This is a genomic window from Mitsuaria sp. MSU3D, assembly GCF_056867975.1.
Genome location: NZ_CP200314.1, coordinates 4,197,487 through 4,254,665, shown reverse-complemented (window position 1 = coordinate 4,254,665; position 57,179 = coordinate 4,197,487). Strand labels below are relative to the sequence as shown.

Here is a 57,179-nt window from a genome sequence, read left to right as displayed (position 1 = left end):
GGTCCCGTACGACTCGTCGAAGTTCGTGAAGATCTCGATCTCCCAGGTGGTCGAGACCCTGATCGAGGCGATCGTGCTGGTGTTCCTGGTGATGTACCTGTTCCTGCAGGACTGGCGCTACACGCTGATCCCCACGCTGGTGGTGCCGGTGGCGCTGCTCGGCACCTTCGGGGTGATGCTGTCGCTGGGCTTCTCGATCAACGTGCTGACCTTGTTCGGCATGGTGCTCGCGATCGGCATCCTGGTCGACGATGCGATCGTCGTCGTCGAGAACGTCGAGCGCATCATGAGCGAGGAGGGCCTGTCGCCCCGTGAAGCGACGAAGAAGGCGATGGGCCAGATCTCCGGCGCCATCATCGGCATCACCACGGTGCTGATCGCGGTGTTCGTGCCGATGGCGTTCTTCTCGGGCTCGGTGGGCAACATCTACCGCCAGTTCTCGCTGGCGATGGTGGCGTCGATGGCGCTGTCGGCGCTGATGGCGCTGTCGCTGACGCCGGCCCTGTGCGCCACGCTGCTCAAGCCGGTCGAGGCCGGCCACCACCACGAGAAGCGCGGCTTCTTCGGCTGGTTCAACCGCGGCTTCTCCCGCACCGCCAAGGGCTACGAAGGCTGGGTGTCCAGGCTGCTCAAGCGCGGCGGCATCATGATGGTGGCGTTCGCCGCGATCGTGGCCGTCGTCGGCTGGCTGTACATCCGCATGCCGACCTCGTTCCTGCCCAACGAAGACCAGGGTTACCTGATCGTCAACGTGCAGCTGCCGCCGGGCGCGACGTCCAACCGGACCGAGCAGGCCGTCGCCGCCGTCGAGAGCTTCCTGCACAAGCAGCCGGAAGTGGCCGACACGATCGGCGTGATCGGCTTCTCCTTCTCGGGCCAGGGCCAGAACGCCGCGCTGGTGTTCGTGCCGCTGAAGCCGTGGGAGGAGCGCGGCGGCAAGGAGCACAGCGCGCAGGCGCTGGCCGGCCGCGTGATGGGCGCGATGATGGTGGGCGTGCGCGACGCGTTCATCTTCCCGCTGTCGCCGCCCCCGATCCCGGAACTGGGCACGGCCACCGGCTTCGCGCTGCGCCTGCAGGACCGCGGCGGCCTCGGCCACGAGGCGCTGCTCAACGCGCGCAACCAGCTGATGGGCATGGCGCAGAAGAGCCAGCTGATCACCGGCATGCGGCCGGACGGCCTGGAAGACGCGCCGCAGCTGCAGATCGACATCGACCGCGAGAAGGCGCAGGCGCTGGGCATCGGTTACGACACGATCGCGCGCACGCTGGGCATCCAGCTGGGCTCGACCTACGTCAACGACTTCCCGAGCAGCGGCCGCATGCAGCGTGTCGTGGTGCAGGCCGATGCGCCCAAGCGCATGACGCCGGAAGACGTGCTGTCCATCAACGTGACCAACGCGCAGGGCGCCAACGTCCCGCTGTCGGCCTTCGCGTCGAGCCACTGGATCACCGGCCAGATGCAGGCCACCCGCTACAACGGCTATCCGGCGATGCGCCTGGCCGGCGACGCGGCGGCCGGCGCCTCGACGGGTCAGGCGATGAAGGAACTCGAGTCCATGATCGCCAAGCTCCCGCCCGGCATCGGGTACGAGTGGACGGGCCTGTCGCGCGAGGAGCAGCTGTCGGGCTCGCAGGCCGGCATCCTGCTGGCGTTCTCGCTGCTGGCGGTGTTCCTCTGCCTGGCGGCGCTGTATGAGAGCTGGTCGATCCCGCTGTCGGTGATGCTGGTGGTGCCGCTCGGTCTGCTGGGCGCGCTGCTGGGCGCCACCTTCCGGGAGATGCCCAACGACGTGTACTTCAAGGTCGGCCTGATCACGATCATCGGCCTCTCGGCGAAGAACGCGATCCTGATCATCGAGTTCGCGAAGGACCTGCAGGCGCAGGGCAAGGGGCTGGTCGAGTCGATCCTCGAGGCGGCGCACCTGCGCTTCCGTCCGATCATCATGACCTCGCTGGCCTTCATCCTGGGCGTCACGCCGCTGTTCTTCGCGAGCGGCGCGGGCTCGGCGAGCCAGCGCGCCATCGGCACCGGCGTGCTGTCGGGCATGGTCACCGCGACCTTGCTGGCGGTGGTGTTCGTGCCGGTGTTCTTCCTGGTCGTGCGCCGCTTCTTCAAGGGCAGCGACCGCCAGAACAAGCTGTACGCCCACGAACTGGACGGTCCGGATCCGACCAAGGCCATCGCGGCCGCCAAGAACGCGGACGGAGTCTGAGCATGATGAAGAGCAAACTTTCCGTGATGGCCGCCGCGGCCGCGACCGTGGCGCTGCTGACCGGCTGCGTGAACCTCGCGCCGGACCACAAGCGTCCGGACGCGCCGGTGGCGCCGCAGTGGCCGCAAGGCCCGGGCGCCGAGTCGACCGACGCCAAGGCGGCGACCGAACTGCAATGGCAGCAGTTCTTCCGTGACGAGCGGCTCAAGCAGTTGATCGACCTCGCGTTGAAGAACAACCGCGACCTGCGCATCGCGCTGCTGAACGTCGACGTCGCACGCGCGCAGGCCAACGTCACGGCGGCGAGCCGCTGGCCGACGGTCAACGCCGGGCTTTCGGCGTCGCGCGGCCCGCAGACCACGTCCAACGGCGACAGCCGCATCGTCAACGCCTACCAGGCGGGTCTGCAGATCACCTCGTACGAGATCGACCTCTTCAGCCGCGTCAAGAACCAGAGTGCCGCGTCCTTCGCGCAGTACCTGGCAACGGGCGAGGCGGCGCGGTCGGCGCAGATCAGCCTGGTGGCCGGCGTCGCGTCGGCCTACCTGGCGGTGCAGGCCGACGAGGAACTGCTGGCGCTGACGCGCCAGACGCTGTCGACGCGCGAGGACAGCCTGAAGCTGATGCAGCTGAAGTTCGACAACGGTGCCGCGTCCAACCTCGACCTGAGCACGGCGAAGTCGTCGTACGAATCGGCGCGTGCCACCTTGGCCCAGGCCGAGCGCACGCGCCAGCAGGACCTGAACGCGTTGACGCTGCTGGTGGGGCAGGGGGTGCCGGATTCGCTGCCGCAGTCCAGGCCGCTGAGCGACCAGACCATGGGCGCGCTGCTGGCGGGCATGCCGTCGCAGGTGCTGGTGGGCCGGCCTGACGTGGTCCAGGCGGAGCAGCAACTGGTGGCGGCCGAAGCCAACATCGGCGTTGCGCGGGCGGCCTACTTCCCGAGCATCACGCTGACGAGCAGCGTGGGCACGGCGAGCAGCGCATTGCGTGACCTGTTCAGCCAGAGCGCGTGGAGCATCGCGGGTTCGGCGCTGATGCCGATCTTCGACGCGGGGCGCGTGCGCAACAACGTCGATGCGGCCAAGGCCAACCGCGAGATCGCGGTCGCCCAGTACGAGAAGGTCGTGCAGACGGCGTTCCGCGAAGTGGCCGATGCCTTGGCCGGCCGCGCGACGCTCGACGAGCAACTGCGCGCGCAGGATGCGCAGGCGGCCGCGGAAGCGACCCGTCTGGAGCTGGTCGACCTGAGCTTCCGCAACGGTGCGGCGTCGAGCCTGGATCTGCTGGACGCGCAACGCGCGACCTTCGCTGCTCAACAGGCGGCGCTGCAGGTGCGCCTCGCGCAACTGCAGAACCAGGTCCAGCTCTACAAGGTGCTGGGCGGCGGGGTGTCGAGCGGAGCCGTGGTCAGCCAGTGATGGTGGGGCCGGAATGATGCGAGGGGTTCCCGGAGGGATGCCCCTTGCGTCGTGGAGAGCCCGCGCTTGGCGTGCCGACCGACAGCGTCCTGGCGATCAGCGCAGGCGCTTGATCAAGCTCGACGTATCGAAGCGATTCCCGCCCATCTCCTGCACATCCGCATAGAACTGGTCGACCAGCGCCGTCAGCGGCAACCGGGCGCCATTGCGGCGGGCTTCGTCGAGCACCAGTCCGAGGTCCTTGCGCATCCAGTCCACGGCGAAGCCGAAGTCGAACTTGTCTTCGACCATGGTCTTGCCGCGGTTGTCCATCTGCCAGCTCTGCGCGGCGCCCTTGCCGATGACGTCGAGCACCAGCGCCATCGGCAGGCCGCTCTTCTGTCCGAAGGCGATGGCTTCCGACAGTCCCTGGACGATGCCGGCGATGCAGATCTGGTTGACCATCTTGGCGAGCTGTCCGGCGCCGGCGTCGCCGACGCGGGTGACCGCCTTGGCGAAGTGGATCGCGTAGGGGCGGATCTTGTCGAACACGGACTCCTCGCCGCCACACATGACCGTCAGCGCGCCGTTGACCGCGCCGGCCTGTCCACCGGAGACGGGGGCGTCGATGAAGTGGAGGCCGAGCTTCCCTGCTTCGGCGAAGAGCTCGCGGGCGACCTCGGCCGAGGCCGTCGTGTGGTCGACGAAGACCGCGCCGGGCTTCATGCCGGCGAAGGCGCCGTCGGGGCCCAGCACGACCGAGCGCAGGTCGGCGTCGTTGCCGACGCAGCAGAAGACGATGTCCGCGTCCTTGGCCGCTTCACGCGGCGTCGCGGCGGATTGGCCGCCGAACTCGGAGGTCCAGGCTTGCGCCTTCGCGGGCGACCGGTTGTAGACCGTGACCTGCTGGCCGGCCTTGGCCAGATGGCCTGCCATCGGGAAGCCCATCACGCCGAGTCCCAGGAAGGACACGCGGAGGGACGGAGTCGATTCGTACGAACGCTGGCCGATGCTGCTCATGGAAGGACCTGTCACGGGGTGTTGAAGACCGCGTGATTGTGGCCCTTCCATCGGGCTCGGAACGCTTCAGACGATGGTCAGATGCTCGGTGCCCGACGACAGATCGCCGCTGCGCGCCCGCTCGCTGTTGAGCTTGATCTGCAGGCGCAGGTCGTTCACGGAGTCGGCGTTGCGCAGCGCGTCCTCGTAGGTCACCTTGCCCATCTCGTAGAGATCGAACAGCGCCTGGTCGAAGGTCTGCATGCCGAGCTCGCGCGAGCGCTTCATGATCTCCTTGATCTCGCCCACCTCACCCTTGAAGATCAGGTCGCTGATCAGCGGCGTGTTCAGCAGGATCTCGACCGCGGCGACCCGGCCCTTGCCTTCCTGGCGCGGCAGCAGCCGCTGCGACACCAGCGCCTTCAGGTTGAGCGACAGGTCCATCAGCAGCTGCGCGCGCCGCTCTTCCGGGAAGAAGTTGATGATCCGGTCCAGCGCCTGGTTGGCGCTGTTGGCGTGCAGCGTGGCCATGCACAGGTGACCCGTTTCAGCGAAGGCCACCGCGTGCTCCATCGTCTCGCGGTCGCGGATCTCGCCCATCAGGATCACGTCCGGCGCCTGGCGCAGCGTGTTCTTCAGCGCCTGCTCCCAGCCTTCGGTGTCGAGGCCGACCTCGCGCTGGCTGACGATGCAGTTCTTGTGCGGGTGCACGAACTCGACCGGGTCCTCAATCGTGATGATGTGGCCGTAGGTCGTCTGGTTGCGGTGGTCCACCATCGCCGCCAGCGAGGTGCTCTTGCCCGAACCGGTCGCGCCCACCAGGATCACCAGGCCGCGCTTGGTCTGCACCACGTCCTTGAGGATGTGCGGCAGTTCCAGCGACTCGACGGTCGGCAGCGTCTGCGGGATCGTCCGCAGCACCAGCGCCACGTGGCCCTGCTGGATGTAGGCGTTGACGCGGAAGCGGCCGATGCCTTGCGGCGAGATCGCGAAGTTGCACTCCTTGGTGCGTTCGAAATCGGCCGCCTGCTTGTCGTTCATGATGGCCCGCGCCAGCTGCAGCGTGTGCTGGCCGGTCAGCGGTTGCGGCGACACCTTGGTCACCTTGCCGTCGACCTTGACCGCCGGCGGGAACTCCGCCGTCAGGAACAGGTCGGAGCCCTTGCGCGACACCATCAGGCGAAGCAGGTCGTTGATGAACTTGGTGGCCTGATCGCGTTCCATGGCGGCGTCCTGTCCTGTGTGCCGGGGCGTGGCGGTCACCCGCCCGCACCCGGTCGATTTGTCGTTGTGGTGGCGGCCGGCCCGCTCAGCCCGGGAAGTTCTCAGGCATCTTGGCCTTCGCGCGAGCCTCGGCCGGCGAGATGATGTTGCGGCGGACCAGGTCGGTGAGGTTCTGGTCCAGCGTCTGCATGCCCAGGTTGTTGCCCGTCTGGATCGACGAGTACATCTGCGCGACCTTGTTCTCCCGGATCAGGTTCCGGATCGCCGAGGTGCCCAGCATGATCTCGTGCGCCGCGACCCGGCCGTTGCCGTCCTTGGTCTTGCACAGCGTCTGCGAGATCACCGCCTGCAGCGACTCGGACAGCATGGCGCGGACCATGTCCTTCTCGGCGGCGGGGAAGACGTCGACGATCCGGTCCACCGTCTTGGCGGCCGACGACGTGTGCAGCGTGCCGAAGACCAGGTGGCCCGTTTCCGCGGCGGTCAGCGCCAGGCGGATGGTTTCCAGGTCGCGCATTTCGCCGACCAGGATGCAGTCCGGGTCCTCGCGCAGCGCCGAGCGCAGCGCGTTGGAGAAGCTCAGCGTCTGCGGACCCACCTCGCGCTGGTTGACCAGGCACTTCTTGGATTCGTGGACGAATTCGATCGGGTCCTCGACGGTCAGGATGTGGCCGTACTCGTTCTCGTTGAGGTGGTTGACCATCGCGGCGAGCGTCGTGCTCTTGCCTGAACCGGTCGGTCCCGTCACCAGCACCATGCCGCGGGGCTTCATCGCCAGCTCGGTGAACACCTTCGGGCAGTTCAGCTGCTCGAGCGTCAGGATCTTGCTCGGAATCGTCCGGAACACCGCCCCGGCGCCGCGGTTGTGGTTGAACGCGTTGACGCGGAAGCGCGCCAGGCCCTGGATCTCGAACGAGAAGTCGACTTCCAGCGTCTCCTCGTAGGCCTTGCGCTGGGCGTCGCTCATGATGTCGTAGACCATGTCGTGCACCTGTCGGTGCTCGAGCGCTTCGACGTTGATGCGGCGCACGTCGCCATGGACGCGGATCATGGGGGGCAGCCCGGCGGACAAGTGAAGGTCGGAGGCCTTGTTCTTGACCGAGAATGCCAGCAGTTGGGTGATGTCCATGGGATGAGTAAAAGCGTGGGCGATTATGGCGACGATCTCCGAGAACATACAACAGCTCCATGGCCGCATTGAGAGGGCTTGCCAGCAGGCGTCGCGGCCTGTCGACAGCGTCACGCTGCTGGTGGTAACAAAGACTTTCCCGGCCCCGGATGTGAGAGAGGCCTTCGAGGCGGGGGAGCGCCGCTTCGGCGAGAACTACGTCCAGGAGGGCGTCGACAAGATCGACGCCCTGGCCGATCTGCGCGGACAGGTCGAATGGCACCTGATCGGACCGCTGCAGAGCAACAAGACCCGCGTCGTGGCCGAGCGCTTCGACTGGGTGCACGGCGTGGACCGCCTCAAGATCGCCCAGCGGCTGGCGGAACAGCGGCCCAAGGACCTCCCGCCCCTGAACGTCTGCCTGCAGGTCAACATCAGCGGCGAGGACAGCAAGAGCGGCCTGGCGCCGGCGGAGGTCGCCGGCGTGGCCCGGGCCGTCGCCGCGCTGCCGGCGCTGCGGCTGCGGGGGTTGATGGCCATCCCCGAGCCGGCGGCCACGCTGGAGGATCAGCGCCGGCCGCACCGCGCGCTCGCCGGGTTGATGGCCACGTTGAACCGGGACCTCGGCCTGGGCCTGGACACGCTCAGCATGGGCATGAGCGCCGACATGGACGCCGCGATCCTCGAGGGCGCCACGATGGTGCGCGTCGGCTCGGCGATCTTCGGCGCGCGTCCCAGACCGGAGCCTCCGTCCGATCCGTCTCCCCCGGCGGCCTGAATGGATGCGCCGCAGCGCCCCGCAGAGCTGGTACCCCAGACGCCGGGCAGCCTGTCTGTCCGGGCGCTGTGGCGCGAGGGGCGTACGGCGGAGCGCGCGTGGCTGCTCGGCGGCTGGCTCGCGACGATCGCCGCGTGCGTCGTGCTCGGACTCGTCACGATCCGCGAAGGCTGGTCCGGCATCCCGGTCGACCTCGGCGGCGCCAACGCGTTCCTGACCTTCTATCCCCCGGTTCCGTTGTGCCTGTGGTGGACGCTGTGCTTCGGCTGGCGGTGGGGGGCCGTGCCGGCCTGGCTGGCGACCTTCGTCCTGGCGATGGCCACCGGCATGACGACGCCCTGGGCGGCACTGTTCGCCTGCGCCAATCCGCTGGGGCTGGGCGTGCTGGCGCTGGGCTACCGTGCCGTCGACGCCCCGCGCGGGCTGGGCAGCCTGCGCGCCTGGCTGTTCTTCGTGCCGCTGTGCTTCGTCGCGGCGGTGTTCAGCTCCTCGGGCGCGCTGATCTGGAACTTCAGCCACGACCTCCCCGCGCATCGCCAGCTGCCGATCTGGCAAGGCTGGTGGCTGGGCGCGTTCCTGCAGAGCGTCCTGCTCGGCGGACCCTTGATGGCGCTGACCTGGCCCCGTCTGTCACGGTGGATCGCGGCGCGGCCGGTGCTGTTCACGCCGCCACCCACCGGCCGGCGGGCGATGGGCCTGGGCCTGCTGTTCTCGATCGTGCTGGCGGTGCAGGGCTACGGCCTGGTCAGTCTCGGGCTGGGCTCGCTGCAGCTCCGGACCGCGCTGGGCAGCCACGATTGGGCGAAGCTGGATGAAGCCTCCCGAGTCATGCTCAGCACGGCCTGGGTGTTCTTCTGGGTCTTCACGCTGATCGTGCTGTTCGTCGCCCAGTTCGGCTACCAGGCGCTCTCTCGCTGGCTGCGCTCGACCGAGGCGCTCGTGACGCAACTGGCGCGGGTGAACGCGGAACTGGAGCAGCGCTCGCGCACCGACGGGCTCACCGGCCTGGCCAACCGCATGGCGACGGAGGAGGGCCTGCGCGCCTTGCTGCGCACGGTGCGGCGCTACCGGACGCCGTCCGCGCTGCTCATGCTCGATATCGACCACTTCAAGCAGGTCAACGATCGTCACGGCCACGCGGCCGGGGACGCAGTGATCCGTTCGTTGGCGCAGGTGCTGAAGGCGTCCTCGCGCGACGTGGATCTGCCCGGGCGTTTCGGCGGAGAGGAATTCGTCATCGGGCTCGCCCACACGGACCTGCCCGGCGCTCGCCGTTTCGCGGAACGGCTGCGCGAGCGCATCGCGGCCACGCCGGTGGCGATCGACCCGAAGGATGGCGGCGCGGCGTCGGTCGCGTACACCGTCAGCATCGGCGTCACCGTGCTGCGCGACAGCGATCCGGGCATCGAGGACGTGCTGCGTCGCGCGGACGCGGCGATGTACCGGGCGAAGGAGGGCGGGCGCAATCGCGTCGAGGTCCTCGACACGGACGCCGCATCGCTGCCCGAGGCGCCGCCGCCGACGTCAGGCAAGGCCTGACCCTTGCCGGACCCGGACGCCCGCGGTTACTGCGCGGGTACGTGCTCCGCGCCGACGTCCTGCGCAGGAATATGCAGGAATCATGAAACCCCGCCGAGCGGCTCATTAGGGCTTCTACCAAGTGGTTCGGACGGCCGTTTTCATTCAGTTGCAAGTGACGCGTCAGAATTCACGGGGCCTCGAACAGGCCATGGATTCCCTGAATCAAGTCCAACGATGATCGCGCCGAAGCCGATGGTCGGTCCGCACGGCGGCGCCACGAGCGCTCGAAGCTCGCCGCGGTCGGTCATTCAAACAACTCAATCGTTGCGAGGGAATCGATGTCGTTTCTGTCCCGCCTGCGTATCGGCCAGCGCCTGACGCTGAGCTACGCGCTGCTGATCCTGCTGCTGGTCGTGATCGGCGCCTTCGGCGCCCACAACGCCAGCCGCCTGTCCCATGACCTGAGCACGACGGCCAATTCCAGCCTGGTGAAGATCGCGCTGGCCAACGCGCTGGAGAGCGACGTCAACGTCATCGCCCGCGCCTCGCGCGACCTGCTGCTGCTGGACACCGCCAACGCGATCAAGCGCCAGAAGGCCGACATCGCCGCTGCCCTCGAAGACGGCCAGAAGCAGCTGACCGAACTCGACGGCAAGGTCTCCGACGCCAAGGACAAGGAACTCGCCGCCAAGGTGCGCGATGCCCAGACCAAGTTCGTCGACGCGGTGTCGAAGTTCCTGAAGGTCCAGCAGGACGGCAGCCCCGACGAAGCCCGCGAAGCGCTGATCAAGGACGTGCGTCCCGCGCAGAAGGACTACCAGGACACGCTCAAGAGCCTGGTCGACCTGCAGTTCGCCAACGGCCGGGATCTCGCCGAAGGCGGCGCCAAACTGGCCAACCAGTCGATCGTCATCACCGGCATCCTGGTGGTGATCGCCGTGGTCATCGGCAGCGTGGGCGGCCTGACGATCGCCCGCTCGATCATCGTGCCGGCCCGCAAGGCCAAGGACGCCGCCCAGGCGATCAGCTCCGGCGACCTGTCGCAGCACATCGAGGTCGAAGGCTCCGACGAACTGGCGCAGATGCTGCACGCCATGCGCGACATGCAGACCGCGCTGTCGGGCGTCGTCGCCAGCGTGAGCTCCGCGGCGGGTGAAGTGGCCCAGAACTCCAACGAGATCGCCGGCAGCAACGTGGACCTGTCGGACCGCACCGCGCGTTCCGCCGAGAGCCTGCAGAACACCGCCGCGTCGGTCGAGCAGATCGCCTCCAACCTGAACGGCGCCAGCGAACTGACCCGCAAGGCCGCGAGCATCGCGACCAAGGCGCGCCAGTCGGCCTCGGCCGGCGGCACCGTGGTGAGCCAGGTCGTGTCGACGATGGAAGAGATCAGCGCGAGCTCGCGCAAGATCGGCGACATCATCGGCGTCATCGACGGCATCGCCTTCCAGACCAACATCCTGGCGCTGAACGCCGCCGTGGAAGCGGCCCGTGCCGGCGAGCACGGCAAGGGCTTCGCGGTGGTGGCGTCGGAAGTGCGGGCGCTGGCCTCGCGCTCGGCGCAGGCCGCCAAGGAGATCAAGGTGCTGATCCAGGAATCGTCCGTCAAGGTCGAGAACGGCACCGCCCTGGTCAACAACGCCGGCGCGACCATCCGCTCGGTCGTCGACGAGGTCAACAACATGGGCCAGCTGATCGAGGAGATCTCGCACTCGGCCCAGGAGCAGGCGGCCGGCGTCGGCGTCGTGAACAACGCGATGAACGAGCTGGACCGGGCGACGCAGCAGAACACCACGCTGGTGGACGAACTGACCCGCTCGACCGACTCGCTGCGCGACAGCAGCTCGCGCCTGGTGCAGGCCGTGGGCTTCTTCAGCACCGCGCGCGCCGCCTCCTGAATCCCCAGTTCCTACCGGAAACCCGTTTTCCTCATCCAAGACGTACGAGGTCCCCCATGAGCAAGCATCTCACCACCACCGTTTCCCGCACCCTGCTGGGCCTGGCCGCCGCGCTGGTCCTGGCCGCCGGCGCCCATGCCACGCCGAAGATCGTCAAGAAGGTGCCGCCGGAGTTCCCGGCCGAGGCCGCCCGCCAGTCGATCTCGCAAGGCTCCGTGCGCGCCAAGATGAACATCGAGCCGGACGGCAAGGTCTCGGGCGTCGAGATCCTGGAAGCCGAACCCCGCAAGGTGTTCGACAAGGCCGTGACCCGCGCGCTGATGGACTGGAAGTTCGAGCCCAGCGGCCAGAAGGAAACGCACGAGGTCAAGCTCGTGTTCAAGAACGAGGACTGATCGCCGCCGCCGGTCCCCTGGGCCGGCCGATCGATGTCACCGAAGGGCCGCGCAAGCGGCCCTTGTCTTTTGCAGCCAGCGGGCCGCGTCTTCAGCATCGAATCCCCAGGCACGTGCCCGCCCCTGTGTCGATCCGGCCCCGGGCGTCACATCATGCGTTGTCGCTTGGTCGGCGGCTCGGTCACGACGTCGGTCGCGAGTCTGGCCCGGATGTGCCTCAGTTCCGGGAGCAGCGTATCCAGGCGGGTCTGGTGGAGGGCCGCGTCGATCGCCTTCAGCTTTTCGAAGGTGGCCGCTTGCAGCGCCTCGTCCTCGCCCCCGTCCTCGCCCTCCTCCTGCAGGCGTTCGTAGGCCCTCAGCACTTCCTGTCTGGCCTCGCGCAGGGCCCTGCAAGCGGGTTCCTGGTCGACGCGGGACTGCAGCATGTCGCCCAGCGGATCGTTCTCGACCGACAGGAGAAGCACGACGCCGGGGCAGTCGTCATCGGACTCGGCGGTGACCAGCGCGAGCGCCGCCTCCTGGAACTTCTCGCTGCGTGTCGCCGAGTTCCAGTCGTCGCCCGCGCCGACAGCGCCGAAGACCGGCTTGTCGGCGACGCGGACCCGATCGGCGCCCAGCAGTCCGGCGAGCACCCGCGACACGTGCCAGCGCAGCACCATGGCCTCCTCGAGCACCTCGTCGAAATCGGGCTGGCGCTGTACGCAATCCGCGTCGACGCGCGCGAGGCAGGCCTGGACGAAGGCATTGCCGGCCACTTCAGACAACGAGCTCGCCTCCGTCGCATCCCGCATCGCTGACATGGCCGACAAGGTCAGCATGCCGGCGTCCACGCAAGGGCCGACCGGCTGTTCGACCATGGCGCGGCAGCGGCGCGCGAAGTCGGTATCGGTGGCGAGTCCGTCGACGATGGTGGCCAGGTGGGCGCAGAAGGCGATGTCCCTGGCGCTGAATTCCTCGACCACCGCGCGCAGCTGACGCACGTTGGCGATGTAATCCAGCACCGGTTCGCCGTCGGGCAGCACGTTGACGGCGCGCGCCCGCAGCGCGGGCGGGAGCCGGCCTTCCGGCCACAGCGCCCGGATCGGTTCCAGGCGCTGCCGGTTGGCGTTGCGACGGCGGTGGAACAGCACCCCCTACGCCGGAGGTCCAATCGGGTGGAAGGGCGTCGGGCGGCAGCGACCGGCCGCGCTCCGGCAGCCGGATCAGATAGAGCGACGGCAGTGCGCCGCTCAGGTGGCCGATTCGCCTCGCCAGGTCCGCGGGTGCCAGTTCGTGCGTGTGGTGCAGCGTGACGACGGAGATGTCGGCGTCACGCAGGCTCGAGGGGAGCGTCGAATGCGACAGCGGTGGCGTCGCGATGTCGATGTGACGGACGCCCAGACGGTCCAGCAGCTTGGCCATGCCATCGCTGGCGTGCAGCCGTTCGCCGCGCCAGATCAGCGTGCCGCGATCGTTCAGGCTGTCCGGCGGCACCAGCTTCAACAGCGCGTTCATCGGGGGCAGCGCGCAACCGCGACGCAGCATGGGGGCGGACAGCAGGATCCGTCCGTCCGGGTTGGCCGCCCTCTCGCAAAGCAGTTCCACCCAACGTTCTCGACGCACGCCTTCACGGCCCTGCGCCTGACGAGCCCACGCGACGAGTGCGGCGGGGGTCTCGATGTCACCGGTGTAGCGCGACAGGGGTGCACCGCTGAGTCCCGCCACGGCCGGGGCGTGCGCCACCCGTGTCATGCGCAGGTGGCCATGCGTCGCCAGACGCAACAGCGACATCTGCTCCGATGACGGGGTGGCAGTCGGGTCGTCGATCAGATCGTCCAGGACGGCAAAGGCCTGCGCGCGCAGCCATTCGTGCGCCGCGGTGATCAGTCTGCGATCCAGGGACGCCAGGTGCGCGCGCAGTGACGCCGGACCGTCGAGCGAGCGCGGGATGACGGCGAGGTCCAAGGCTGCGCCGGGACTGTCGAGCGACAGCAGGTTGGTCGACGGCAGCCATTGCACGGATTCGAGCGAGGGCAGGTTGACCTCGGACGCGACGTGCGACTCCCGCGGGCTGCGACTGCTGGTCATCAACGGGGCGAGGCCTGTCGCCTGGCGGCGTACGACCAGTGACGGTGGTCTCGACGAAGTGTGCTCATCGGCGACCCGCCCGGACGTCGAACGCCCGTCGTCGCCGTCGGGATCCGGCGTCTCGATGTCGCTCAGCAGACGTTCGAAGAAGGGGATGTTCAATCCCGCGCCAGGTGCCCTGAGCGGTCCCTCGGGGATCGGTCCGGGGGACGTCACGGGATCGATCCCATCGATCGTTGGCCAGACGGCACCGGGCGACGGCAAGGACCGGCCCGAGGTGAAGGGTGTGCCCGGCGTGCTCTCAGGCGTCTGCAGGCTGTCGATCGACGACAGGCTCGAGATCGATGACGTCGGAGGGGAGCCCGACGGATCCGGCGAGGCGGGGCGCGGCAGGCAGGATTGCGGCATCTCCCTGGCGGCCTGGAGCACTTCCACCAGCAACATCACCCGTCGTGCCGGTAAGGCGTCGGGTTGTGGCCGCGCATGTGCGGCCGCCAGGGCCGCAGTGAGGTCGTCTCGCATCACGCGGTCGACCAGCTGGCAGATCTCGGCGGCGGTGGCTGCAGAGATGGGCGGACAGCTTGCGCCGGCGGTGGCGCGAATCTGATCCAGCAGTTTCGGCACGCCCGCCGCATTCAGGCGTCGCCATGCAATGCGAGTGCCCGAGTGCAATTCGGCCATCGGCCCCAGCGCCGCGATCGATGCCCGGGGATCGCCCGCCTGCAGTTGCCGACCCAACAAGTGACGCAGTTGGCCGCGTCCATCCGTTCTGACCGTGCCGGCGATTTCCGCAGGCGCAGCGGTGCCCGCCCATCGAGCAAAGACGTCGCTCGCCGAAAGCGGACGGACGCCGGGCTCCGATCCGGCCGGGCAGGACGAGGCGGTCGGCGCGAACGACGACGGCAGGGTCGATGCCGACCCGTCCAGGTCGCCGAAGTCGGGATGAGGATGAGTGGATTCGGGACGAAGAGGGTTCATGGGGCACGTTCTGGGGTAAGCGGAGCTTCCTCAGTGTTCGCACGGCTCCACTCGACCTGTCCTACACTCCTGCCCCATGTCCCGCCTGAACGCACCCGGTCCGCGCCGGCTCCTCTGGAGCCGCTGGCTGGTGCTCGCGCTGCTGAGCCTGACCCTGCCGTTGCAGGGCGCGCTGGCCGCGACGATGGGCATCGGCATGGCGCTGTTGCCGTCGAACGCGGCCGCGGCCGTGATGACGATGCCGAGCGACTGCGAGGACATGGGTCACGACCTGTCCGCCATGGCGGGGATGTCGCAGGACATGCCCGGCATGGACCACGCCGGCATGACCGCGACGGGCCACGCTGCGTGGCAGGACGACGGCGCGGATCATGCGTCCACCTCCGATCATCATTGCGGCATCTGCCTGCAGTGCTGCATCGGCGCCGCGATGCCGGTCGCCCCGCTGACGCCGGCCGCGCACGACCTGCGCGACGCCGCGCCCTCGCTCGACGCCCACGGTGCGCCCGAGCAGTCTCCCCAGCCGCTTGAGCGGCCTCCCAAAGCCTTCCTCGCCTGAACGCCGGCGCCCGTCCTGGACGAGGCGCCGTCCGAGCCGTCATCCGTCTGCGCCTTCGCAGCGGATCGGCATCGATCCTGTTCATCCGCGAGGAAGCCATGTCTTCTCGTTTCATTCCCGCACTCGCGCTGACGATGTGCCTGGGCGCCGCCATGGCCGCGCCGCCCGATCCCGCCGACGCGCGCCAGGGCGCCGCCCCGCCGCGACCCAAGCCTCCCGCCGCCGCATCGAGCGCCGCGGTCGTCGATCCCGGCGTCGGCGACTGGCGCCAGGCCAACCGTCGCGTGCTCGACGCCGGCGGCTGGCGCGCATTGCTGCGTGAGAGCCAGGCCGCCTCGGCGCCGGCCGGCGGCCATCATCACCATTGAGGAGCGTCCGATGTCCTCCACGATGACCTCCGGTCGACCCGAAGGCCGGCACACGCCGCGGCTGTTGGCACTGGCGATGGCCTTCACGCTGTCGGCCTGCGCCTCGCTGTCGCCGGAGCAGGCCGTCGCGCCCGTCCAGCAGAAGAGCCGCGACTGGCTCGGTGCCGACCTGCCCCTGCAGCGTTCCGACGATCAACGCGCCGCCGCGCGCGCGCGCACCGAGGCGCTGCTCGCGCAGCCGCTCGACGCGCAGGGCGCGGTGCAGCTGGCGCTGCTCAATCACCGCGGCTTGCAGGCCGGGCTGTACGGCCTCGGCATGGCGGAAGCGGAGCGCGTGCAGACGCTGCTCTGGCCGAATCCGGTGCTCAACATCGGCCGGCTGGTCCGGGGTGACGAACGCGAGATCGAACGCGGCCTCCAGTTCAACCTGCTGAGCCTGCTGGGCCGCGGTGCCCGCCAGGACGCCGGCGCCCGGGCACTCGAACGCGAGCAGGCCCGCGTCGCGCAGCAGTTGCTCGACGTCGCCGGCCAGGCACGCCGCGGCTGGATCCAGGCGGTCGCGTCGCAGGAGCAACTGCGGCATGCGCGGACGGTGCTCGACTCGGCGTCGGCAGGCGCCGAGCTCGCGCTGCGGATGCGCCAGGCCGGCAACGTCAGCGCGTTGCGACTCGCTCGCGAGCGCAGCGTGCTCGCCGAGGCGCAGCTCGCGCTGGAACAGGCGCAGTTGCAGGCCGAGGGGGACCGCGAGGCGCTGATCCGCGCGATCGGTCTGTGGGGTGACGACCTTGCCGCGCTGAAACTGCCCGAGCGCCTGCCGGACGTGCCCGCCGATTTCCGGACCGCGGACGACGTCGAACGCCAGGCCGTCGCGCAACGGCTGGACATCCTGGCGGCGAAGCGCGAGTCGGAGCAACTGGCCGCGCAACTGGGGCTCACGCGCCGGACCGGCCGGGTCAACGTGCTCGAACTCGGTCTGCAACGCAACAGCAGCAACGAGGAGCCGACGCAACGCGGCGTCGAGCTCAGCGTCGAGCTGCCGCTGTTCGACTGGGGTCAGGCGCGTGTCGCCGGTGCTCGCGAGGCCTACGGCCAATCGCTGGAACGGACCGCGCAGATCGCGATCGAGGCGCGTTCCGAAGTGCGCGTCGCGCGTGCGCGCGCCGAGGCCGCCTGGCGCATCGCGCGGCGCCATCACGACGATGTGCTGCCGCTGGCCAGGCAGGTCTCCGACGAGACCCTGCTCCGCTACAACGGCATGCTGATCGGCGTGATGGACCTGCTCGCCGACGCGCGCGCGCAGGCACGCGCCGTGTCCGCGACGCTGAACGCGCAGCGCGACTTCTGGCTCGCGGAATCCGAGCTGTCGCAGAGCCTGCTCGGCCCCTTGCGCGACGGCGCCACCGCGGCCTCCTCTTCTTCTTCTTCATCGACCGCCGGCGCGCCTGAAGCCGCTGGCGGCGCCGCGCACTGAGCGCGCGGCATCGAAAGGACCTTCCGATGATTTCCCGGAGAAACCTCTTCGCCCGAGCGGCCGCTGGTGCGGCGCTCGGCGCTGCCGGCGCGGTGAACGCGAGCGGGGTCTCGCGCGTCGCCATGGCGGCGCTGCCCGAGCCCGCCCTGCGCGACAACGCCGAGACGGCCCCGCCGCTGGTGCCGCCGAACGGCCGGCCCTACAACCCGGTCGTCACGCTCAACGGCTGGACGCTGCCCTGGCGCTTGCGCGACGGCGTCAAGGAGTTCCACCTCGTTGCCGAGCCGGTGCTGCGCGAACTGGCGCCCGGGTGCACGGCGCACCTGTGGGGCTACAACGGCCAGTCGCCCGGTCCCACCATCGAGGTCGTCGAGGGCGACCGCGTCCGCATCTACGTGACCAACAAGCTGCCCGAGCACACCAGCGTGCACTGGCACGGCCAGCGGCTGCCCAACGGCATGGACGGCGTGTCGGGCCTGACCCAGCCGGCGATCAAGCCGGGCGAGACCTACGTCTACGAGTTCGTCGCGCGGCGTCCCGGCACCTTCATGTACCACCCGCACGCCGACGAGATGACGCAGATGGCCATGGGCATGATGGGCTTCTGGGTCACGCATCCGAAGGGCCGGCATCCGCAGATCGCCGAGGTGCAGCGCGACTTCTGCTTCCTGCTGTCGAGCTACGACATCGATCCCGGCAGCTACACGCCGCGCACGATGACGATGACCGACTTCAACCTGTGGACCTGGAACAGCCGCGTCTTCCCCGGCATCGACACGCTCAACGTGCGCCAGGGCGACCGGGTGCGGATCCGCGTCGGCAACCTGACGATGACCAACCACCCGATCCATCTGCACGGGCACGAGTTCGAGGTCACCGGCACGGACGGCGGCCCCGTGCCGAAGACGGCGCGCTGGCCGGAGGTCACGACCGACGTCGCGGTGGGGCAGATGCGGCAGGTCGAGTTCCTCGCCGACGAGCCCGGCGACTGGGCGATCCATTGCCACAAGAGCCATCACACGATGAACGCGATGGGGCATGAGGTGGACACGCTGATCGGCGTGGATCACCGCGGTCTCGCGTCGCGCATCAACAAGGTCATCCCGGACTACATGGCGATGGGCGAACGCGGCATGGCCGACATGGCCGAGATGGAGATGCCGCTGCCCGAGAACACCGTGCCGATGATGACCGGGCAGGGGCCCCACGGCTCGCTCGAGATGGGCGGCATGTTCAGCGTGATCAAGGTGCGCAAGGACCAGAGGCCCGGCGACTACGGCGATCCGGGTTGGTACGCGGCTCCGGCGGGCACGGTCGCCCGCCCCGTGGCGGCACCGGCCGGCGCGCCGATCGCCCCCGCTCCGAAGCCTGCCGCCGCTCCCGCCGCGGAACCGTTGCGCGTCCGCAAGCCCGATGGACACGGACATCAGGGGCATTGAGCTCCGACGCCCCCCACATTCACGAATTCTGAAAGTCATCATCATGAACCGCATTCACACCACTTTCGCCGCCCTCGTCGTTGTCCTGACCGCTGCCGCTTTGCCGGTCCGCGCGCAGGAGCATTCGCATGAAGGCCATGAACAGCACGCGCAGGCGACCGACGCCGCGACGCCGTCTTCGCAGGACTGGATCCCGGCCGAGGTCCGCCGCGTCGATGCCGCGCAGCAGAAGCTCACGCTCAAGCACGGCGACATCCGCCACCTCGACATGCCGGGCATGACGATGCCGTTCCGGCTGGCGTCCGGCGTCGTCAGCGCGGCGCAGCTGTCCGCCATCAAGGTCGGCGACAAGGTGGAGGTCCGCATCGAGTCACGCGACGGCGCGCCGACCATCGTCGAGCTGCGTCCGGCGACTGCCTCGAACTGAGGGCAGGCCGCCGCTGGTTCAGGGACGGCTGTGCTTGAGGTTTTGACGCTCGCCGCCAAGGCCTCATGCACTGGCGGCCAAGCGCTGAGAAGACGCAGGTGGAAAGCTGCTTCCCGGATCGCGGACAATCGCCCCCATGGCGATTCAATGGTTTCCCGGGCACATGCACAAGACCCGGGGCGCGATCCGCGAGCGCATGAAAAGCGGGATCGACGTGGTCATCGAGATGCTCGATGCCCGCGTGCCCGCGAGCAGCGCCAATCCGCTGCTCGCGCAGCTGACGCAGGGCCGGCCGGCGCTGAAGCTGCTCAACAAGCAGGATCTGGCCGATCCGGCCCGCACGGCGGAGTGGCTGGCGTTCTATCGCGCGCAGCCGGACACGCAGGCCGTTGCGATCCATCAGGGCCAGCCCGGCCTGGCGAAGATGATGGCGGCCGAGTGCCGGGCGCTGGCGCCTCACCGCGGCGGGCTGGACAAGCCGTTGCGCGTGCTGATCTGCGGCATCCCGAACGTCGGCAAGTCGACGCTGATCAACACGCTGGTCGGCAAACGCGCCGCGGCCACCGGTGACGAGCCTGGCATCACCAAGATCGAGCAGAAGATCCTGCTCGACAAGGGTGTCTACCTGTTCGACACGCCGGGCATGCTGTGGCCCAAGATCCGTGTGCCGGAAGCGGGCATCAACCTCGCCGCCAGCGGGGCGATCGGCCGCAACGCCTTCGAGGAGGAGGTGGTGGCGCTGGACCTGCTCGGCTATCTGCGCCGTTACTACCCGCAATCACTGAAGAGCCGCTACCAGCTCGAGCCCGGCGCCTCGCTGCTCGACGGCGAGGTGCTGCAGCTGATCGGCAAGCGGCGCGGCGCGGTGCTCTCCGGGGGGCGCATCAACATGCAGAAGGCCGCCGAGGTCCTGCTGTACGACCTGCGTCAGGGCCAGCTCGGGCGCATCACGCTGGAGACGCCGGCTGAGTTCGACGAGTGGAGCGCCGCGGCCGAGGCTGCCGAGGCCGCCAGGATCGCCGAGAAGGAAGCCCGCGCCGCCGAAGCCAAGCGCGGCACGCGGGATGCGCAGCAGGCGCATGCCGCGGACGACCTCGACGACGAAGACGAGGACGAAGACGAGGACGAGGACGAGGACGAGGAGGACCTCGACCGCGAGAAGTGAGCCGCGAGGGACCGAGCACGACGGCAGAAGCCGGGTGCCCCCTCGCTCATACGCTCGCAGGCTCCGCTAAATCGCTCAGGGGCACCCGGCTTCCGCCGTCCGGAAAGGATGACCGGTGCGCTTGTCAGGGATGCACTTGCAGCATCTGCAGCGCAGGCAGTTGCCAGCCGAAGTACAGCGCCGCCAGGCGCAACGCCGCAACACCCACCATGCCGGTGACGAAAGCCCAGCGCATCGGCACGCCCATCGCCTTCAGCAGGAAATACAGCGCGATGCCGCCGATCGCGGCCGTCGCGTAGATGTCCTTGCGCAGCAGCAGCGGCGCCTGCCCGCTGAGCAGGTCCCTCAGCACGCCGCCGCCGCACGCCGTCAGCGTGCCCATCAGCAGCGCAGGCATCGGCTTCAAGCCGTGCTCCTCGGCGATCTCGGTGCCGCACAGCGCGAACAGCGCCAGCCCCAGCGCGTCGGCGATCTTCAGGATCCCGATCGCATGCTCCGGGAACGGCCCCACGATCAGCGCCGCCAGGGCACTGGCGATGATCACCAGCAGGTAACGCGTGTCCTTCATCCAGAACACCGGATGCCGGTTCAGCAGCAGGTCCCGCAGCGTGCCGCCGCCCACCGCCGTCATCGCGGCGATCACCAGCAGACCGAACAGGTCCAGCCCCGCCTGCATCGCGGCCAGCGCGCCACTGACGGCAAACACCGCCACGCCCAACAAGTCGAACCAGTAGATCATCGGCATAGGGCGCGGAGTTTAGAGGCGCGTGCCGTCCCCCCTTGAAATCGGACCAGGCCGGGCCCATCTGTCGCCGCGATAATCCTGGCCCCATCGGGGCTTGCCCTGTCGCACCCCGTTGGCATCCCTTTGGCATCACCGCTCTCACGAACGATGGACAAGCAAACCCATTCCTTCCAGGCCGAAGTCAAGCAGATCCTGCATCTGGTGACGCACTCGCTCTACTCGAACAAGGAAATCTTCCTGCGCGAGCTGGTCAGCAACGCCTCCGACGCCTGCGACAAGCTGCGTTTCGAGGCGCTGGACCATCCGCAACTGTTCGAGGACCAGCCGAACCTCGAAGTCCGCGTGTCCTTCGACACCGAGGCCCGCACCGTCACCATCAGCGACACCGGCATCGGCCTGTCCGCGGAAGAGGCCATCGCCCACCTCGGCACGATCGCCAAGAGCGGCACCCGCGAGTTCATGGCCAAGCTCGAAGGCGACCAGAAGAAGGACGCGAACCTGATCGGCCAGTTCGGCGTCGGCTTCTATTCCGGTTTCATCGTCGCCGATCGCATCACGGTCGAATCGCGTCGCGCCGGCCTGCCGGCCGAGCAGGGCGTGCGCTGGTCCTCCGAAGGCACCGGCGACTTCGAGGTCGAGACCATCACCAAGCCCGGCCGGGGCACCGACGTCATCCTGCATCTGCGCGAAGGCGAGGAGGAGTTCCTCAAGACCTGGCGCCTGAAGTCGACGATCTCGAAGTACTCGGACCACATCTCGCTCCCCATCCTGATGCGCAAGGAAGAGTGGGACGCCGACAACGCGACCCAGGTGCTGAAGGACGAGTGGGAGCCGGTGAACAAGGCCTCCGCGCTGTGGACGCGCGCCAAGAGCGACATCACGCAGGCCGAGTACGACGCGTTCTACCAGCAGATCAGCTACGACACCGAAGCGCCGCTGGCCTTCACGCACAACCGCGTCGAGGGCCGCAGCGAATACACGCAGCTGCTCTACATCCCGGCCAAGGCGCCCTTCGACCTGTGGAACCGCGACAAGCGCGGCGGCGTGAAGCTGTACGTCAAGCGCGTGTTCATCATGGACGACGCCGAGGCGCTGATGCCGGTCTACCTGCGCTTCGTCAAGGGCGTGATCGACTCGGCCGACCTGCCGCTGAACGTCAGCCGCGAACTGCTGCAGGAAAGCCGCGACGTGAAGGCGATCCGCGAAGGCTCGACCAAGCGCGTGCTGTCCATGCTGGAGTCGCTGGCCAACAGCGAGGACGCCGGCGAGCGCGACAAGTACGCGCGCTTCTGGACCGACTTCGGCCAGGTGCTGAAGGAGGGCGTCGGCGAGGACCACGCCAACCAGGAACGCCTGGTCAAGCTGCTGCGCTTCGCGTCGACGCATGCGGACGAGAACGTCTCGTTCGCCGACTACGTGTCGCGGATGAAGGAAGGCCAGGAGGCGATCTTCTACATCACGGCCGACAGCCTGGGCGCCGCGAAGAACAGCCCGCAGCTCGAGATCTTCCGCAAGAAGGGCATCGAGGTGCTGCTGCTGACCGAGCGCGTCGACGAGTGGATGCTGTCGCACCTGCATGAGTTCGAGGGCAAGGCGCTGCAGTCGGTCGCCAAGGGCGCCGTCGACCTCGGCCAGCTCCAGGACGAGGAAGAGAAGAAGAAGGCCGAGGAAGCCGCCGAGCAGTTCAAGCCGGTGCTGGACCGTCTGAAGACCGCGCTGGAAGGCCGCGCCAAGGACGTCCGCGTGACGACGCGGCTGGTGGATTCGCCGGCCTGCATCGTGGTCGAGGAACACGACATCAGCGGCCACCTGGCCCGCATGCTGAAGCAGGCCGGCCAGACCGCGCCGGTGTCGCAGCCGACGCTGGAGATCAACCCCGACCACGCGCTGGTGAAGAAGCTGGGCGCGATCGAGGGCGACGACGCCCGCTTCGGCGATCTGGCGCAGGTGCTGTTCGACCAGGCCCTGCTGGCCGAAGGCGGCGTGCTGGAGGATCCGGCCGCCTACGTGAGGCGCGTCAACGCCTTGCTGCTGGGCTGAGCCGCCGGCCGCCTGATCGTCGCGGCGGCCCCCGATCCTCGTGGGGGCGATCCGCGGCGTCAGGGTATCGATGCGGCCGTGGCGTGGATCGCGGCCGTTGAGCGGCACGGCGATGACTGCCAGGTCAGCGCCAGGCTCGGGGGGCCGCCGGGCGGCCCCTCGCCGCCCGCCATCGCGTCGATGAACTGCGCGGCTTTCAGCCGCCAATGGGAAGGCGCTGCGGCGGCCGCCGTGCCTCCAAGCGGGATGTCCCGGCCCTGAGGCCGTCCTGCCCCGTCGGCAACGTCAGGGGCTCGCTGCAGCAGCGACTCTCCGTCGGCAGCCCCTAGATCACTCGCCAGCGACCATCTCTGTGGCGCGGTCTGCGATGCATCGGCCATGAGCGTGGCGAGCGATGCCGGCAGTGCCGCCATGCGCCACGCATCGGGAGCGATCGGATGCCGCAACAGCGCGACGGGTTCCTCGTCGGCGCCGACGGCGGCCACGGCGGCATCGGATGCCGGGATGTCTGGCAGACGGACACGGTCCCAGAGCGCCCCGTCGCTGATCAGCAGGTCGGCGTCGTCTCGGGTCGTTGCCAGTTGGCTGCTGCGCACCGTCAGCAAGGGCCGCGCCAGCGTGCGCGACACCGACGGCCATGCCAGGCAGCGCGCCTCGCCTTGACCGGTGATCCGGGTGGACGGGTCGGGCCGCCAGTCGTCATCGACGGGATCGTCCGACAGGACCGTGAGTGCATTGCGGATCCGCACCAATTGGCCGCTGTCCGGCCGGTGGATCAGGAGATCGCTGCCTTCGTAGAAGGCCTCGTCGTCATCGAGCCCGAGGTCGTCCAGGTCGATGCGGCGCGGTGCGCCGTCGATCTCCTCCAGGATCACGATTTCCGCTGCTCCCAGCGCGGTGGCCCCATCCAGGTCGATGGGGCGTCCGTTGCCCTGGATGAGCACCAGCGCCGGCGCCGTCCGACCCGCGAGGAATTGCGCCTTGAAAGCACGGAAGTCGGCGTCGTCCTTCAAGTGGAACGGCGTGGTGTCGCCGTCATCCAGGCGGATGTAGAGGCGGCGACCTTCCGTGAAGCCGAAGTGCGTGCGTCCCTGGGTCGTCGCTTCGAAGCCCGTGTCGTCGAGCTGGAAACCGGAGTAGCCGTCGGGCGACCAGGCGGGAGACAGCTGCCGCATCCACCATTCGATCAGCCCGCGGGAGAAGGTCTGAGGTCGCGCGGGGTCCGGGTCCACGCGCAGGCGCAGGTCCGTGCCCAACTCCCTGGCGCTCCCGATGTCGGCCCAGTAGAGGTTGTCCCTCGACGTTGCGGAAACGGGCGGGAGTTGGTGGAAGGCGGGATCGGGACGCAGCATCAGCACGTAGCGGGCGTCGCCGTCGCGGCCGTCGATCCGGAACACGTCGCCCGGACGCCCCCCTGTCGTTCCGATGTCCTTGATGATCTCGGGGCCCGGCACCAGCCGCTGGAGGGCCGCCAGCAACTGACGGCCCAGCAGCGCGTCGTTGGCCAGCGGCGCGTGCGACAACTTCGCGCGGTCCATTTCGTCGCGCACTCGGATCAGCCGATCGCGCAGGGCGGTGGCCGCCGATTCGCGCAGGCAGGACTCGACCGGACTGCGTGGTTCCGCGTGACGTGCGTACCAGGCGTCCAGCGGCAGACCTTGGACGCCCGCCTGGGCCTGCCAGAGCCTGAAGGTCGCCGACTCGATCTCCCAGCCGTCCGCGTCGCGTGCGATGCGACCCAGCGTCGAACCGGCGAAGTGCTCGGCGGCGGCATCGTCCGCGCCGCTCAGTCCTGGCGACGGGTCTCGCACGGTCAGGCCGGCGCGCCGGACCCGGTCCAGCAGCGTCTGGGGCAGTCCACCCATGCGGCCCTCGGGGCGCAAGATGCCGGGCTCCGCGGCCCAGGCGGTGAGCGCCTGCTGAAGGGGGCTGTCGACCAGCCCTTCGACGCCCGTGGACGCGAGCACATGGGTGGACCGGTCGTCGCGCGTCAACTGATCGGTCAGGTCCTGCATGAACAGCCGCAGGGTGGGCGGCAGGACGTCGTAGTAGTCGTGCGGGCCGTCCCGGTCGGTGCTGCGCGAGTCGGCCGCCAGGGAGTACACGTCGATCCGGATGTCCACGCCGGCATCGCGCAACAGGTGGACCAGTTCTGAGGATTCGGGGGGCGTCGCCCCCAGCCTGATCCACGCCGACCCGTGGTCCCTGCCGGCCAGATGCTGGTCGAGCAGATGCTGGAGGCGGTTCACCAGCCCCTGGAGGTGGAGGCGCTGCGGCGCGGTCAGTCGCGGCAGCGCCGGCAGCAGATCCGCGGGTGCCGTGCCCGCGGCCAGGTAGGCCTGCGCCTGGTGGAGGATGAGCCACTGTTTCGTCAGCGCGATGTCATCGGAGGACAGCGCCTGGACGCCGGGATTGCGCAGGGCGCCGACGCCGACGCCGGCCAGCGACAGCGCGCCGGCCAGCGTGGGATCGGCGGCCAGACTCACCGTCGGCGCGCCGGCCGCCGACTGCTCCAGCGCGTCCACCCGGCCCCAGAGCGCCAGGAAACTGGCACCGCCGGACGGGCGGAGGGTGGCCGACAGGCGATCGGAGAATTCGATCGCCTCCAGGGGCTGCGGGGGACCGCCGTCGGGGCCGGCGAGTTCCGTGCCTGTCGCGAGCTGCTCGTTCAGGAACGTGGTCAGGCGTTGCGGCGTCCATCGCGGATTCCCCCGGAGCCATCGCATCAACGCTTCTTCGCCGGCGTCGGTGAGCATCACGGGCTCGCGGGCGAACTGTCCTGATTCCTGCCGGAAGGTGTAGGTGATCGGCTGCAGGAAATGTCCGCCGTCGTAGCGGACCATGGGACGTCCTTCGGGGTCGAGGCTGACCTCCCCGCCGCGCAGGTCATAGCGGGCCCACGCGCCGGTGCCGATCGTGGCGCCCGGTCTGAAGAGCATCAGATGCCGCTTGCTGTGGAGCGCGGCCGCGCCGGAGACCGGGTCCATCAGCCCTGAGAGCGCCTCGCCGTCTTCCAGCGAACTGGACAGGTGGATCTGCCGGTGGATGTGTTCCTGAGCGAGGGGCAGGAACAGCGAATCGGGACGGAGCTCCGCCGGTGGTGCCAACGCGATCAGTGCCCTCCTCAGCGCCGTCTCGGGACGCAGGGTGGTGGACCACGTGGGCAATGCCAGCATCAGCGAGGCCCGCCGGTTGTCGAGGTCCAGCAGAACCCGCACGTCGGGCACCAGGGGGTCCGCGAGTTGGATGACCGCATCGTTCAAGGCTTCGAAGCGCAGCTCCTGGCCGCCGATGCGGACGCCCTTCTGGTCCCCGTCGATGAAGTCGACGGGCTGGCCGCCTCGGGCCAGCCCGCCCTTGCGCATGAAGGTCCAGACGTCGCGTCCCTGGGTGGCGGGCAGGATGATGACCGGGTTGCGCACGGTGCCGTCCGGCGGCAGCGCCAGCGTGTAGCGGCCGCCGCCGCCCAGCAGCCGGAGATGGACCAGCGACTGGTCGAGCGGCAGGAGGGTGCGGGCATTCTGGTCGTCGAAGACGAACCGGTTGCCCTCGGCCTCCGAGGCGGCGGGGAGCGCCAGCACGCGGTTCTGGTCGTCGAGGACGACCTCCAGCAGGGTGCTCAGGTACTCGTAGCGCCACAGGTCCGCCGATTTGGCGAAGCTGCTCGAGGTCACGTAGTCGCCGACGAATCGGGCATCGCTGTTCACCTGCATCCGTTCGATCAGGTCGTCGTGCAACAGCGAGAAATCGCCGCCGGCCCGGGAGGAGGAATACCCGTCGTGGTGGATCCGGACATTGGGCGACGTCATGAGCACCAGCACCAGACCTGGATCGCGCAGCGGCCGGGGAAGCGGCACGCGCGGAACGGTGGCCCGGTCCGCGGTGCGCATCAGCGTCCAGAGGTCCATGTCCAGCCCGTCACGCGCATAGGTGGCCTGCCGGTCCGAGCCGTCGGCCACCCACCAGTCGTGCAGTCGCCGGCTGCCGGCCTGCCAGTACAGCTGGCTGGCCTGCAGCGCCGAAGCGCCCATCGATGCGTCGGCGAACACCACTTCGCCCTTGCGGAAATCGATGCGTTTCATCGGCGCCCAGCCGTTGGCCAGCAGCACCTCGGCGCCATGCGTCGGGCCGGCCCGCACGCGCCGCAGCGGTTCGATGTATCCCCGATTGATCTGGCGCAGCGGCCGGAGGTTGCGATCGACGCGCGCGATCGCGCCGGTGACGGCCCGGTTGAGTTCCACGATCCCGTAACCCAGTCCCGTGATCGGCACCAGGGCGCAATCGGCCGCGGCGGCGAGCAGCGAGGCGCCCAGCAGATCCGCGACCGCGGCGGCCCCCGCCAGCAGCAAGCCCTCGGAATCAATGACCAGCTTGACCGTGGCGCGCGAGACGTCGGTGCTGGTGCCGAGATTCAGCGCCTGGACCAGTTCGTTCAGGTCGGCCATCAGGACGCCGGCCTGCGCCGCGCCGCCCAGTGTCGACAGCGCCCTGGACAACTGATTGCTCGTACGCACCAGGCCGTCCATCGGAAGCAGCTGGGACTGGCTCATGGCCGCGCGGACATCGGCGACCATCGCCGCGACATCGGCGCCCGCCTGCAGACCTTGCTGGGCGACGCCCAGGTACCAGAGCGCGCCCTGATAGCGCATGCCCTCGGGCGAGTTCGTGGACAAGTCCTTCAGCGACAGGGCCAGCATGCCGACGTTGAGCAGGTCCAGGCCGCGGCCGGCGGATGTCACGTCGTTGTCGCGCGTCTCGAGCTGGGACAGCCCGTCATGGATCACGGCGATGCCGGCGCGCAGCGCCTGACGATCGGCGGGTGCGGTGACGGTGCGACTCACCGTGGCGTCCGTCGACAGGTCGAGGTAGGTCAGGGTCAGAGGACCCTCGGCCAGGTCGTCGATCCGGGGGAGCAGCACCATGCCCGCGGGGCGATGCTGATCCACCACCTCCTTGAACCGCCGGCGGATCTGGAAACTCTCCCCGATCCTGGCGCGCGCGAACGCGTGGAACCGCTCGGTCGCGCGGTCGTCCGCGGCGCCGTCCAGGACGACGCAGCAGGCGGCGCGCGCCGGCTCTCCCACGCCCCCATCGGGGTACTTGTCGCGGACGCGGAGGCTGCCCGTGTCCGGATCGGACCAGTACACCCAGGTCTTTCCCGCGGCGCGGCGCACGGCAGGTGCCTGGGGGTGGGGCCGCGTGCCCTTGCGAAGGCGCCGGTGGCCGTAGTCCAGGAGCACGGTGTCGGTGTAGACCGTCGTTTCCATGCCCGGCCGCCCCAGCGCCTGGGTCACGGCTTCGCTCGTGAACTCGCGGCCGAAGCTGCGAAGCGTGGCGGGCGTCTCCAGCGAGCAACTGAGCAGATCGACGCTGGAGATCTTCGGAAGCGGACGGTCCGGCGTCTCGAGCCTCGTCATGAGCCCTTTCAGCGCCACGGCGAGGTCCGTCGCGGAGCGGCCGCTGAGCAGCCGCTCCTTCGTGATCCAGGAGGTGTGGCCGTGGCCGTTCACGATCAGCTTCACGCGCGCATCCGGCATGGCGTTCGCCAGCAACGACTGACCCCGCACCACCTTGTAGCTGCCGTCCGGATGGAGTTGCACCCAGACGAGTTCGTTCGGATGGATGCGGCTGAGCGTCGCCCCGGCGGCATGGATCGCGGCGTCGTCCTCCATCTGCACGAACACGCGCAGCATCGGGCTGCGGGCGTCCGGCAAGGTGTCGGCGGGCAGGCGCGACGTGTAGGTGCCGGTCGTGGCGCTCCAGGCCGACAGGTCGGGAACGCGCGCGCCGTGGAAGGCGGGCTCGCCGAAGATGTGGCGGACCACGGCGGTGCCGTGGGCCTGGAATTCCCAACGCCCGCCGTCACCGCGCTTGACCACGGGAATGTTCCCCACGCGGAACTCGTCCGCGGTCAGGGTGGCTTCGGGAGGCATGCGCTCATGGCGGAAGGGCAGCGAATCTCCGAACAGCGCGACGCAGAACGCGTCCCCGAGCTCCAGATCCAGGTTCTGCGTGCGGATCTCCGCCGGCCCTGCCGACAGGGCGAGCGCCGGCAGATGGAGCTGGAATGTCGGCGCCCCGGGACCTTCGATGCCGGTGAACGTCACGCGCCCGGCCTGCCGGTCCAGGCTCTGCTCCAGGTCGGGCGCGAGCGTGTGGAACAACGGCAACGGCACGCGGTCGGAAGCCGGCAGGAGCGGGACCGGCGGGTCGCCGAGAAGGTCCGGGTCGCTGGGCATCGTCTCGGGGACCAGCAGCTTCAGCAGCGCGGACTCCTGATGGGTGATGTACAGGCCGGGCCTGACGCGGGCCCAGGGCACTGAACCGTCCGGCGTGCTGGACAGGAAATGCAGCGGGCCCATCATGTCCAGGTTGGACAAGGTCCGCAGCGGGTGCCAGAGTTTCCGCAGCGTGCCGACATGGCCTCGCGCCAGGGTGTCGCGTATCCCGACCACCTTCGCCAGATGATCCAGGTCCAGGAGGAACGGCACGCGGGCGCTCCCCGAATAGAGGGCGGCGGCCGTCAGTCGTGCCGCGGCGATGCGGTCCGCCAGGGCGTCCGGCAGTGAGTCGCCGACCGATTGCCGGACCAGGCTGTTCACCACCAGCAATCCCTCCGCCAGAAGCCCGCTGGCGCGATGCACGGGGATCTTCTGGCGAAGGAGCGGGGACGAGGCTCCCCCCAGGTTCTGCGTGCCGACGTCGCCGATGGTCCAGGTCCGGAGCATCGAGGCGACCCGCAGGTCCTGCGGTTCGAGGATGGCCTTCGCGAGCGTGTCGCGCGGGCCTCCGTTGCCCAGCAATCCCGCGTAGGCGCCATCCAGTACCGCACTCACCAGCCGTTCCGACAAGGTCTGCAGGAACTGCCGTTCCGCGGGCTCGATGCGGGCATCGCGCAGTCGTCCGATCAGGTGGGCGAGCACCTCGTCCCGCAGCGCGTCGCGCCGGTCGGCCAGCAAGGGGTCGGCGTCCGCCGCGCCGCCGCGCACGGCGTGCCCGACGGTCGACAGGATGACATGCAGACGCCCCTCCTCGGCGTGGACGGCCGGATGTCCGAGCGGGGTGAGCAACACTTGTTCAAGGGAGATTCCCGGCCCGGTCCGGGCGGGCGTCGACCGCGACGGCGTCGGGGTCGACGACAGCCGGGGCAGCGGGATCTGCAGATGCAGCGAGGACGGCATGGCGAACGCTCCTGAGCAATGGAACGTCGTCTCAGTCGTCCGCGCCGAGTGGCCCCGGCCAGGAAATCGGGGACCTCAGCGCTGGACCTTGATCGCCCTCCCTGCCTCGAATCGGTGAGGGGACCGCTGGAGAGGGCCGTTGCGTCCGGAGCGCGTCGCCGCGCTCCCTGGCGTCATCCGGGCCAGGCGTCGTGACGGCGCGTTTCCACCTGCATGACATCGAGCTGCTCCCGCAGCTTCACGACCTGGTCGCTCCAATAGTTCGGCGTGCCGAACCAGGGGAACGCCGCCGGGAAGGCCGGGTCGTCCCAGCGTCGCGCCAGCCAGGCGCTGTGATGGATCATGCGTTGCGTGCGCAGCGCCTCGACCAGCCTCAGCTCACGCCAGTCGAATTCACGCACGCTCTCGTAGCCGTCCAGCAAGGCATCGAGCTGCCGCCGCGCCGCGTCGGGCTCGCCGGACAGCAGCATCCACAGGTCCTGCACCGCGGGGCCCTGCGCGGCGTCGTCGAGGTCCACGAAGTGCGGTCCCCGATCCGGCGTCCAGAGGATGTTGCCCGGATGGCAATCGCCGTGCAGGCGCAGCGCGCGGCGATCCGGCAGCGCATCGAAGGCGGCGTCGATGGCATCGATGCATCGGGCCGCGGCGTCGTGCCAGTTGGCCGCCACCTCGGGGGCCAGCGTGTCGTTCGCGCGCAGCCAGTCGCGCGCCTCGCGCGCGGGCGCGGCGCTGTTCCATGCGAGGCGATGCTGGAAGGGCTCGCGCTGGCCGACCTCATGCAGTCGCGCCAGCAGGCGGCCGATCCAGCGCAGCACTTCCGGATCCTCGAGCTCCGGCGCGCGACCGCCCTGCCGCGGCGTCACCGCGAAACGTTGGCCCTGGAAGTGGCCGAGCGTGCCCGACGTGTCGTCGGTCGTCAGCAGCAGCGGCGGGACGACGGGCACCTCGGCGTCGGCCAATGCGCGCGCGAACGCGTGTTCCTCCAGGATCTGCGCGTCGCTCCAACGGCCGGGCCGGTAGAACTTCGCCACCACCGCCGACCCGTCCTCCAGATGCGCCATCAGCACGCGGTTCTCGTAGGAGTTCAGCTGCAGCAGTCGGCCGTCGGGGCGCAGGCCCGCGTGCTCGAGCGCGTCGAGCATCAGTTCGGGGGTCAGGAGGCCGAAACCGGCCGTCATGTCAGTCATCGGAGCGGCGAGGGCAGCAAAAACGGCGCCGAAGCGCCGTCGTGTCCTCGAAGAGCGGGCAGGGGCGTAGCTTAGCGCCGCCCGTAGCGGGGCGAGTCGACGACCACGCCGCCGATGTCGGGGTCCGGCAGTTCGCCGGGCAAGGTCGGGAAGTCGCGACCGTACTGGGAGTCGCGGAACTGCGCATCGCGCGCATGCGGGTCCCGGAGCTGGGGATCGCGGAGCTGGGAATCCCGGAAGCCCGGGGCGTCCTGGGCGCCGGCGCGCGGTCGATAGCCGCGGGCACGCGGCTCCGCGGACGGCAGCGGCGCCTGCATCGATTCGCCGCTGAAGGCGTCGTAGCGGCTGTCCGGCGCGAAGAAGGAATCGCTGAACACCGGCGAATCGTTCCACAGCGTGTTGCGCGATGTCGCCGGCGCGGCCGCCGGGGCCGGGCGGCGCGGGGCGACCGGCGGGGCGCTGGGCAGGTGCGTGGCGCCTGTGCGCGGCATCGCCGCCATGCCGGCCCGGCTGCCCTGATTGCTGTAAGGCACAAGCAGTTGCAATTCGGTGGCGCTCGGCAGGTTGTCCACCGAGGTGCGCAGGTAGCGGATGCGGCACGCGGCCAGGACCGCCTGCTTGATCTGCAGGTTGCGCGCGGAGCCCGGTCGGTCCGTCTCGATGTCGATCGCGGCGAGCACGCGACCATTGGGGCTGCAGATCGCGAAGTTCACGCTGATGCCGCCCAGCAGCTCATACCAGTAGCGCACGTCGCGGGCTTCGGTCGGCTGGCAGAAGCGCACCATCGGCAGCTTGCACATGACGACGTGGTGCGGCAGCGCCTCGCGCAGCAGGCGGAAGACGCGGCGTTCGTCGGCGCTGAAGACGGGACGGGCGTTGAGCGACCACTCCGTGGGCAGCGGCTTGCGCTCGCGACGCGGGCGCCGCAGCAGCAGTGCGGCGGCCAGCCCCAGGACTGCCAGCGCCGACAGCCCCGCGATGATCCACGGAAGCAGGTTCTGCATATCCCAATGAGCTGGACGGACCGGACGGATGGCGCGCGAGGACGCCGGCGGACGCACGGGAGCAGCGGATCAGAGACACCGTACCGGGCGGATCGCGGGAATGTAGCGGAAAGGCGTTACAAATTGCATCCGCAATCGCCCCGGAACCCCCTGGAATCGGGTGGGCCGGGAGGGAATGAAACCGGTACCTGTGCGATCAGCGGTTTGTCAGCGTTTGGAATCCGGGTCGTCGGAACGGTCGCGCACCTTGCGGATGCGGGACTTCACTTCCGCCACGCCGTCCAGGAAGTCGCCGACGGTGCGCATGTGGCGCTTGAACTGGAAGTCCCATTCGGCCATGTGACGCTCGAGGGCCTCGTCCACGTGCGAGGACACCGAGTCCGGCGGCAGGCGCAGCCAGGCTTCGGATTCGCCGCCATCGCGCTCGACCGTCGCGCCGGCGTTGCGGGCGATCTTCAGCATCGGGGCGTTCTCGCTGAGCGCGTGGATGAAGAGCGTGTCGATGCCGCGGTTGCGCGCGTGCAGCGAGGCACGTTCGAACAGCCGGCCGCCGAAGCCCTTGCCACGGGCGGATGTGGCGACCGAGACGCCGAATTCCGCCATCGCCGGACGGCCCTTGATCTGCGGCGCCGGCGCGTAGGCCAGGTGGGCCACGGCGATCAGCTGCAGGCGGCGGTTGAAAATGCCCAGCACCTCGTCGCGCACCAGATCCAGGCCGGCGACGTACTTCCCGATCTGCTCGTCGCGCGCCGGATAACCGAAGCGCAGGTAGCGGTCGCGCTCGCCGAGCGCCAGCAGGTGCTGCAGGATGCGCTTGCGGTGGCGCTTGCCCAGCGAGCGGATCGGCACCCAGCCGGTCCAGCGCGCCAGCATCGCGCGCGGGCTCCAGCGGGAGGACGGCGCGGCCTCCGGCGCCTTCGGCCGGGGCGTGTTCGGGCGGGGATCGGGCGGGGTGGGCATGGCGGGCTCGGCGATGGGGAGGGATGCTAGCGGGGAACGGTCCCGGCGCCTCCCCGGACGCGTCACAAATCGGGTCGGAAGGGCGGTGGGCAGGGCGGATGGGGCCGCTTCGGCGGTCAGGATTTGGGCTTTCGAACGGGTTCTGCTAGACTCGTCGGCTTTCCCGTTTCCAAGGCAGCGGGGGAACGTCCGTGAGAGGCCGCAAGCAAAAGCGTGCACCGAGCGTACGGGGGCAGATCGCCCGAAGTTTCGCCTTTTGAAAGAATCTCATGAAGACCTTCAGCGCCAAGCCGGCCGAAGTGACGCACGAGTGGTTTGTGATTGACGCCACCGACAAGGTGCTCGGACGTGTTGCCAGCGAAGTGGCACTCCGTTTGCGCGGCAAGCACAAGGCCATCTACACGCCTCACGTCGATACCGGTGACTTCATCGTCATCATCAACGCCGAGAAGCTGCGCGTCACCGGCAACAAGGCCACGGACAAGGTGTACTACCGTCACTCGGGTTTCCCGGGCGGCATCTACGCCACCAAGTTCAAGGACATGCAAGCCAAGCATCCGGGCCGTGCCCTGGAAAAGGCCGTCAAGGGCATGCTGCCCAAGGGCCCGCTCGGCTACGCGATGATCAAGAAGCTGAAGGTGTATGCGGGCGACACGCATCCGCACACCGCCCAGCAGCCCAAGGCGCTGGAAATCTAAGGAGCGGAGATGATCGGAAACTGGAACTACGGTACCGGCCGTCGCAAGTCGTCTGTGGCACGTGTCTTCATCAAGAAGGGCACTGGCCAAATCACGGTGAATGGCCGCTCGATCGAGCAGTACTTCGGCCGTCAGACGTCCATCATGATTTCGCGCCAGCCTCTGCTGTTGACGAACAATGGTGAAGCGTTCGACATCAAGGTCAACGTGCACGGCGGCGGCGAGTCCGGCCAGGCCGGCGCGGTCCGCCTGGGTATCACCCGCGCGCTGATCGACTATGACGCGGCCCTGAAGCCCGAACTGAGCCGCGCCGGCTTCGTCACGCGTGATGCGCGTGAAGTCGAGCGTAAGAAGGTCGGTCTGCACGGCGCCCGTCGCCGGAAGCAGTTCAGCAAGCGCTGATCGACTTCCGTCCGCTGGTGGCATCCGGGTTGGGATGTTGCCGGCGGCGAAAGCTCAAGAACAAGGCCGCTGCTTCAGCGGCCTTGTTTTTTGTCCGGCAGGGTGCATATCCTGCTGAAGGGGCTTATCTCCAAACGTCCGTTGCATGTGCGGGGGCTTTGAGATAATCCCGCCATTCCTCCGACACAACAGGATCCACGATGAGCGCAGTCCTCGAAACCACATCCACCGATCTGGGCGGCATGCCGGCACCGCTGGTCTTTACCGACAGCGCGGCTGAGAAGGTGCGCGAGCTGGTGCTCGAAGAAGGCAATCCGGAACTGAAGCTGCGCGTGTTCGTGCAAGGTGGCGGTTGCTCCGGCTTCCAGTACGGCTTCACCTTCGACGAGGCCGTGAACGACGACGACACGCAGATGGCCAAGAACGGCGTGACGCTGCTGATCGACGCGATGAGCCTGCAGTACCTGGTGGGCGCCGAGATCGACTACAAGGAAGACCTGCAGGGCGCCCAGTTCGTGATCAAGAACCCGAACGCGCAGACGACCTGCGGTTGCGGTTCGAGCTTCTCGGTCTGATCGGAGCACGCTCCGGACTCGTCGGATGCACCGGCCCTCGGGCCGAATGACAAAGACCGCCTTCGGGCGGTCTTGTCGTTTCTGGGGTGTGGAGCCTGTTCCGAGGTTCTCAGGCGGGTGTATAGCTGCCCAGCACACGAGGGCCCGACGCGCCGGTCACTGCGGGCAGGTTGCCGGGCAGCCCGCGCACATGACGCATGGCCAGCCATGCGAAGGCGGCGCCTTCGACTTGCATCGGTGGCAATCCCTTCACCGCGGTGGTGCTGACGGCCACCGTGGGCAGCAGCACCTGCAGCCGCTTCAGCAGCGTGTCGTTGAACGCGCCACCGCCGCAGACGAGCAGCTCGCGCCATGCGCCCGGCGCGAAGGCGACCAGACTGTCGAGGACGCAAAGCGCGCTCAACTCAAGCAACGTCGCCTGCACATCAACGGCGGAAACACGCGGCGCGTGCGCCGAGATCCTGGCATCGAGCCAACCGAGGTGGAACAGATCCCGCCCCGTGCTGCGCGGCGGGGCCTGGCGGAAGTAGGGCTCGGCCAGCAGTGCATCGAGCAAGCCCGCATGCACCTGTCCCTGCGCGGCCCATTGACCGCCGGCGTCGTATTCGGCGCCCTGATGGCGATGGATCCATCCGTCCATCAGGCAGTTGCCGGGGCCGCAGTCGAAGCCACCGCTGCGGCCGTCGGCCCAAAGGAGGCTCACATTGCTGATGCCGCCGACATTCAGCACGACCACGTCGGTGCCGTCCTGTCCCAGTACCGCGCGGTGGAAGGCCGGCACCAGCGGCGCGCCCTGACCCCCGACGGCGAGGTCACGACTGCGCAGATCGTGGACGACGGCAATGCCGGTGAGTTCGGCCAACAGCGCGGCGTTGAGCAGCTGGATCGTGAAGCCGGTGCCATCAAACTCGCCGGGCCGGTGCCGCACCGTCTGCCCGTGCGCGCCGATCGCGCGGACTTCCTGCGGCGCCAGTCGCTGGGACATCAGCAGTGATTGGCAGGCCTGCGCGTAGGCGCGGGCCATGGCGTTGCCGGCGAGCGCGGCACGCTGAAGTTCGTTGTCGCCGGGGCTGTTGAGCGCGAGCAGCTCCGCGCGCAGCTCCGGACCGAAGGGCTGGTAGTCGTGGGCGAGGGTGTGAACGCGACCATTGGCCTCGGCACGCACCAGTACCGCGTCGACGCCGTCGAGCGAGGTGCCGGACATCAGTCCGATGTAGAGCTCGGCGCCGGAGGTCGTCATGGCCGGAGGGGCTGGAAAGCGAAGCGCCTGCGGAGAGCGCCGGACGCCTTACTCGCCGACGACGCCGTCGTGGATCGAGGCAGCCGCCTCGAGCGCGTTCTTCGCGCTGGCGACCTGTGCCTTGAATGCGGCCTTGGCGGTCGCGGGCAGCGTGACGGCCTCGGAGGCGCGGGCAATCACACGCGGATCCTGCTGCTTGCCGTTGACGCGGAATTCGAAGTGCAAGTGCGGCCCGGTGGCCCAGCCGGTCGAGCCGACGGCGCCGATCTTCTGCCCTTGCTCGATCTTCTGGCCCTTCTTGACGTCGATCCGGCTCAGGTGGGCGTAGACCGTCATGCGGTTGCCGCTGTGCTTGAGCTGGATGACGTTGCCGAAGCCGTTCTGCCAGCCCGCGAACTCGACGTTGCCGTCGCCGACGCTGCGCACCGCGGTGCCGGTCGGTGCGCCGTAGTCGATGCCCTGATGCTGGCGCCAGGTTTGCAGGATCGGATGGAAGCGCATCGCGAAGCCGGATGTGACGCGCGAGAACTCCATCGGGCTCGCCAGGAACGAGCGGCGCTTGCTCTCGCCGTCGAAGCCGTAGTAGTTGCTCTTGCCGCTGGTCGGGTCGCGGAAGAACACGGACTGGTAGCTCTTGCCGTTGTTCACGAACTCGGCGGCCAGCAGGCGGCCCGAACGGTTGCCCCAGGTGATGGGTTCGCCGTCGGCGGTCAGGGTTTCGTAGACCAGCGAGAAGCGGTCGCCCTTGCGCAGTTCGCGGTGGAAGTCGATGTCGCCCGAGAACATGTCCGCCAGCTGCGTGGCGATCGCGTCGGGCACGTTGGCCTCGTCGGTCGCGGCGAACAGCGAGGACTGGATCGTCCCGCTGCCCAGGCGTGTCTGCGTCTCGTACGCCACGGTCTCGAGCTTGGAGACGAACTTGTCGCCTTCGCGCGTGATGCTCAAGCGGGTGAAATGGGTGTCCAGCTGCTCGCTGGCTTCGGCGGCGTAGCGGGCGACGATGGACTGCACCTCGCCGCTGGCGGTCGCGACGACCTGGACGCGCTTGCCGACACGGCCGGTCAGCAGCTTCTTGGCGGTGTCGTCGGTGCGCAGGAAGGCGGCTGCTGCCGTGTCGAACGCGCCCATGCGCTTGAGCAGCGCATCGGCGGTGTCGGCGGCGCGGGTGACGTCGCTGCGCGAGAGACCCGGATCGAACGCGGCCAGGTCGGCCAGTTGCTCGTCCAGCGACTGCAGCGGGATGGATTCGGAGACGACGCGTTGCGGAAGGTCCGCAGCATCAGGGGCCATCGGCGCGACGCCGAAGGCGGTCACGGCGAAGCAGCTCAGGACACCGACCACGGTGCCGGTCAGGGCGCGCGGGTGTTTGGCCGCGAAGGATTCGGCGCGAGCGAGGGTGCGCTGCACGCGCTGCCATTCGTCATTCCAATTCATCACGCGCCGAAGACCTTTTTCTGGAGCCTGAGAAAGTGCCGCCCGCCGCCACGCCTGCAAAAGCGCGTGGCTCGAACGGCCCGTGCCGGAGATCCGCAGCGCCTGCAAAACGAAGGACGCCCTGAAGGGCGTCCAGATGCTGCGAGGAGCGTCCACTAGAATCGCCGTCTTGCGTTGCAGCGACAGGTCAGGCATGTGAATTGCCCTCCTTGCGCCCCGCAAAAACAGCCGAAAGTATAGCGGCGGGCCCGGGTTACAAATGCTAGAAAACCCGGTAAATCAAGACTTTACGTAAGCCCGTGCGGGCTCCGAAGTGCCATGTCTGACATCCGAACCCCCGCCGCGTCGGCCCCCGAATTTCCGATCACGGACCGGGTCCATCATGCAATGCAGCAATCCCTGCGCGGCTGCGAGGAATTGCTTCCGCAGGACGAATGGCTGAAGAAGCTGGCGCGCTCCGAGGCCACCGGCCAGCCCTTGCGGATCAAGCTGGGCCTGGACCCGACGGCGCCCGACATCCACGTCGGCCACACGGTGGTGCTGAACAAGATGCGCCAGCTGCAGGACCTGGGGCACCAGGTGATCTTCCTGATCGGCGACTTCACCTCGATGATCGGCGACCCGTCCGGCCGCAACGCGACGCGCCCGCCGCTGACGCCGGAGCAGATCAAGCACAACGCCGAGACCTACTACAAGCAGGCCAGCCTGGTGCTGGATCCGGCGCGCACCGAGATCCGCTACAACAGCGAATGGAGCGACCCGCTGGGCGCGCGCGGCCTGATCCAGCTGGCTGCGAAGTACACGGTGGCCCGCATGATGGAGCGCGACGACTTCACCAAGCGCTACGCCGCCGGCACGCCGATCTCGGTGCACGAGTTCCTCTACCCGTTGATGCAGGGCTACGACTCGGTCGCGCTGAAGTCCGACCTGGAGCTCGGCGGCACCGACCAGAAGTTCAACCTGCTGATGGGCCGCCATCTGCAGGCCGAGTACGGCCAGGAGTCGCAGTGCATCCTGACGATGCCGCTGCTGGAAGGGCTGGACGGCGTCGAGAAGATGTCCAAGTCCAAGAACAACTACGTGGGCATCACCGAGCCGGCCAACGGCATGTTCGCCAAGATCCTGTCGATCAGCGACGTGCAGATGTGGAAGTGGTTCGACCTGCTGAGTTTCAAGTCGATCGAGGAGATCGCCGCGCTGAAGCGCGAGGTCGAGGGCGGGCGCAATCCGAAGGAAGCGAAGGTGATGCTCGCCAAGGAGATCACCGCGCGCTTCCACAGCGCGCAGGCGGCGGAAGACGCGGAGGCCGACTTCAACAACCGCGCCCGCGGCGGCATTCCGGACGACATTCCCGAGCTGTCGCTGAGCGGTGCGCCGATGGGCATCGCCGCACTGTTGAAGGCGGCGAACCTGGTGCCGTCGAACGGCGAGGGCAACCGCAAGATCGAGCAGGGCGGCGTCAAGATCGACGGCGTGACCATCAGCGACAAGGCCTTGAAGGTCGAGGCCGGCACGATGGTGCTGCAGGTTGGCAAGCGCCAGTTCGCGCGCGTGACGCTGAGCTGAACGCGCGACGCCAACGAAAAACGGGAGGCCAAGGCCTCCCGTTTCTGTTTGCGCAGGTCACTGCTTGATCGGCCGCAGATACGGCCCCGGCTTGGGCGTCTTGATCGGATCCTTCGCGATCGCGTCCTTCAGCCAGGCGATGGCGGCATCGAGCTGAGCATCCTGCCCGTTGGCGGTCGCCCGTGGCGGGTTGTCGACCTCGATGTCCGGCGTCACGCCCTTGCCCTCGACGAGGAACTGTCCGTCGACGGTGATCTGGCCGTTCTCCGCGGCGCGCATCAGGCCGTTGTCCATCAGTCGGTTCTGGTCGGACAGCCACACGCCGGCGCCCGAGGTCGTCTTGCCGATGACGGGACCCAGGCCCAGGCGCTTGAAGCCTTCGGAGAAGGTCTCGCCGTCGGAGTAGGTCTCCTCGTTGGCGATCACGACGACCTTGCCGCGGAACACCTGCTGCATGTTCGGATACGGCTTGCTGCCGTACGGCGAGCGCGGCTGCCAGAAGGCCCAGGCGCGGCGCAGCAGCGTCTGCAGGATCCAACTGTCGATGTTGCCGCCGTTGTTGTGGCGGACGTCGATGATCAGGCCTTCGCGCTCGCTCTGCGCGTAGAACTCGCGGACGAAATCGCCGATGTCGTCGCGGGTCATCGCACGCAGGTGCAGGTAGCCGATCTTGCCGTCGCCGCCCTTGTCGACAAGCTTGGCGCGGCTGAAGCGCCAGTCGTTGACACGCAACAGGCTTTCGCGGCGCAGGTCGACCGGCGTCACGACGACCGGGCGTTCCTTGCCGGAGGGCTCGCGGATCTGCAGCAGCACCTGCTTGCCGGCCTGGCCGCGCATCAGCTCGCTGGGATCCGGCACCGACTGGGCCTTGCGTCCGTTGATCTGCGTGATCACGGCGCCTTCGGCGATGTTGAGGCCGGGCGCGGCGAGCGGGCCGGCCTCCGACGGCAACTCCGGATCGCCGGCGAAGATGCGCGTGATCTTCCAGCCGTTGCCCTTGGGATCGCGCTCGAGCTGCGCGCCCAGGCCGGCGTAGCCGGGTTCCTCGGCGCCCTTGCGGAGTTCGCCCGGGGCGACCTGGCTGTGCAGCAGGCTGAGTTCGCCGACCATCTGCGCCATCAGCTCGGCGAGTTCGCCGCGCTCGGTGACGCGCTCCGTCAGCGGGAAGTACTTGGCGCGCATGGCGACCCAGTCCACGCCGTGCATGTCCTTGTCGTAGAAGAAATCGCGCTGCATGCGCCAGGCGTCGTTGAACATCTGGCGCCATTCGGCCTTCGGGTCGACCGCAATCTGCCAGTCGGACCAGCGCACGCGCGACTTGTCCAGATCGCCCGGCAGCTTCGGACCGGCGTCGACGATCAGGATCTCGGGCGCGGTGCCCGGCGCGGCCGAGCGGCGGATCATCAGCTTCTTGCCGTCGGCGCTCAGGTCCCAGGCGGCGACGCCGTCGGCGAAGGTCTCGATCTTGGTCTCCTGCGGACCGATCGGCAGCTGGCGCAAGGCGGTGCCTTCCTGCACATACAGGCGCTTGGAGTCGACCGCCAGACCGCTGTAGTTGCCGGCGGCGGCCGGGACCTCGTACAGGCGCAGCGCCAGGCCCGGGATCTGGATCTCGGGTTTGCCGCCCTTCGCGGCGGCAGGCTTGGCTTCCTTGGCCGCGTCAGCCTTGGCTTCCTCGACCTTCTGCTTGGACTCCTTGTTGTCGGGCTTGTCCTTCTCCTGCTCGCGGATCTCGGCTTCTTCCTTGGCCTTCATGCCTTGGAGTTCATCCGGCGCGGCGAACGGGAAGCGCAGGTTCGGCTGCAGTGCGATCGCGTAGATCTTCCAGCCCTTGTCGAAGTAGGGACCCATGTTGCGGTCGCCCCAGGGGCCGGGGTTGCCGGTCACGCTGAAGGTGCGACGCGACAGGAAGTACAGCCATTGACCGTCGGGGCTGAAGGCCGGCGCGGTGGCGGCGTAGCGATCGCTGCCGAGCTGATGGACCTTGCCGTCGGCGACGGTGAGCAGCATCAGCTGCTCGCGGTACGGGTTCGCCGTGGTGCGGACGAAGGCGAGGGACTTGCCGTCCGCCGACCAGCTCAGCGCCGCGGCGCCGTCGCCGAGCGTGTCGTGGTCGACCTCGCGCGTCGCGGCGGCGCGGGCGGGGTTCTTGAGGTCGGTGAGGAAGAGCCGGCCTTCCTTGTCGGTGTGCGCGATCCAGCGGCCGTCGGGCGACGGCGACAGGCTGCGGCGCAGCACGGTGGCGCCTTCGGTGATCTGCCTGGGCTGGCCGGTGCCGTTGGCGGCGAAGCGCCAGATCTCGAATTCGCCGCTGAAGTCGCAGAACGCGAAGACGTCGTGGCTGTCGCCGCTGAAGGCGCTGTCGCGGCAGCGGCCGGCGTCGTCGGCGGAGGCGGGGATCGGCAGTTCGGCGCGGCGCAGCGGGCCGACGCCTTGCGTGGCGAGGCGGCCGCGCGCGGTCAGCACGACCTGCTCGCCGTTGGGCGAGAGCGAGACGCCGGTCAGGAAGTCCTGCGGACGCGCGATCCAGCGCTTGCGCTGCTGGTCGTAGTCGCCGGCCAGGCGGAGGTCGATCTTCCGTTCGGCGGCGCTGCCGTCGAGGTCGACGCGGTAGAGGTCGGCACCGAGCGCGTAGACCGCCTGCGCGCCGTCCAGGCTGGCATGGCGGACGTCCCAGCCCTTGTGGCGGGTGTGCTGGCGCAGGTCGGAGCCGTCGGGCTTCACCGACCACAGGTTGTAGGTGCCGTCGCGGTCGGAGAGGAAGGCGACACGGGCGGTGCCGGACGCGTCCTTGTAGGGCATCGGGCGGCGGTCGTTGGCGCCTTCGGGCAGCAGCGGCCGGGCCTCGGCGGTGCCGGCGAGATCCATCACCCACAGCCGGGCGAGGGCGCCGCCGCGATACTGGCGTGCGTTGTCGCCGCGCAGGCCGTTGCGGGTGAAGTAGAGGGTCTTGCCGTCAGGGCTCAACGCGCCGTCGCTGGCCTGACCGACCGGCAGCGCGCGATGCAGGCCGCTGGTGAGGGAGACCAGGTGCAGCTGGGTGCCGGGCTCGCCGCGTTCGGTGGCGCCGGAGTAGAGCACCTCGTTGTCGGCGGTGATGCCCCAGACGCGCACGGCGCCGGTGTCCCAGGTCAGGCGGCGGGCGATGCCGCCGGCCGCGGGCATCACGAAGACGTCGCCGGCGGATTCCTGCTGGCCGACGAAGGCGATCCAGCGGCCGTCGGGCGAGACGGCCGGGAAGGTCTCCGCGCCGCCGTGCGTGGTCAGGCGCTGCGCGGTGCCGCCACTGACGTTGGCCTGCCAGAGATCGCCTTCCGCGACGAACACCAGGCGGTCGCCGCGCAGCGCGGGCTGGCGATAGAAACCGAGCGACGGGTCGACGAGGGCGGGCCGGGCCGGCGTGCTGCGGGCGACGGCATCCGCCGTTCCGGCGGCGGCGGCCGAGGTCGCGGTGGATTCGGCGGCGATGGCGAGGGTGGCCATCGAGCAGGCCGTGGCGATGGCCAGGCGACGGAGCGTGATGCGCATCGGAAGTCTTCCTTGTGGGAGTCCGGGACGGAGCGTCGGAACGTGAAGGGGAAGGGGCCCGGCCTGACGGCTGCCGGAAGTCATGCGGCGCGGATTCTGGCGCCGCGATCGGCGTCAGCGATTCGTCACCCCCATGGCCACGTGCCCGGCGGGCACGTGCGGGACGGCGTTCTGGACGTGGCCGTGCTGGTCGTCGAAGAAGAAGTCGGGCTCGAACTCCCGGAGGAATTCGCCCTTGGGCAGGCCGCCGAGGAACATGGCCTCGTCGACCTCGACGTCCCAGTCCATCAGCGTGCGGATGGCGCGCTCGTGGGCGGGCGCGCTGCGGGCGGTGACCAGGGCGGTGCGCAGGCGCATCGGCACGGCGGGCGCGGCCTGCAGACGCTGGAGCTCATGCAGCACCTGCTTGAACGGACCGGCGGGGAGCGGGGTCAGCTTGCGGGCGATCTCGTGTTCCTGGAAGGCGTCGAGTCCGTCGCGCTGGTAGATCTGTTCGGCCTCGTCGGAGAAGAGCACGGCGTCGCCGTCGAAGGCGATGCGCAGCTCATCGGGATAGGCGGCGGAGGCGCGCGCCGACTGCGGGAAAACACGGGCCGCGGCAACGCCCGCGATGAGCGCTGATCGCACATCGTCCTCGTTGGCGGAGAGGAAGAGCTGCGCCTTGAGCGGCTTCAGATAGCGCCACGGACTGTGGCCGCGGGTGAAGACGCCGCGTTCGATGTTCAGTCCGTAATGCTGCGCGGAGCGGAACACGCGCATGCCGGAGATCGGGTCGTTGCGCGACAGCACGACGACCTCGACCCGGGGCGTCTCGCCGGCCACGTTGAAGGCGAGCAGCTTGCGCACGAGGGAGAACGCGGTGCCGGGTTTTGCCGGCTCATCCAGGCGCTGCTGCTGCAGGCGCATGTAGGCGCGGTCGTCGCTGTCCTCGAAGAGCTGGTTCTCCTCTTCGAAGTCGAACAGCGCGCGGGAGGAAAGGGCCACCACCAGGCGGCCGTCGAGAGAGGCGGGCATGGGCGGGATGATAGGCCGCCGCCCGACCCCGAGGCATCGGCGCGTGTGCGCCAATGGAAAGCCTTACTGCGCCGCCAGCTTGTTCATGTCGATGATCGGCAGCAGCACCGACAGCACGATCAGCATCACCACGCCGCCCATCGCGACGATCAGCAGCGGCTCCAGCAGCGTGGCCAGCGTCATCGCGCGGCGCTTCACTTCATTGCCGAGCTGCTTCGCCGCGCGCTGCAGCATGTCGGGCAGTTGACCCGTCTGCTCGCCCAGTCGCGCAAACATCGAGAGCAGGCCCGGGAAGCGCTTCTTCCCCGCCAACGCCGCGCCCAGCGGCGCGCCTTCGCGGACCTGCGCCAGCGCATCCATCGCGTCCGCGCGCATCGCCTGGTTGGACAGCGTCTCCGCCGCGGCCTGCAGCGCCTTCAGGATTGGCACGCCCGCGCCCGCCAGCATCGCCAGCGTGCCCGAGAAACGCGCCGCGTTGTAGCCGCGTGCAAGCCGACCCAGCAGCGGCAGGTTCAGGAACGCCGCGTCGAAGCGCTGACGCGGCCCTTCGCGCTTGAGGATCTGTCGCATGCCGATGACGCCGCCGACGACGACGATCACGATCAGCAGCCCCCAGTTCCGGAGCACGTCGGAGATGCCCATCATGATCCGCGTCAGCAGCGGCAGCGTCTGGCGCGTCTGCGTGAACACCGCCGCCACCTGCGGCACCACGTAGGTCAGCAGGAAGCTCACCGCCAGCACCGCGATGATGCAGACGATCACCGGATACGCCAGCGCCCCGAAGAGCTCCGAGCGCAGCCGCTGCTGTTCCTCGAGGTCGTCCGCCAGGCTCTCCAGCACGGGGCCGAGCGCTCCGCTCTGCTCGCCCGCGGCGACCACCGCGCGGTAGACGTCGTCGAACTCGCGCGGCGCGGTGGCCAGCGCCCGTGCGAAGGACGAGCCCGCATTGACCTCCGCCTTCAGCTGCGACATCAGCTCGCGCTGGCGCGGATCCTCGGCTTCATCGGCCAGCGCCGCCATCGAGCGTTCCAGCGGCAGACCCGCCGACACCAGTCCCGCCAGCTGTCGCGTCCACACCGCCAGCCCTGCCGCCTTGAACGCGCGCCGCGCGAAGCGCGACTGCTTGCCCGGCTGCGCCGCCACCGCCTTCACCTCCATCGGCACCAGCCCCTGCGCCCGCAACTGCGAGCGCGCGGCTTTCAGGGTGTCGGCCTCCAGCAGGCCCTGGCGGGCTTTGCCGGACGCGTCCAGGGCGTCGTACTTGAAGGCGGGCATCGCTCGGAACCTCGTGTCTCTACTGCTCGTGCGTCCGTGTCATCGCCGCGATCACTCGCGCGTGACCCGCAGCACTTCCTCTTCGGACGTGATGCCCGTGGCCACCAGCCGGTCGCCGTCCTCGCGCATCGAGCGCAGGCCGTTGGCGCGCGCCGCGGCCAGCAACTCGGACTCCGCCGCCTGGTTGTGGATCAGGCTGCGGATCGCGTCGTCGCACACCATCAATTCGTACACGCCGGTGCGGCCCTTGTAGCCGCTGCTCGAGCAGGCCGGGCAGCCCACCGGGTGGTAACGCACGCCGCCGCCGGGCAGCGACTCCGACGACTTGCACACCGGGCACAGCTTGCGCACCAGCCGCTGCGCCAGCACGCCCAGCAGCGAGGAGCTCAGCAGGAAGGGCTCCACGCCCATGTCGGTCAGACGCGTCACCGCGCTCACCGCGTCGTTCGTGTGCAGCGTCGCGAGCACCAGGTGACCCGTCAGCGAGGCCTGGATCGCGATCTGCGCGGTCTCGTAGTCGCGGATTTCGCCGATCATGATCACGTCCGGATCCTGGCGCAGGATCGCGCGCAGCGCCTTCGCGAAGGTCAGGTCGATCCGCGAGTTCACCTGCGTCTGCCCGATGCCGGGCAGCTCGTATTCGATCGGGTCCTCGACGGTCAGCACGTTCGTCGTCGACGTGTCCACCGTCTGCAGCGCCGCGTACAGCGTCGTCGTCTTGCCCGAGCCCGTCGGACCCGTCACCAGCACGATGCCGTGCGGCTGCTGCACGACGCGCTGGAAACGCTCCAGCCGCTCGCCGTCCATGCCCAGCGCCGACAGCGTGAAGCGTGATTCCGACTTGTCCAGCAGACGCAGCACCGCGCGTTCGCCGTGCGCCGACGGCAGCGTGCTCACGCGCACGTCGATCGCGCGGCCGCCGATGCGCAGCGAGATCCGGCCGTCCTGCGGCAGACGCTTCTCGGCGATGTCGAGCTCCGCCATGATCTTCAGGCGCGAGATCAGCGCCGCGTGCAACGCGCGGTTCGGCCGCACGACCTCGCGCAGCGTGCCGTCGACGCGGAAGCGCACCGAGCTCTCGCGCTCGTAGGGTTCGATGTGGATGTCGCTCGCGCCGTTGTTCGCGGCCTGCGTCAGCAGCGCGTTGAGCATCCGGATGATCGGTGCGTCGTCGGCGGCTTCCAGCAGGTCCTCGACCGCCGGCAGGTCCTGCATCAGGCGCGACAGGTCGACGGCGTTCTCGACCTCGCCGATCACCAGCGCCGCGTTGTCCTCGCCGCCCGCGTAGGCGGCCTGGATGCGCGTCGAGAGTTCGGCGACGCTCAGGCATTCGATGCGCGACGGCGCGTAGACGCGCTGCAGCTCGGACAGCACCGGCAGCGTCAGCGCCGGCGAGGCCCACAGCGTGCGCTGCTGGCCGTCGTCCTCGATCAGCAGGTGCTGCGCCTTGGCGACGGCGTAGGGAAGGGGATGGCGGCTGGCCATGATCGCTCCGGGCTCAGCGGCCTTGCGGGTTGCTCGGCGGGGTGTTGCTCGGCGTGGCTGGTCCCGGCACCGGCGACGACGCCGGGTACACCGGCAGCGGCAACTGCTGGGGCAGCGTGCCGCCCGGCGTCGAGGCCGGCTTCTCCGGCAGCAGCGGGGCGCCGGTCTCGGGCAGCACCAGCGTGCTCTTCGGCTGCGATTCCTGCTGGTAGGCGCGGATCGCGTCGTAACGGTCCATCGTCAGCGCCGCGGCGCTTTCCGGCGTGCGCAGCACCACCGGACGCAGGAAGATCATCAGGTTGGACTTGACCCGCTTGCGGCTCTGGTTCTTGAACAGGTTGCCCAGGATGGGGATGTCGCCCAGGCCGGGAACCTTGTCCTCGCCGTCGGTGTATTCGTCCTTGAGCATGCCGCCGAGCACCAGCACCTGGCCGTCCTCCAGCGTCACCGAGGTCTCCACCGCGCTCTTGTCGAAGGTCGGACCCTGCGTGGCCGAGTTGACCGAGGCCACCACGCTGGAGTTCTCCTGATACGCCTTCATGCGCACCGTGCCGTTCTCGCCGACGGTGGCGCGCACCTTCAGCCGCAGGCCGACGTCGCGACGCTCGAAGGTCTGGAACGGGCTGGTGGTCGTGCCCGACGTCGTGGTCGAGTTGCCGGTCAGCACCGGCACGTTGCTGCCGATCAGCAGGTCGGCTTCCTCGTTGTCCTGCACGATCAGCGACGGCGTGGACAGCACGTTGGTGCCGGACACCGAGCCGAGCACGTTGGCGATGGCGCCCAGCGTGTAGAGGCTGCCGACCTTCTTGATGATGCCGACGTTCAGGCCGGTCGGGATCGTCCCGCTCGAGATCGCGCTGCTGACGCCCGTGGTGCCGCCGGCCGTGGCGGCCGTCAGGTTCAGGATGTTCGAGAAGCCGGTGCCGAAGTTGGTGCCGATGGCGCCTTCGCCGAAGAGCTGCTGGAACTGCACGCCGAACTGGCCGGCCTTGCTGGCATCGACCTTCACGATCAGCGCCTCGACGTAGACCTGCGCGCGGCGCGTGTCGAGCTGCTCGACGACCGCGCGGATCTGGCGGTACATCGGCTCGGGCGCCGTGATGATCAGCGAGTTGGTCGCGGGGTCGGCCTGGACGAAGCCGCCCGTGCTGACCTGCGCGGTCTGGCTGACCTGGGTGGAGGTGCCGCCGCTGCCGCCCGACCCGCTCGTGCCCGAACTCGACGAACTGCCGCCGAACGACGAGCTGTTGCCCGCGAAGCCGCCGGACTGTCCCGCGCTGCCGGTCTGCGCGCCGGCGAAGCTGCCGGTGCCGCCCTGGCCGCTGCTGGAGCCGCCCGCGCCCGGGCCCGCGTTGTTCGTGTAGGCCGCGCGCAGCACCGTGGCCAGACGCACCGCGTCCGCGTTCTTCAGGTAGATCACGCGGATGCTGCCGCCGGTGTCGCTGCTGGGCTGGTCCAGCTTGGCGATCATCGCGCGCAGCTGCATCAGCTTGGCCGGATTGGCCGCGCGCACGATCAGCGCGTTGCTGCGCGGATCGGCCATCACGCTGCCGCTGCCGCCGCCGGCGCCCCCCTGCACCTGGACGCCCTGCGTGCCGCCGCCGCCGTCCGACAGCCGCTGCACCAGCTGCACGATGTCCGAGGCCACCGCGTTGCGCAGCGGGATCACCTCGATGTCGGTGTTGGACGGCTGGTCCAGCGCCGCGACGATGCGGCTGATCCGCTGCAGGTTGTCGGCGTAGTCGGTGATGACCAGGCTGTTGTTGCCCGGGTTCGCGTTGATCGTGTTGTTCGGGGTGATCAGCGGACGCAGCACCGCGACCAGGTTGTTCGCGTTCTCATGGCTGAGCTTGAAGATCTGCGTCACGACCTGGTCGCCGCGCGTGCGCGACTCGCCGGCGATCGTCACCGCGCCGGTCTGCAGCTTGGCTTCGGCTTCGGGCACGAGCTTCAGCAGTCCGCCCGTCTCGACCATCGCGAAGCCCATGCCGCGCAGCGAGGCGAGGTAGCTCAGGTAGGCCTCCTGCACCGGCACCGGCTGCTCGGCCGTCAGCGTCATCGTGCCCTTGACCCGCGGATCGACCAGGATCGGCTTGCCCAGCGCGGCGGACATCGCGCGCGACACCGCCTCGATGTCGGTGTTGACGAAGTTCAGCGTGACCGGCGTGCTCGCGCGCACGGCCGGCTGTCGGCGGTTCTGCTGCTGATTCGACTGTGCGCCGGCCTGCATCGGCAGGCTGCCCGCGATCAGGGTGATCGCGACGCCCAGCGCCGTCGGTCGCATCATGTGCTTGTTCATGCTCATCCCACCGAGATGATCGAGCGCGCACCGTTGCGGCGCCCGATGATGTTCAACAAATTGGCCAATGCGGCTTCGCTGCCCGGCGCGGCTGTCGCCTCGCCCCGGAATTGCGTCCGCGTCGCGCCCAGGCTCCCCTGGCCGCTCAGTTGCAGCGGGCCCTGGATCGTGGTCAGGATCAGTTGAGGCGCCTCGCTGCCGCCCACGAGCCCCATCCGGTAGCTGCCCAGCGGCGTCACCTGCGCCAGGCGCGAGGAGAAGTCGCGCAGCTCGACCTGGGCCATGCCGTTCACCTTGACCGTCTTGCCCCGGCCCTCGAACACGAAGCCCTGCGAGCTGACGGCGATGACGCCGTCCGGTGCCAGCGTGTTCCACGGCGTGCCGAGCCCGGCGAGCCAGGCGGCCGGCCAGCGGATCCACGGCTGCTCGGGCGTGGCGTCGGGCAGGCGCACGGTGACCCGGTCCATGCCGAAGCTCGCCGTCAACGGGACGCCGGGCTTGATGCAGCAGGACTGGTCCAGCGTCAGCCGCATGGCCAGTCCGCCGTCGATCCACGCCGGGCGCAGCGACCAGCCCAGCCGTTGCGGCAGTTCGCTCGCATCGCGGCTGCCTTCGCCCGGGCTCAGGATCACGCGCGCGCTGCCGTTCCAGAGGCTGCCGCGCGCGTCGGCGAGCAGCAGCCGTTCATTCGTGGCCGAGGCCACCGCCTTCGCCAGCCAGGCCGCCGGGGCCCAGACCACGACCGCGGTCAGCAGGCCCAGCACCGCGCCGGCCAACGCCCAGCGCATGGCGCCGCGATCGGTGCGGACCAGCGCCACGGCCTTGCCCGGAGCGGCCAGGAGCATGAAGGCCGACTGCATGAAAGCCGACTCCATGAAGCGTTGTTGTCGCGACATGGCTCAGTTCCCCGCCGCTGCGGGCAGCAGCACCGTCAGGCGACCGCTGAAACCCTGCGGACCGTTCTGCAGCTCGGCTTCCTGCGGCCGGGCGCGCGCGCCCTGGCGCGCCTCGCCGAGCCACATCGCCAGCGCGCCCCCGGGCACGCCGCGCAGCCGCAACTGCGCCTGCGTGCCGTTGATCGTCAGTTCGGCGGCCGGGCCGAGGCGGGCCGTCGCGGCCCGCAGCGCGGTCATCGACTGCTCGGCCGAGACCGGCACGGCCTGCTTCAAGGCCTGCGTCTGCTGAGCCATTGCCCGCATCTGCTGAAGCTCGCGATCAAGCCGGTCGAGCTCGCCCGGCGCCTTGCGCAACGTGGCCCAGGCCGGCGCCAGCGCGATCAGCCAGAGCACCAGCAGGCCGACGATCACGGCGGTCGCCCGCGCGATCAGACGTTCGCGCGGCGTGGCGGCCTGCCAGCGGGCCCGGAGGTCCCGTTGCATGGTCGTGAGGGCGTTCATCGGTTGTCGGGTCGCAGGCTGAGTTGGAGCGTGTCGCCGTCCTCGGCGACCCGCAGTGCGGGGTCCTGGCCCAGCCGCTCGCGCAGTTGCGCGCGTTGCGGGGGCGAGAGTCCGGCGAGTTGCAGCCGGCCCTGTTCGAAACGGACGTTGGGCAGCGGCGGCTCGCCTTGCGGCCACACGCGCGCCACGGCGCCGAGCAGGTCCTCGAGGTCGCCGGGGCCGACCTGGCCGGCGCTGCCGCGCAGGGCCTCGGTCTCGCGGACCATCTGTGCGCGGGCGTCGCGAACCACGCGGACCTGCGGGAAGGCTTGTCGCAGCAGCGCTTCCTGCTCGGCCTTGCGCGCATCGATGGCGCGGCCTTGTTGCCACGCCATCGCGTTCAAGCCGATGACCTGCACGGCGATCAGGCCGATGACGCCCCAGCGGAACGGCCGCCAGGCCGGCGTCTGCAGCGTCTGCCACGCCTGGTGGACGCGCTGCCAGCCGCGCCGGCGCGGGGTCAGGTCGAACTGCAGCAGGTTGATCGGTGCCTCGCGGGCCGCCCAGGCGCGCTCGGTGTCGTTGAGGACGCCCACCGGGCGACCCAGCCACTGCTCGGCCACCGCCGAGGCGGCGGGGCTCGCGGTCACGGGCGCGTTCGTCCACCAGTCCTCGCCGAGCCAACCGCGCAGCCCGCCGCTGTCCAGCGGGAAGGTGGCCACGCCGTCGACGCGCGAGACGCGCAGCCGGGCGCGGTCATCGGAGCCGGCGTGGATGTGCCCGCCCTCCGTGCCGCCGGCGGTCTGCGGCCACGACAGCGGCAGCAGCGACTCCACCAGCAGACCGGCGGCTTCCATCGCCTGCAGATGCGCGCGCAGCGGTTCGCGCGCGGTCACGGCGATCCAATGCGACTGGCCCTCGGTGCCGGAACTTTCCATCAGCGCGAGGTGCAGCCGATCGGGGTCCTCGAGCAGGTGATCCTCCATCACGCCGACGACGGCGCTGCGCAACTTTGCGCCCTTGATCTTGGGCAATTGCGCGGGGAGCCAACTGACCTGGTCGTCGCCGAGCAGCAGCATCACGCGGTCGGCGGGCGGCATCGCGGCCAGCGCGGCGCGCTGGCCGTGCCCGCGTGCGTGGGCCGGCGCCTGCGCGTCGTGGCTGAACCAGAATTCGTAGTCGTGCGGGGCGGCACCGTTCTGAGGCGGGCTGGCCGGCAGGAGGATGAGCAGGGTACTCATAGGATCGCGGATTCTAGGAGGGCTTGCGTGACGGAACGGCGCCGCGCGCCCCCGAGCAAGCCCGTAGTCGCGCCTTTACAAGTGCATGCATCCCGTCCCTCTTCTTTCCAATCGTTTCAAGAGCGCGTGGGCGGCGCGCGACGCCGCCTCCGGCGTTCAAGGTGTGGCCCCGTAGCCGTTGGTGGTTCCCGCCAGCGTCGACTGGCGTTGCAGGCGCTGCCGATCGATGACGCGAACGTTAGTGCCGTCCCGGAACACTAGTGAGCGCTGAGCGAGGATCCGATCATCCATGCGCAACTGGCCTTCGACGAAGAAGTAGTTCGAGGTGAAGGCGGCCATCTGCTGGCGCGTGTCGGTGGCGGGGATCCCCGCCACCAGCGAGGTCAGCCGGTCGTCCCAGGCGGTGAAGGCCTTGCTCTGGCGGGCCCGCACGATGCTGTCGGCGACGCCGAGGTCGACGCCCAGGACGTCCGCGATGACTTCCCGGGGCGCGGTGTTCAGGTTCAGCGTCGTCTGCGCCTTGGGCAGCAGCACGGCGAGCGTGCTCAGGCGGGCGATCTGTTCATCGTTGAGGCCGAACCAGCGCAACTGCTCGATCCGGGCCGGCCTCAGCGGCACCTCGCCCTGCTGGTCCGTGCCCTTGCTGCCGGCGGAGGCGATGAGATTCTTCTGGACCTGTTCGGCGATCGAGGCGCTCATGCCCGCGCGCTGGAAGATCCTGCGCGCCGCGTTCAGGTTGTCGAGGGCCTTCTGGACGGCCTGGGGATCGGGCGCCTGTCCGGGCTGGGTCTGCGCCGGCTGCGTCTCCAGGTTGCGCAGGTTGAACAGCCCCTGCGCGTCCTCGATGTGGCCGGAGAGGAACGCGTCGGGCCCCGAGTCCTCCGACTTGTTCTCGTCCTGCGACAGGAAGCTCGACAGCCGCGCCTCGGCCAGCGGCACCGCCCACACTTCACCGAGGTCGTCGCTCTTCGCGGTGTTGTTGCGCGCGGACCGGACATCCTCGCTCAGGATGAGCCGTGCCCAGTCCAGCGCGCCCTGCAACACCCAGTCCGCCTGCGCGCGACCGCGGTCGGCGGCCTCGATCTGGATCGAGCGCGACTGCCGCCACAACATCGCGGCGGACAAGGTCGTCACCAGCACCACGATCAGCAACGCGGTGAGCAGGGCCGCACCCCGGCGCGATCGCGTCGACCGCGGGGCGCGGGCGGGAGCGTGAACGGCGCGCATCAGCTGCCCCCCTCCACCGCGACCTCGCGGACCAGCTCGCCGCGGTAGCCGCTGTCCTCGCCGAACTGCAGCCGCATGCGGACGCCGTCAGGCACCGCGTTGGTCGCGGCTGCGTTCTTGTTCGCCGGGTCGCTGTTCGCCGGATCCTTGTCGAGCGTGGACTGCGCGTTGGCCCACGCACCTTGCTGGAAGAAGTACATCTGCCAGCCGACGACACGATCGAGCCCCGGCAGCTCGCGCATTTCCTTGGCGTTGAGCTGCTGGCTGCGGAACCACGCGTCCCGCAACGCATCGGCGTTGTTCAGCGTCTGCGACTCCCAGCGCGCCAGCCGGCCTTCCTTCAACTGCCAGGCGACGAGCTGCAGGCCCGTCTCGCGCCGACGTGTGATGCGCAGCGTCGCGCCGTCGAAGGTCAACGCGTCGAACACGTCGCTCTTCTGCACCTCGCGCAGATCCAGCTCCCATTGGCGGATCAAGGTCTGCAGCGTCTCGGCGCGATCCATCGCGACCTCGTTGCGCTCGCGGCTGGTCGTCAACGCCGACACCGCGCGCCAGGCCATGACCGACATCACCGCCATCACGACGAGCGCGACGACGACCTCGATCAGCGTGAACCCGCGCGCCGCGCGCCGGGAGGAGCCTGTGGCGCGGCGCATCAGGAGTTGCGTCCCACGATGGTGGTGATGGTCAGCAGCGGCCGGTCCTTGTCGTCGAAGACCTGTGCCTCGACGCGGCGGAAGTTCGGATTCGGCGTGCCGCGCACGATCATCTTGACGCTGAAGTCGCGGCCGAGCTGCGAGCAACTGACGCTGTTGTCGCCGATGCCCGGGAAGGCCTTGGTCAGTCGCATCTCGGTGAGCTCGTTCTCGGCGCACCACTGCGCCAGCGAGTTGATCGCCAGCCGGTCGGAGTTCGAGGTCATCGCGCCCGCCGCGCGCAGCCCGGCGGCCAGGCACAGCGCGACGATCGTCAGTGCCACCAGCACCTCGACGAGCGTGAAGCCGCGGTCGCGCGGCGCAGGCCTGGCGACGGGCGTGGTTCTCATGTGCCGCCCTTCGCGATCGCGAACGGCCGCAGCCCATCCGTGGCCAGCGTGATGCGGTGATCGCCGCGGATCAGTGTCAGGCGTTGCGCGCCGATCAGCGGTTCAGGCCCCAGACGGATCGAGCGCCCATTGGCGCTGGCGCCCTCGATCTCGACGATCGGCGGGTCGCCCAGCCAGGGCCGCTCCAACTCCAGGCGCTTGATCAGCGCGACCGGCAGGCCGGTGACGCGGTAGCGGCTGGCGTCGTTGTTCGAGTCGGGGACCCAGCGCACGTCGAGCGACGCCGCGCGGGCCTCGGAGCGCGCGGTCTCGAGCACGGACGCCAGATGCAGCGCCTCGCGTTCCAGCTGCACGTCGGCGCGGTCGCGCATGGCCACCGCGACGGTGGCGCTGGCGATCGCCACGATCGTGATCGCGACGATCAGCTCGATCAGCGTGAAGCCGCGTTGGAGCAGTCGGCCGGACGGACGCGCGCGCACGGCTCTGGGCAGTCGGTGGGGGAGGGGACGAAGCGCACGGCGGGCCGCGCGCTTATTCCCAGGAGCCGATGTCGGCGTCGGAGCCCTCGCCGCCGGGCTTGCCGTCCGCGCCCAGGCTGTAGACGTCGATCTCGCCCTTCAGGCCCGGGTTGTCGTACTGGTACGGGTTGCCCCAGGGATCCTTGGGCAGCTTCTCGATGTAGACCTTCCAGTTCGGCGCCGCCGGGCCGTTGGTGGGCTTGGCCACGAGCGCGCCCAGGCCCTGCTCGCCGCTCGGATAGCGGCCGTTGTCCATCTTGTAAAGCTTGAGCGATTGCATCAGCGTGTTGACGTCGGAGCGCGCCGCGGTGCGACGGGCTTCGGACACGTGGTTCATCACCGCCGGCACGACCACCGCGCCCATGACGGCGACGATGGTGATGGCGACGATCAGTTCGATCAGCGTGAAGCCGCGGGCACGGCGCGGAGAGAACTTGGAGAAGGGTCGACGCATGGTGTTGCAATCCTCGTGGAGCCACCCTTGGTGGCCCATCGCGCTGCATCATAATCGTCGGATGCATGCACGATGGTTAAGCTTCGTAGTCTGGGCGGCGCTGGCGGCGAGCCTTGCGTATTGGGCGTTGACGCTGATGGTGAAGGGGCCGCAGGCGCCCGCCATGACGCGTTCCGCGACCGGTGAAAGCGCGCCCGCAGACTGGACTCGACTGTTCGCTGCCGCGAAGGTGGCGGAGACGCCGGTCGAATCCACCTCGTCGCGTTTCCAGCTGCTGGGTGTCGTGGCTCCGACCGCCGGCGGGCGCTATCCCGGGGAAGGCGTCGCCTTGATCGCGATCGCCGGCGCGCCGCCGAAGCCCGTGCGCATGGGCGCTTCCGTCGATGGCGACCTGAAATTGATCGAGATCAATCGTCGTGACGTGGGCCTGGGCACCGGCAACGCGGTGACCGTCCGGCTGAGTCTCGCGCCGGGCGCGCCGGATGTGGTGCTCGCTCCGCCGCCGCAGTTCGCGCCGGGTGGCGGCATGGCCCCGCCGCCGAATTTCAACGTTCCGCAGATGCAGCCTCATGCTGGCGCGCCGGGACCCGACGGCATCGTGCCGCCCACCGCCGTCACCGGTTCCTTGCCGCAGATGCCCCCCGGCGACGGCAGCGCCAACCCCATCAAGTAGTTCCAAAGAGGTAGCGCGTGAGGCGTTGAGCACGCCTGGCGCGTCATCAGGCGCGTCGGCGCGCGCGCAGGGTCAGTACTTGCTGCCCAGCGTGGACCGGCCCGGACCTGTGTGCAGCGCGCCCGCGTTGCTCGATCCCGTGTCGCGCAGGTCGGACGGACGACTGTGGATGGCCCCGTCGGGCAGGTCCTGCACTTCCGTCAGCAGCGCCGCCGCGCAACGGACCAGCGGCCACGCCAAGGTCGCGCCGGTGCCATCCCCGCATTCCATGCCGAGTTCCAGCAGCGCCGCCGCGTGGAACAGCTGAAGCGCCTCGTCCAGTCCGCGATGGGTGGTGCTGCGGCAGAACACCGCGTAATCAGTGACCGGGGGCGCGATCATGGACGCCACCTTCAACGCCGCGCACGCGGCGATGCCGTCCACCAGAATCAGCTGCCGCTTCGACGCCGCGACCAGCATCGCGCCGACCATCACCGCCAGTTCGAATCCGCCGAAGGCCGCGAGCACCGCCATCGGTTCGCGCACCTCGCGGTGCCGCTGCTGAGCGCCTTGCAGCACCAGCATCAGATGCGACAGGTCGTCGTGCGGCATGTCGGGGCCGGAGATGATGAAGTCCTGCACCGGCATGTCCATCAACCGGGACAGCACCAGCGCAGAAGCCTCCAGCGAGCCTTGGCCCAGCCCCGCGCAGGCGATCACGTTGCCCGCCAGGTTGTCGGAGATTTCCATGCCGACGCGCACGCCGGCATGCGCCTGTTCCACCGTCATCGCCGCGCCAGCCCGCGAGTTGCGCGTCCCGTGCGCGATCTTGCGCGCGAGCAGACGCTGCTGCGGGCTGAGTGGCTCGGCGATGCCGCAGTCGACCACCGTCACATGCATGCCCTGGTTGCGCGCGAACACGGTCGAGGGCAGGCGGTGTTGCAGGGCGAGCAGGGCCTGCTCACGCGTGCTGCGACCGTTGGGCAATGCGATGCCGTCCACCGCCAGGCCGTGGTCGGCCGCGAACAGCACCAGCGTGGGGTCGCGGAACTTCGGTGTCTGCGTCGCCTGGATCAGGCCCAGTCGCACCGCGAGCGGTTCCAGTTCACCCAGTCGGCCGGCCAGCGTGCAGCGGCGTTCCAGGCGCTGGCGCAAGGCGCGTTCCAGCTCCGGATTGGCGGTCGGCGAGATGAGGGACTGATGAATGGACATGGGGACCGCCATTCTCGGCCCGCGCCGCGGGCAGGCCATCGGCAATTGCCCCCGCCGTCTCGCCTCTGCCCCTTGTCCCGGGGGCAGCTGTTGGTGTCAAGCCGTAACCGCCTGGCCGTCCGGGCGCCGGTGCGCCCGCGCGGTCACGGCCCCTTGACGCGGTTCAACGCAGGAAGAGCCGGTACACCGGGTTATCGGTCTCTTCGGTACAGGGGTAGTTCAACTGGTCGAGGAAGGTCTTGAACGCCTTGCCGTCGCCCTTCGGAACCTGCAGACCGACGAGGATGCGGCCATAGTCCGCGCCCTGGTTGCGGTAGTGGAACAGGCTGATGTTCCAGTCCGGGCTCATGCTGGACAGGAAGCGCATCAGCGCGCCCGGCCGCTCCGGGAAGATGAAGCGGAAGAGGCGCTCGTTCTCCGCAAGTTCGGTCCGACCGCCGACCATGTGGCGGACGTGCTGCTTGGCCAGTTCGTCGTCGGTGAGGTCGACGGTGGCGAAACGATGGCGCTCGAAGCTGCGGACCAGCTTGTCGGCTTCCTCGCGCTTGGTGATGGAGACGCCGACGAAGACGTGCGCCACCTGGCGGTCGGAGATGCGGTAGTTGAATTCTGTGACGCTGCGGCCCTGGACCAGTTCACAGAAGCGCCGGAAGCTGCCGCGTTCCTCCGGGATGGTGACGGCGAACAGCGCCTCGCGCTCCTCGCCGACCTCCGCGCGCTCGGCCACGAAGCGCAGCCGGTCGAAGTTCATGTTCGCGCCGCAGGTGATGGCGATGTAGGTCTCGCCCCGGGTCCCGTGCTGCGCCGCA

The 57,179-nt window shown here is 69.2% G+C and carries 45 protein-coding genes (2 of these 45 only partly in view); 18 read left to right on the top strand and 27 right to left on the bottom strand.

Annotated elements, in window-relative coordinates; translation table 11 throughout:
* Both AC1VNM_RS18715 and AC1VNM_RS18710 read left to right on the top strand, forming a co-directional pair.
* Window positions 1-2,215 carry the 3' portion of an efflux RND transporter permease subunit gene (locus AC1VNM_RS18715; protein ID WP_483107891.1) on the top strand. It extends 971 nt beyond the left edge of the window, so the window shows 2,215 of its 3,186 coding nt (coding positions 972-3,186); the start codon falls outside the window, past its left edge; the stop codon is at window positions 2,213-2,215.
* 2 nt (window positions 2,216-2,217) lie between these two features.
* Window positions 2,218-3,636, top strand: coding sequence for an efflux transporter outer membrane subunit (locus AC1VNM_RS18710; protein WP_483107890.1), 1,419 nt, complete (start codon window positions 2,218-2,220; stop codon window positions 3,634-3,636).
* 96 nt (window positions 3,637-3,732) lie between these two features.
* Here AC1VNM_RS18710 and AC1VNM_RS18705 read toward each other — a convergent pair whose 3' ends face one another.
* The 3 genes from AC1VNM_RS18705 to AC1VNM_RS18695 form a co-directional block, all read right to left on the bottom strand.
* Entirely contained in the window at window positions 3,733-4,635 is a 903-nt protein-coding gene (locus tag AC1VNM_RS18705) for an NAD(P)-dependent oxidoreductase (protein WP_483107889.1), read from the bottom strand.
* 66 nt (window positions 4,636-4,701) lie between these two features.
* Complete coding sequence (locus AC1VNM_RS18700; RefSeq protein ID WP_483107888.1) at window positions 4,702-5,838, bottom strand: PilT/PilU family type 4a pilus ATPase; 1,137 nt, start codon at window positions 5,836-5,838, stop codon at window positions 4,702-4,704.
* Between the two features lie 85 nt (window positions 5,839-5,923).
* On the bottom strand, window positions 5,924-6,967 hold the full coding sequence (locus AC1VNM_RS18695; RefSeq protein ID WP_377159998.1) for a type IV pilus twitching motility protein PilT: 1,044 nt from the start codon (window positions 6,965-6,967) through the stop codon (window positions 5,924-5,926).
* 25 nt (window positions 6,968-6,992) lie between these two features.
* On the opposite strand from AC1VNM_RS18695, the gene AC1VNM_RS18690 reads away from it, so the two are divergent.
* The 4 genes from AC1VNM_RS18690 to AC1VNM_RS18675 all read left to right on the top strand — a co-directional run bounded on the left by AC1VNM_RS18690 (window position 6,993) and on the right by AC1VNM_RS18675 (window position 11,538).
* Window positions 6,993-7,724 (top strand): YggS family pyridoxal phosphate-dependent enzyme, encoded by a 732-nt coding sequence (locus AC1VNM_RS18690; protein ID WP_377160000.1) that lies wholly within the window; start codon window positions 6,993-6,995, stop codon window positions 7,722-7,724.
* Window positions 7,725-9,263: a sensor domain-containing diguanylate cyclase gene (locus AC1VNM_RS18685; protein ID WP_483107887.1), complete on the top strand. Its 1,539-nt coding sequence runs from the start codon at window positions 7,725-7,727 to the stop codon at window positions 9,261-9,263. It begins immediately after the preceding gene.
* Window positions 9,264-9,583: 320 nt separating this feature from the next.
* On the top strand, window positions 9,584-11,143 hold the full coding sequence (locus AC1VNM_RS18680) for a methyl-accepting chemotaxis protein (RefSeq protein ID WP_431100280.1): 1,560 nt from the start codon (window positions 9,584-9,586) through the stop codon (window positions 11,141-11,143).
* A 56-nt stretch (window positions 11,144-11,199) separates the two neighbouring features.
* Entirely contained in the window at window positions 11,200-11,538 is a 339-nt protein-coding gene (locus AC1VNM_RS18675; RefSeq protein WP_331613150.1) for an energy transducer TonB, read from the top strand.
* 146 nt (window positions 11,539-11,684) lie between these two features.
* Here AC1VNM_RS18675 and AC1VNM_RS18670 read toward each other — a convergent pair whose 3' ends face one another.
* Together AC1VNM_RS18670 and AC1VNM_RS18665 are read right to left on the bottom strand one after the other, a co-directional pair.
* The gene (locus AC1VNM_RS18670) at window positions 11,685-12,302 is read right to left on the bottom strand and encodes a hypothetical protein (protein ID WP_483107886.1); all 618 of its coding nucleotides are present in this window, start codon (window positions 12,300-12,302) and stop codon (window positions 11,685-11,687) included.
* Window positions 12,295-14,583 carry a hypothetical protein gene (locus AC1VNM_RS18665; RefSeq protein WP_483107885.1) on the bottom strand — a complete coding sequence of 763 codons (2,289 nt, stop codon included), beginning with the start codon at window positions 14,581-14,583 and terminating at the stop codon, window positions 12,295-12,297. The genes AC1VNM_RS18670 and AC1VNM_RS18665 overlap by 8 nt, the downstream gene beginning before the upstream one ends.
* Before the next feature lie 76 nt (window positions 14,584-14,659).
* Here AC1VNM_RS18665 and AC1VNM_RS18660 point away from each other — a divergent pair, with 76 nt between their 5' ends.
* The 6 genes from AC1VNM_RS18660 to ylqF all read left to right on the top strand — a co-directional run bounded on the left by AC1VNM_RS18660 (window position 14,660) and on the right by ylqF (window position 20,012).
* Window positions 14,660-15,142, top strand: coding sequence for a hypothetical protein (locus tag AC1VNM_RS18660; protein ID WP_483107884.1), 483 nt, complete (start codon window positions 14,660-14,662; stop codon window positions 15,140-15,142).
* A 98-nt stretch (window positions 15,143-15,240) separates the two neighbouring features.
* Window positions 15,241-15,510, top strand: coding sequence for a hypothetical protein (locus AC1VNM_RS18655; RefSeq protein ID WP_377160011.1), 270 nt, complete (start codon window positions 15,241-15,243; stop codon window positions 15,508-15,510).
* A 10-nt stretch (window positions 15,511-15,520) separates the two neighbouring features.
* On the top strand, window positions 15,521-16,981 hold the full coding sequence (locus tag AC1VNM_RS18650) for a TolC family protein (protein WP_483107883.1): 1,461 nt from the start codon (window positions 15,521-15,523) through the stop codon (window positions 16,979-16,981).
* A 26-nt stretch (window positions 16,982-17,007) separates the two neighbouring features.
* Window positions 17,008-18,420: a multicopper oxidase family protein gene (locus AC1VNM_RS18645; protein ID WP_377160015.1), complete on the top strand. Its 1,413-nt coding sequence runs from the start codon at window positions 17,008-17,010 to the stop codon at window positions 18,418-18,420.
* On the top strand, window positions 18,395-18,847 hold the full coding sequence (locus AC1VNM_RS18640) for a copper-binding protein (protein ID WP_483107882.1): 453 nt from the start codon (window positions 18,395-18,397) through the stop codon (window positions 18,845-18,847). The genes AC1VNM_RS18645 and AC1VNM_RS18640 overlap by 26 nt, the downstream gene beginning before the upstream one ends.
* A gap of 136 nt (window positions 18,848-18,983) precedes the next feature.
* On the top strand, window positions 18,984-20,012 hold the full coding sequence (ylqF, locus tag AC1VNM_RS18635; RefSeq protein ID WP_483107881.1) for a ribosome biogenesis GTPase YlqF: 1,029 nt from the start codon (window positions 18,984-18,986) through the stop codon (window positions 20,010-20,012).
* Window positions 20,013-20,136: 124 nt separating this feature from the next.
* Here the strand turns inward: ylqF and AC1VNM_RS18630 are convergent, their stop codons facing one another.
* The gene (locus AC1VNM_RS18630) at window positions 20,137-20,757 is read right to left on the bottom strand and encodes a trimeric intracellular cation channel family protein (protein WP_377160021.1); all 621 of its coding nucleotides are present in this window, start codon (window positions 20,755-20,757) and stop codon (window positions 20,137-20,139) included.
* Between the two features lie 147 nt (window positions 20,758-20,904).
* Between AC1VNM_RS18630 and htpG the strand changes: the two genes are divergently transcribed.
* Window positions 20,905-22,797 (top strand): molecular chaperone HtpG, encoded by a 1,893-nt coding sequence (gene htpG / locus AC1VNM_RS18625; RefSeq protein ID WP_483107880.1) that lies wholly within the window; start codon window positions 20,905-20,907, stop codon window positions 22,795-22,797.
* 59 nt (window positions 22,798-22,856) lie between these two features.
* On the opposite strand, the gene AC1VNM_RS18620 is transcribed toward htpG, so the two are convergent.
* The 4 genes from AC1VNM_RS18620 to AC1VNM_RS18605 form a co-directional block, all read right to left on the bottom strand.
* The gene (locus tag AC1VNM_RS18620) at window positions 22,857-29,978 is read right to left on the bottom strand and encodes a C80 family cysteine peptidase (protein WP_483107879.1); all 7,122 of its coding nucleotides are present in this window, start codon (window positions 29,976-29,978) and stop codon (window positions 22,857-22,859) included.
* Between the two features lie 173 nt (window positions 29,979-30,151).
* Complete coding sequence (locus tag AC1VNM_RS18615; protein WP_431100264.1) at window positions 30,152-31,156, bottom strand: serine/threonine protein kinase; 1,005 nt, start codon at window positions 31,154-31,156, stop codon at window positions 30,152-30,154.
* 80 nt (window positions 31,157-31,236) lie between these two features.
* On the bottom strand, window positions 31,237-32,169 hold the full coding sequence (locus AC1VNM_RS18610; protein WP_483107878.1) for a DUF2726 domain-containing protein: 933 nt from the start codon (window positions 32,167-32,169) through the stop codon (window positions 31,237-31,239).
* Between the two features lie 207 nt (window positions 32,170-32,376).
* On the bottom strand, window positions 32,377-33,129 hold the full coding sequence (locus tag AC1VNM_RS18605; RefSeq protein WP_483107877.1) for a GNAT family N-acetyltransferase: 753 nt from the start codon (window positions 33,127-33,129) through the stop codon (window positions 32,377-32,379).
* 269 nt (window positions 33,130-33,398) lie between these two features.
* Here AC1VNM_RS18605 and rplM point away from each other — a divergent pair, with 269 nt between their 5' ends.
* From rplM to erpA, 3 genes are all read left to right on the top strand, one after another.
* On the top strand, window positions 33,399-33,827 hold the full coding sequence (rplM, locus tag AC1VNM_RS18600; RefSeq protein ID WP_067065533.1) for a 50S ribosomal protein L13: 429 nt from the start codon (window positions 33,399-33,401) through the stop codon (window positions 33,825-33,827).
* A 9-nt stretch (window positions 33,828-33,836) separates the two neighbouring features.
* Window positions 33,837-34,229, top strand: a complete 393-nt coding sequence (gene rpsI / locus AC1VNM_RS18595) for a 30S ribosomal protein S9 (protein WP_067065532.1) — start codon at window positions 33,837-33,839, stop codon at window positions 34,227-34,229.
* Window positions 34,230-34,429: 200 nt separating this feature from the next.
* Window positions 34,430-34,804: an iron-sulfur cluster insertion protein ErpA gene (erpA, locus tag AC1VNM_RS18590; protein ID WP_088407855.1), complete on the top strand. Its 375-nt coding sequence runs from the start codon at window positions 34,430-34,432 to the stop codon at window positions 34,802-34,804.
* A gap of 109 nt (window positions 34,805-34,913) precedes the next feature.
* Here erpA and AC1VNM_RS18585 read toward each other — a convergent pair whose 3' ends face one another.
* Both AC1VNM_RS18585 and AC1VNM_RS18580 read right to left on the bottom strand, forming a co-directional pair.
* Window positions 34,914-36,044, bottom strand: a complete 1,131-nt coding sequence (locus tag AC1VNM_RS18585) for an anhydro-N-acetylmuramic acid kinase (RefSeq protein WP_483107876.1) — start codon at window positions 36,042-36,044, stop codon at window positions 34,914-34,916.
* A 48-nt stretch (window positions 36,045-36,092) separates the two neighbouring features.
* Window positions 36,093-37,478, bottom strand: a complete 1,386-nt coding sequence (locus AC1VNM_RS18580; RefSeq protein ID WP_483107875.1) for a peptidoglycan DD-metalloendopeptidase family protein — start codon at window positions 37,476-37,478, stop codon at window positions 36,093-36,095.
* A 387-nt stretch (window positions 37,479-37,865) separates the two neighbouring features.
* Here AC1VNM_RS18580 and tyrS point away from each other — a divergent pair, with 387 nt between their 5' ends.
* Entirely contained in the window at window positions 37,866-39,044 is a 1,179-nt protein-coding gene (gene tyrS, locus AC1VNM_RS18575) for a tyrosine--tRNA ligase (RefSeq protein ID WP_377161720.1), read from the top strand.
* 57 nt (window positions 39,045-39,101) lie between these two features.
* Here the strand turns inward: tyrS and AC1VNM_RS18570 are convergent, their stop codons facing one another.
* From AC1VNM_RS18570 to gspG, 13 genes are all read right to left on the bottom strand, one after another.
* Complete coding sequence (locus AC1VNM_RS18570; protein WP_483107874.1) at window positions 39,102-42,572, bottom strand: S41 family peptidase; 3,471 nt, start codon at window positions 42,570-42,572, stop codon at window positions 39,102-39,104.
* A gap of 114 nt (window positions 42,573-42,686) precedes the next feature.
* Window positions 42,687-43,586 carry a 5'-nucleotidase gene (locus AC1VNM_RS18565; protein ID WP_377160042.1) on the bottom strand — a complete coding sequence of 300 codons (900 nt, stop codon included), beginning with the start codon at window positions 43,584-43,586 and terminating at the stop codon, window positions 42,687-42,689.
* A 63-nt stretch (window positions 43,587-43,649) separates the two neighbouring features.
* On the bottom strand, window positions 43,650-44,861 hold the full coding sequence (gspF, locus tag AC1VNM_RS18560) for a type II secretion system inner membrane protein GspF (protein ID WP_377160044.1): 1,212 nt from the start codon (window positions 44,859-44,861) through the stop codon (window positions 43,650-43,652).
* Between the two features lie 51 nt (window positions 44,862-44,912).
* The gene (gene gspE / locus AC1VNM_RS18555) at window positions 44,913-46,346 is read right to left on the bottom strand and encodes a type II secretion system ATPase GspE (RefSeq protein ID WP_377160046.1); all 1,434 of its coding nucleotides are present in this window, start codon (window positions 46,344-46,346) and stop codon (window positions 44,913-44,915) included.
* Between the two features lie 13 nt (window positions 46,347-46,359).
* Window positions 46,360-48,645, bottom strand: a complete 2,286-nt coding sequence (gspD, locus tag AC1VNM_RS18550) for a type II secretion system secretin GspD (protein ID WP_377160048.1) — start codon at window positions 48,643-48,645, stop codon at window positions 46,360-46,362.
* 2 nt (window positions 48,646-48,647) lie between these two features.
* Window positions 48,648-49,505 (bottom strand): type II secretion system protein N, encoded by an 858-nt coding sequence (gspN, locus tag AC1VNM_RS18545; RefSeq protein WP_377160050.1) that lies wholly within the window; start codon window positions 49,503-49,505, stop codon window positions 48,648-48,650.
* Between the two features lie 39 nt (window positions 49,506-49,544).
* A complete protein-coding gene (gene gspM / locus AC1VNM_RS18540) occupies window positions 49,545-50,042 on the bottom strand; it encodes a type II secretion system protein GspM (RefSeq protein WP_483107873.1) in 498 nt (165 codons plus the stop codon).
* A complete protein-coding gene (gspL, locus tag AC1VNM_RS18535; RefSeq protein WP_377160054.1) occupies window positions 50,039-51,262 on the bottom strand; it encodes a type II secretion system protein GspL in 1,224 nt (407 codons plus the stop codon). Before gspL ends, gspM begins: the two co-directional genes overlap by 4 nt.
* Before the next feature lie 156 nt (window positions 51,263-51,418).
* Window positions 51,419-52,489, bottom strand: a complete 1,071-nt coding sequence (gene gspK, locus AC1VNM_RS18530; protein WP_483107872.1) for a type II secretion system minor pseudopilin GspK — start codon at window positions 52,487-52,489, stop codon at window positions 51,419-51,421.
* The gene (locus tag AC1VNM_RS18525) at window positions 52,489-53,145 is read right to left on the bottom strand and encodes a PulJ/GspJ family protein (RefSeq protein ID WP_377160060.1); all 657 of its coding nucleotides are present in this window, start codon (window positions 53,143-53,145) and stop codon (window positions 52,489-52,491) included. The genes gspK and AC1VNM_RS18525 overlap by 1 nt, the downstream gene beginning before the upstream one ends.
* Window positions 53,145-53,534 carry a type II secretion system minor pseudopilin GspI gene (gspI, locus tag AC1VNM_RS18520; RefSeq protein WP_377160062.1) on the bottom strand — a complete coding sequence of 130 codons (390 nt, stop codon included), beginning with the start codon at window positions 53,532-53,534 and terminating at the stop codon, window positions 53,145-53,147. The genes AC1VNM_RS18525 and gspI overlap by 1 nt, the downstream gene beginning before the upstream one ends.
* Window positions 53,531-54,013, bottom strand: coding sequence for a pilus assembly FimT family protein (locus AC1VNM_RS18515; RefSeq protein WP_377160064.1), 483 nt, complete (start codon window positions 54,011-54,013; stop codon window positions 53,531-53,533). The genes gspI and AC1VNM_RS18515 overlap by 4 nt, the downstream gene beginning before the upstream one ends.
* 52 nt (window positions 54,014-54,065) lie before the next feature.
* Complete coding sequence (gene gspG / locus AC1VNM_RS18510) at window positions 54,066-54,506, bottom strand: type II secretion system major pseudopilin GspG (RefSeq protein WP_377160066.1); 441 nt, start codon at window positions 54,504-54,506, stop codon at window positions 54,066-54,068.
* Here gspG and AC1VNM_RS18505 point away from each other — a divergent pair.
* Window positions 54,505-55,179, top strand: coding sequence for a hypothetical protein (locus AC1VNM_RS18505; RefSeq protein ID WP_377160068.1), 675 nt, complete (start codon window positions 54,505-54,507; stop codon window positions 55,177-55,179). The genes gspG and AC1VNM_RS18505 overlap by 2 nt on opposite strands.
* 72 nt (window positions 55,180-55,251) lie before the next feature.
* On the opposite strand, the gene AC1VNM_RS18500 is transcribed toward AC1VNM_RS18505, so the two are convergent.
* Window positions 55,252-56,370: a nicotinate-nucleotide--dimethylbenzimidazole phosphoribosyltransferase gene (locus tag AC1VNM_RS18500; protein WP_377160070.1), complete on the bottom strand. Its 1,119-nt coding sequence runs from the start codon at window positions 56,368-56,370 to the stop codon at window positions 55,252-55,254.
* 163 nt (window positions 56,371-56,533) lie between these two features.
* Window positions 56,534-57,179, bottom strand: the 3' portion of a protein-coding gene (ilvA, locus tag AC1VNM_RS18495; protein WP_483107871.1) for a threonine ammonia-lyase, biosynthetic. Its footprint extends 1,049 nt past the window's final position; 646 of the gene's 1,695 nt are visible here — the last part of the coding sequence; its start codon lies beyond the right edge, outside the window; the stop codon is at window positions 56,534-56,536.

Coding starts and splice junctions, on each gene's coding strand:
- gspE (WP_377160046.1), bottom strand. CDS start 46,346: ATGGCCAGCCGCCATCCCCTTCCCTACGCCGTCGCCAAGGCGCAGCAC.
- AC1VNM_RS18695 (WP_377159998.1), bottom strand. CDS start 6,967: ATGGACATCACCCAACTGCTGGCATTCTCGGTCAAGAACAAGGCCTCC.
- AC1VNM_RS18665 (WP_483107885.1), bottom strand. CDS start 14,583: ATGAACCCTCTTCGTCCCGAATCCACTCATCCTCATCCCGACTTCGGC.
- AC1VNM_RS18500 (WP_377160070.1), bottom strand. CDS start 56,370: ATGTCCATTCATCAGTCCCTCATCTCGCCGACCGCCAATCCGGAGCTG.
- AC1VNM_RS18630 (WP_377160021.1), bottom strand. CDS start 20,757: ATGCCGATGATCTACTGGTTCGACTTGTTGGGCGTGGCGGTGTTTGCC.
- AC1VNM_RS18690 (WP_377160000.1), top strand. CDS start 6,993: ATGGCGACGATCTCCGAGAACATACAACAGCTCCATGGCCGCATTGAG.
- gspF (WP_377160044.1), bottom strand. CDS start 44,861: ATGCCCGCCTTCAAGTACGACGCCCTGGACGCGTCCGGCAAAGCCCGC.
- AC1VNM_RS18580 (WP_483107875.1), bottom strand. CDS start 37,478: ATGAATTGGAATGACGAATGGCAGCGCGTGCAGCGCACCCTCGCTCGC.
- AC1VNM_RS18685 (WP_483107887.1), top strand. CDS start 7,725: ATGGATGCGCCGCAGCGCCCCGCAGAGCTGGTACCCCAGACGCCGGGC.
- AC1VNM_RS18710 (WP_483107890.1), top strand. CDS start 2,218: ATGATGAAGAGCAAACTTTCCGTGATGGCCGCCGCGGCCGCGACCGTG.
- rpsI (WP_067065532.1), top strand. CDS start 33,837: ATGATCGGAAACTGGAACTACGGTACCGGCCGTCGCAAGTCGTCTGTG.
- gspN (WP_377160050.1), bottom strand. CDS start 49,505: ATGCAGTCGGCCTTCATGCTCCTGGCCGCTCCGGGCAAGGCCGTGGCG.
- AC1VNM_RS18620 (WP_483107879.1), bottom strand. CDS start 29,978: ATGCCGTCCTCGCTGCATCTGCAGATCCCGCTGCCCCGGCTGTCGTCG.
- AC1VNM_RS18565 (WP_377160042.1), bottom strand. CDS start 43,586: ATGCCCGCCTCTCTCGACGGCCGCCTGGTGGTGGCCCTTTCCTCCCGC.
- AC1VNM_RS18680 (WP_431100280.1), top strand. CDS start 9,584: ATGTCGTTTCTGTCCCGCCTGCGTATCGGCCAGCGCCTGACGCTGAGC.
- AC1VNM_RS18505 (WP_377160068.1), top strand. CDS start 54,505: ATGGTGTTGCAATCCTCGTGGAGCCACCCTTGGTGGCCCATCGCGCTG.
- AC1VNM_RS18705 (WP_483107889.1), bottom strand. CDS start 4,635: ATGAGCAGCATCGGCCAGCGTTCGTACGAATCGACTCCGTCCCTCCGC.
- gspM (WP_483107873.1), bottom strand. CDS start 50,042: ATGAACGCCCTCACGACCATGCAACGGGACCTCCGGGCCCGCTGGCAG.
- AC1VNM_RS18585 (WP_483107876.1), bottom strand. CDS start 36,044: ATGACGACCTCCGGCGCCGAGCTCTACATCGGACTGATGTCCGGCACC.
- gspD (WP_377160048.1), bottom strand. CDS start 48,645: ATGAACAAGCACATGATGCGACCGACGGCGCTGGGCGTCGCGATCACC.
- AC1VNM_RS18570 (WP_483107874.1), bottom strand. CDS start 42,572: ATGCGCATCACGCTCCGTCGCCTGGCCATCGCCACGGCCTGCTCGATG.
- gspG (WP_377160066.1), bottom strand. CDS start 54,506: ATGCGTCGACCCTTCTCCAAGTTCTCTCCGCGCCGTGCCCGCGGCTTC.
- gspI (WP_377160062.1), bottom strand. CDS start 53,534: ATGAGAACCACGCCCGTCGCCAGGCCTGCGCCGCGCGACCGCGGCTTC.
- AC1VNM_RS18675 (WP_331613150.1), top strand. CDS start 11,200: ATGAGCAAGCATCTCACCACCACCGTTTCCCGCACCCTGCTGGGCCTG.
- gspL (WP_377160054.1), bottom strand. CDS start 51,262: ATGAGTACCCTGCTCATCCTCCTGCCGGCCAGCCCGCCTCAGAACGGT.
- AC1VNM_RS18700 (WP_483107888.1), bottom strand. CDS start 5,838: ATGGAACGCGATCAGGCCACCAAGTTCATCAACGACCTGCTTCGCCTG.
- AC1VNM_RS18640 (WP_483107882.1), top strand. CDS start 18,395: ATGGACACGGACATCAGGGGCATTGAGCTCCGACGCCCCCCACATTCA.
- AC1VNM_RS18615 (WP_431100264.1), bottom strand. CDS start 31,156: ATGACGGCCGGTTTCGGCCTCCTGACCCCCGAACTGATGCTCGACGCG.
- ylqF (WP_483107881.1), top strand. CDS start 18,984: ATGGCGATTCAATGGTTTCCCGGGCACATGCACAAGACCCGGGGCGCG.
- rplM (WP_067065533.1), top strand. CDS start 33,399: ATGAAGACCTTCAGCGCCAAGCCGGCCGAAGTGACGCACGAGTGGTTT.
- AC1VNM_RS18660 (WP_483107884.1), top strand. CDS start 14,660: ATGTCCCGCCTGAACGCACCCGGTCCGCGCCGGCTCCTCTGGAGCCGC.
- AC1VNM_RS18525 (WP_377160060.1), bottom strand. CDS start 53,145: ATGCGCCGCGCCACAGGCTCCTCCCGGCGCGCGGCGCGCGGGTTCACG.
- erpA (WP_088407855.1), top strand. CDS start 34,430: ATGAGCGCAGTCCTCGAAACCACATCCACCGATCTGGGCGGCATGCCG.
- AC1VNM_RS18605 (WP_483107877.1), bottom strand. CDS start 33,129: ATGCCCACCCCGCCCGATCCCCGCCCGAACACGCCCCGGCCGAAGGCG.
- htpG (WP_483107880.1), top strand. CDS start 20,905: ATGGACAAGCAAACCCATTCCTTCCAGGCCGAAGTCAAGCAGATCCTG.
- tyrS (WP_377161720.1), top strand. CDS start 37,866: ATGCAGCAATCCCTGCGCGGCTGCGAGGAATTGCTTCCGCAGGACGAA.
- gspK (WP_483107872.1), bottom strand. CDS start 52,489: ATGCGCGCCGTTCACGCTCCCGCCCGCGCCCCGCGGTCGACGCGATCG.
- AC1VNM_RS18650 (WP_483107883.1), top strand. CDS start 15,521: ATGTCCTCCACGATGACCTCCGGTCGACCCGAAGGCCGGCACACGCCG.
- AC1VNM_RS18610 (WP_483107878.1), bottom strand. CDS start 32,169: ATGCAGAACCTGCTTCCGTGGATCATCGCGGGGCTGTCGGCGCTGGCA.
- AC1VNM_RS18655 (WP_377160011.1), top strand. CDS start 15,241: ATGTCTTCTCGTTTCATTCCCGCACTCGCGCTGACGATGTGCCTGGGC.
- AC1VNM_RS18645 (WP_377160015.1), top strand. CDS start 17,008: ATGATTTCCCGGAGAAACCTCTTCGCCCGAGCGGCCGCTGGTGCGGCG.